This is a genomic window from Klebsiella sp. 1SOBk5mer, from assembly GCF_046603115.1.
In the GTDB taxonomy this organism is placed as follows: Bacteria; Pseudomonadota; Gammaproteobacteria; order Enterobacterales; family Enterobacteriaceae; genus Klebsiella; species Klebsiella quasipneumoniae.
The window spans coordinates 57672-112092 of the sequence record NZ_JBKIUU010000002.1; the positions used below are offsets into that span (position 1 = coordinate 57672).

Sequence of the window (54421 nt, forward strand, 5' to 3'; positions counted from 1 at the left end):
GCGGGCCCTGACGCTGGCGATGCATCAGGCCGGCAAGCCGCTGGGCTTTATGTGCATCGCTCCGGCGCTGCTGCCGAAGATCTTTGCGTTTCCGCTGCGGATGACTATCGGGACCGATCTCGACACCGCCGATGTGGTGGAGGAGATGGGGGCGGAGCATGTGCCTTGCCCGGTCGACGACATCGTGGTGGATGAAGAGAACAAAGTGGTTACCACTCCGGCGTATATGCTGGCGGAGAATATTGCGCAAGCCGCTACCGGGATCGAAAAACTGGTCGCCCGCGTGCTGGCGCTGAGCGCATGAAGCTCCGCATTGCGCCCTTCGCGCTGCTTAAACGACTGGCGCTGCGTCTGCTGCTGATCGCCGCCGTCTTCTGGGGCGGGGGGATCGCGCTGTTTAGCGTGCTGCCGGTGCCCTTTTCGGCGGTCATGCTTGAGCGGCAGGTTAGCGTCTGGCTGTCCGGAAATGTCCACTATCTGGCGCACTCCGACTGGGTCGCCATGGATAACATCTCCCCGTGGATGGGGCTGGCGGTGATTGCCGCCGAAGATCAGAAGTTCCCGGAACACTGGGGGTTTGACGTCCCGGCGATAGAAAAGGCGCTGGCGCACAATGAGCGTCACGATACCCGCATTCGCGGCGCATCAACGCTGTCGCAGCAGACGGCGAAAAACCTGTTTCTGTGGGATGGACGTAGCTGGCTGCGCAAGGGGCTGGAGGCCGGGTTGACCGTCGGCATGGAAACCGTGTGGAGTAAAAAGCGGATCCTGACCGTCTACCTGAATATTGCCGAGTTTGGCGATGGGATTTTTGGCGTGGAAGCGGCCGCCCAGCGCTATTTTCATAAGCCCGCCAGCCAGTTGACGCCGGGGGAAGCGGCTCTGCTGGCCGCGGTGCTGCCAAACCCGATCCGCTATCGCGCCGACGCGCCTTCGGGCTATGTGCGCAACCGCCAGGCCTGGATCTTACGTCAGATGCGACAGCTGGGTGGAGAAGGGTTCATGCGTGAGCATAAGCTCTATTAGCGGGTTAATCCGGCGCCGGGGCTGGTACAGTCGCCAGTCGTCCGTCGCCGGGAAGCATCACGTTTAATCTTCGTCAAACCCGGCATTAAACAGGGCAATCACCGCGGCGAGGGCTTCCACTTCCTGCGGACCGCTGGCCTCCACCTCTATCTGCCGTCCTTTCGCCGAGTCCAGCATCAGCAGGGCAATGACGCTGTTGGCTTCCGCCTCAGTGCCTTCATCATTGCGCAGCAACACTTCGGCATCGAAATTCTGCATTAGTTCGAACAGCTTCATCGCCGGGCGGGCGTGCATGCCCAGCTTATTGGTGATTTCAACGGTCTGCTTTACGGTCATGATTTACGTTTTTCCAGCGTCCGATGACGAGACTGTACGTTTTTGCCGCGCGAGCGGAAGTAGTCAGCCAGTTGTTCAGCAATATAAACCGAACGATGTTTACCGCCGGTACAGCCAATGGCCACCGTCAGATAGCTGCGATTGTTGGTCTCCAGCATCGGTAACCATAGCTCAAGATAGCTCCGGGTCTGGTAAATAAAGTTGTGCACTTCGGTGTGCCGATCGAGGAAGGCGGCCACCGGTTTATCCAGACCGGTCATAGGACGCAGCTTCGGATCCCAGTGCGGGTTTGGCAGAAAGCGCACGTCAAAGACGTAATCGGCATCGATCGGGATACCGTGCTTAAAGCCGAAGGATTCGAAGACCATGGTCAGTTCGCGTTCACGTTTACCCAGCAGCCGGGTGCGCAACATTTCCGCCAGCTCGTGAACCGACATCTCCGAGGTATCGACAATCAGGTCGGCCCGCGAGCGCAGGGGCTCCAGCAGATCGCTCTCTTCGTCGATGGCGCTTTCCAGCGACAAATTCTTGCTCGACAGCGGATGCAGGCGACGGGTGTCGCTGTATCGACGGATCAGCGTGTTGCGATCGGCATCGAGAAACAGCAGCTGCGGCGAAAAGCACTCCGGCAGGTTTTTCATGGCCTGCTCGAAGATCTCCGGTGATTCCGGCATGTTCCGCACGTCGATGCTGACGGCCGCCGAAATATTGCGGTCAGCCAGCGACCGTGCCAGATCGGGCAGCAGCACGACCGGCAGGTTATCCACGCAGTAAAAGCCCATATCTTCCAGCGCTCGCAGAGCGACGGATTTACCCGAGCCCGAGCGGCCGCTGACGATCATCAGTACCATGTACCGTTTCTCCTCAGTACGATAAAGGATAAGGTGCGACTGCCGTTATGCGTCATCGCTGCTTCCTGCTTCGGTGATGATCTCATACAACTCTTCATCGCTCTGCGCCGCGCGCAGGCGACGACAAATCGCTTTGTCGGCCAGTCGTTTGGCCACCAGGGAGAGCGTATGCAGGTGGGTTTTTGTCTGATCGGCCGGCACCAGCAGCGCGAACAGCAGGTCGACAGGCTGATTGTCGATCGCGTCGAAGGCGATGGGGGTTTCCAGCTGGACAAAAACGCCGACAGCACGCAGCGTATCCTCTTCCAGTTTTCCGTGGGGAATGGCGATACCATTGCCAATCCCGGTACTGCCCATTTTTTCGCGGGTGAGGATCGCTTCGAACACCACCTGCGGCGGCAAACTTAACTGTTTGGCGGCCAGTTCGCTAATGATTTCCAGAGCACGCTTCTTGCTCTGGCAGTGAACCTGGCTACGGGTACATTCCTGGTTCAGGACGTTGCTCAGTTGTAGAGCCGAATCGTTGTTCATCATAATTTCACCTGAGCGCCCCCGCGCCCGTCGCCGATGTTAACTGACGGCGGACGCAGGGGGGCCCGGACAATTAGTGTTGTTTTAGTTTATCTTTATGCTTCGTTAACTGCCTTGCCAGCTTGTCGATAAGACCATCGACAGCCGCATACATATCCTGCCCTTCCGCACTGGCATGGATTTCGCCACCGTTGACATGCAGATTCGCGTCCGCAATTTGCGTCACTTTCTCTACTTTTAACACAATATAGACCTGATTGATCCGGTCGAAAAATTGTTCCAGCTTGCTGAACTTCGCCGTGACGAAGTCGCGCATCGCGGGAGTGATCTCGACGTTGTGTCCTGTAATGTTGAGCTGCATAGTGTCTTCCTTATCGGTTGTGTCAGACCAGTTGTTTACGCTGGTTTGACGGCGGGATGGATAAAGACTCTCTGTACTTCGCGACAGTGCGGCGCGCGACCATGATACCCTGCTCGGACAACATGGAGGTGAGCTTACTGTCGCTCAACGGCTTCGCGGGGTTTTCCGCGGCGATGAGTTTCTTCACCAGCGCGCGAATCGCCGTCGACGAGGCTTCGCCGCCGCCTTCGGTATTAACATGGCTGGAGAAGAAATACTTCAGTTCAAAAATACCGCGCGGACTGTGCAGATATTTTTGCGTGGTGACACGGGAAATCGTCGATTCATGCATCTCGACGGCCTGGGCGATATCGGCCAGCACCATCGGCTTCATATACTCTTCACCCTGTTCGAAAAAAGCCTGCTGCTGTTCTACGATGCAGCGGCTGACGCGAAGCAGGGTATCGTTGCGGCTTTCAAGACTTTTGATCAGCCAGCGGGCTTCCTGAAGATTGCTGCGAATGAACTGGCCGTCGGCGTCATTGCGGGCGCTGTTGCCCATTGCCGCATACTGCTGATTAATTTTCAGCCGTGGAATGCTGTCGGCATTGAGCTCCACGGTCCAGCGGCCGCTGACCTTGCGCACCAGCACGTCGGGAATGACATATTCCGGTTCGCTGGTTTGAATGGACTGGCCAGGACGGGGATCCAGGGACTGGATCAGATTTACCGCCTCTTTCAGCACCTCTTCTTTCAGGCGGGTCACCCGCATCAGGGTGCGGAAATCATGGTTGGCCAGAAGATCGAGATGATCGCTGATAATCAGCCGGGCCTCTTCCAGCCATGGCGTCTCTTTGGCGAACTGCGAGAGCTGGATCAGCAGGCAGTCGCGCAGATCTTTCGCCGCGACGCCAACCGGATCGAAACGCTGGATGCGCTTCAGGACGGCTTCCACTTCTTCGAGGCCGATCTCCTCATCGCCGATGCTGTCGACGATATCTTCAATCTGAACGGTGAGGTAGCCCGTATCGTCGACGGCGTCGACAATGGAGGTGGCGATGGCGCGGTCGGTATCGGTGAAGGGCGTCAGCTCGACCTGCCACATCAGGTAATCCTGCAGCGTCTGGGTAGTCTCGCCTTGATAAACGGGGAGTTCGTCGTCCTGATAGTCCACGCCGTTGCCTGACGGCGTACCGGCGGTATAGATTTCATCCCAGCTGGCATCGAGAGGAAGCTCGTCGGGCATCTCTTTTTGCTCAAGCGCGTCGACGGTATCGAGAGACTCGCGGTCCTCCACCTCTTTCGCCTCTACCTCGTCGTGAAGATCGGTTTGCTCAAGCAACGGGTTACTTTCCAGCGCTTGCTGGAGCTCTTGCTGGAGTTCTAACGTGGACAACTGCAGCAAACGAATCGCCTGCTGCAGCTGCGGCGTCATGGCAAGCTGTTGGCTAAGCCTTAATTGCAAACCTTGCTTCATGTTCAGGGTAAATATCTCCGGCTAAAACGTCTGTAACCTCTACCCTATCAGAGTCTGAAGTCTTCCCCAAGATACACGCGCTTAACCTGCTCATCTTCGAGGATCTGCTGCGGTGTACCATGAGCGATAAGGTGTCCCTGACTGACAATATACGCGCGTTCGCAGACGGCGAGCGTCTCTCTGACGTTATGATCGGTAATCAGTACGCCGAGGCCGCTGTCGCGCAAATGCTCAATGATGCGTTTGATATCGATAACCGAGATCGGATCCACGCCGGCAAAGGGTTCATCCAGAAGAATAAATTTCGGGTTTGCCGCCAGCGCGCGAGCGATTTCGACGCGGCGGCGTTCGCCACCGGAGAGCGCCTGACCGAGGCTGTCACGCAGGTGCTCAATATGAAACTCTTCCATCAGCTCTTTGGCGCGATCTTCCCGCTGTTCGCTGCTCAAATCGTCACGGATCTGCAGGACCGCCATCAGGTTGTCATAGACGCTCAGGCGACGGAAAATCGAGGCTTCCTGCGGCAGATAGCCGATCCCCCGGCGCGCGCGCGCGTGCAGCGGCAGCAGGCTGATGTCTTCGTCATCAATGATGATATTGCCCGCGTCGCGCGGCACAATCCCGACCACCATGTAGAAGGTGGTGGTTTTACCGGCGCCGTTGGGGCCGAGCAAGCCGACAATCTCCCCCGAGTTAACGGTGAGACTGACATCTTCCACCACGCGGCGGCCTTTATACGCTTTAGCGAGATTCTTCGCAGTTAAGGTTGCCATAACGGATTAGTTACTCTTCTTTTGCTGGTTGCCGCTTTTGTCCTGCAGCTCGGACGGCACCAGAACGGTGGTGACGCGTCGACCTTTGTCGCTGAAGGCCTGCATTTTTTGCTCTTTCACCAGATAGGTGATCTTGTCGCCCTTGATGTTACTGTCGAGCTGTTCAAGGTACGCGTTGCCGGTCAGCACGACGTAATCGTTCTGCAGCTCATAGCGCATTTTCGACGCCCGGCCTTTTACCGGTTTGCCGTTATCCTGCATCTGGTAGAAGGTGGCCGGGTTACCGAAACCTTCGATCACCTCTTTGCCTTTTTCATTGCCCGGACGGGTGACTACCACTTTATCAGCGTTAATCTTGATCGTCCCCTGAGTCACGACCACGTTACCGGTGAAGGTGACGACGTTGCCCTGCATATCCAGCGACTGCTGATCGGATTCGATATGGATCGGCTGATCGGTATCGCCCGTCTTGGCGAGGGCCGGCAGGCTGGCGGCCAGTAACGCGCCGGCGAGCGCAATCTTAAGGCTGAGTTTGTTTGTTCTGAATTTCATAAGAGGTTCTCACCTTTTCAATCAGCTCGGCATTTTTGCTGCGAAGGTTTCCACGCATTTTCAGGCCGCTGGAATTAAATGTGGTGCCGTATAACGTCACCATGTCATCGGAGGTAACGTCCTGCGTTACCAGATTTATCTGGGCGTTATCCGTCGTAATTTTGCGCAGTTGAGAGTCTGGCGCGAGCGCATTCACCTCAACGTGCCCGTAAAGATAGAGCATCCGGTCATTTGTCAGCTTCGCTTTATCAGCCCTGACTGACCAGGTCGGCACCTTATTGGTATCAAAGGTGGTCATCACCGGTTTGGTAAACCAGGAGACCTCCTGATCGGAAAAATACTCCACGTGCTCGGCGATCAGCCGATAGCTCAGGGCGCCTTCCGGACTGTACACCACGGTGTCAGTGTGTTCGCTTTTATACGTCGGGTCGTTGGGATTGACCTCCGGCTGGGCCGTGTCGTCTGTATTCGCCAGATTCAGGCCGATGAGGATCAGCGCAAGCAGCGACAGTAAAATGATAACCCAACGTCTGGTTTTACTCATATTGATTGCCCTTTGGCCTCATCCAGCTTGCCCTGCGCCAATAGTAACAAATCGCAGACTTCGCGTACCGCGCCGCGTCCGCCATTAATCCGGGTGATGTAATCGGCGCGCGGCAGCAGCAGCGGATGCGCATCCGCGACGGCGACGCTGAGGCCCACTTCGGCCATCACCGGCCAGTCAATCAGATCGTCGCCGATGTAGGCGACTTCCTCTGGCCGCACGCCCAGTTTGTCAGTGAGATCGCGGAACGCCAGCAGCTTGTCCGACTGCCCCTGATACAAATGCGTAATGCCCAGCGTCTGACAGCGATCTTCTACCAGTTTAGCTTTTCGTCCGGTAATAATCGCCACTTCAATGCCAGAGGTCAGCGCGCAGCGGATACCATAGCCATCGCGGACGTTGAACGCTTTCAGCTCCTCGCCGTGATTACCCATATAGATAAGCCCGTCGGATAATACACCGTCGACATCGAGGATCAGTAGACGGATCTTAGCCGCGCGATCGAGAAACGTCTGGCTTACCGGCCCATAGCAGGTCGCTAACTGAGCATCAGCATTATTCATTATTTTTTCCTTACTTACACTACGCCCGCGCGCAGGAGATCGTGCATATGTACCACACCCAGCAGATGGTCGCCATCGGCAACCAGCACGCAGGTGATATGACGGGATTGCATCAGGTTTAGCGCATCCACCGCCAGGGTGCCGGGACGGATGCGGATCCCTCCCCGGGTCATGACGTCGGCAATGCTGGCATCGCGCATATCGACGCCGGTGTCGAAGACCCGGCGCAGGTCACCATCGGTAAAGATACCGATGATGTTCATGTCGTCATCGCAGATAGCGGTCATACCTAAATTTTTACGAGTGATTTCCAGCAGCGCATCGCGCAGGGTGGCCTGCAGGCCGACGTGCGGGATCTCATCACCGGTATGCATAATATCATTGACGCGCAGCAACAGCTTACGACCGAGTGCGCCGCCCGGATGCGAGAGAGCGAAATCCTCAGCGGTAAAGCCGCGAGCCTCCAGCAGGGCGACGGCGAGGGCATCGCCCATCACCAGCGCGGCGGTGGTGCTGGAGGTGGGGGCCAGCCCTAATGGACAAGCCTCTTTCGGCACTTTCACGCACAGATGGATATCCGCCGCGCGCGCCATGCTGCTTTCAGGCCGGCTGGTGATGCAGATAAGCTTCACCTGCTGGCGTTTCAGGACCGGGATCAGCGCGAGGATTTCGTTCGATTCGCCGGAGTTCGACAGCGCAATCACCACGTCCTGCGGCGTAACCATGCCCAAATCGCCGTGCGCGGCTTCGCCAGGGTGGACAAAAAATGCCGACGTGCCGGTACTGGCGAAGGTTGCCGCCATCTTGCGGCCAATATGGCCGGATTTGCCCATCCCCATCACCACGACTTTCCCGCCGCAGCGGAAAATCGTTTCGCAGGCGCGGGTGAAATCTTCATTTATATATTGATCGAGCTGGGCCAGACCTTCACGTTCAATTTCCAGCACCTGACGGCCGGCCTGTTGAAAGTCAAAATCCGTGGGCAAATCTATTTGCGACATGATGTTATCCCGAGTCATTCAACGAAGAGCGGCGCTGTCCAGAACAGCATCGCCAACCAAACCACAAAACCACCGACCAGCAGCGCGCCAACCAGTCGTCCCGGCTGCTGCCTACGGCGCCAGCACAGCACCGCGAAGATCAGGCTGACCAGCAACATCACGCCATAGTCGCGGGTAAAGGCTTCCGCCGCAAAGGCTCCCGGCGCGATCAGCGCCGGCAAACCCAGCACCAGCGCAATATTGAGGATATTCGCGCCGATGATATTGCCGATGGCAATGTCATCTTCCCCTTTGCGCGCCCCGGCGATGGCGGTGGCCAGCTCCGGCAGGCTGGTGCCTATCGCCACTACCGTCAGGCCGACGGTCAGTTCGCTGATGGCAAAATAGTTTGCCAGCACCGTGCTGTTATCCACCACCATGCGGGTGGCCATCGGCATGACGATCATCGCCACCCCTAACCACAGCAGAGCGACCGGCAGCGACCCTTCACGCGGCAGTTCCGCCAGCTGTTCGCGGGTCAGGCTATCGCTTCCCTGGCGTTCCGCCAGACGGGCAATCTTGATGGTGAACAGCAGCCATAGCAGCGCCAGCGCCAGTAAAAACAGGCCGTCGAGACGGGACAGTTGACCATCATAGAGCACCAGCCCCGCCAGCACGCTGACCAGCAACATTAGCGGTAATTCGCGGCGCAGAATATCAGAATGCACGGTAAATGGCCTGAGTAAGGCAGCCAGACCGAGGATCAGGAGAATATTGGTGATATTGGAGCCGAGCGCGGTGCCCACCGCCAGATCGGTCTGCCCATGCAGCGAGGCCGCGGTGGAAACCATGATCTCTGGCAGGCTGGTGCCAATACTCACCACCGTCATACCGATGATCAGCGGCGGGATCCCCAACATGCGACAAAGGATGGAGGCGGCATAGACCAGACGATCGGCGCTGTAGACAACCAGCAATAAACCAATAATTAACAGAGCCGTCGCTAAGAGCATCTAAAGTCCTTTCTTCAGGTATAATCGTCGCCTCGCTGGGTTATCCCTACGCAGCGTAACGAATTCTTAATTTTGACTTTATGCGTGCCAAAAGTAAAACAAATGCCAGCTTTCGCTAACCTGTGCAGGTAAGATTCTGTAAAAATGTTGTGATTGTGGCGTAAGAAAGGGCGATGCTTGCCCATCAGGTGCTTAGTAAGGATGATTTTATGAGCCAAACTCAGGCGAATTTAGTTGAAGTGCGCGGTATCCGCTTTTCTCGCGGCGATCGCGTGATCTTCGACGACATCTCGCTGTCGGTGCCGCGCGGTAAAATTACTGCGATTATGGGACCTTCGGGGATCGGCAAGACTACCCTGTTACGCCTGATCGGCGGACAGATCCCGCCGGACAGGGGAGAGATCCTGTTCGATGGCGAGAACGTGCCGCAGATGACCCGTTCACGTCTGTACACGGTGCGTAAGCGGATGAGCATGCTGTTCCAGTCTGGGGCGCTGTTTACCGACCTCAATGTTTTTGACAACGTCGCCTACCCGCTGCGCGAACATACGCATCTGCCGCCTGCGCTGCTGCATACGACGGTGATGATGAAGCTGGAGGCGGTGGGGCTGCGCGGTGCGGCGAAGTTAATGCCCTCCGAGCTTTCCGGCGGCATGGCGCGCCGCGCCGCCCTGGCGAGGGCCATCGCCCTGGAGCCGGATCTCATTATGTTCGACGAACCGTTCGTCGGGCAGGATCCCATCACCATGGGCGTGCTGGTGAAGCTGATTTCTGAACTCAACAGCACGCTGGGCGTCACCTGCATCGTGGTTTCGCACGATGTGCCTGAGGTGCTGAGCATCGCGGACTATGCGTATATCGTGGCGGATAAAAAGATTGTCGCCCACGGCAGCGCCCAGTCGCTACGGGAGAATGCCGACCCTCGGGTTCGTCAGTTCATTGATGGTATTGCCGACGGCCCGGTGCCGTTCCGTTATCCGGCTGGCGACTATCACCATGATTTATTAGGCATAGGGAGTTGAGCGACTGATGCTGTTTAATGCGCTGGCCGCGCTAGGCCATCGCGGTATTAAAACCACCGCGACCTTTGGACGCGCCGGATTAATGCTGTTTAACGCCGTTGTCGGCAAACCAGAGTTTCGCAAGCACGCGCCGCTGCTGGTTCGTCAACTCTACAACGTCGGCGTTCTGTCGATGCTGATTATCATTGTATCGGGCCTGTTTATCGGTATGGTGCTCGGGTTGCAGGGTTATCTGGTCTTAACCACCTACAGCGCTGAGACCAGTCTTGGCATGCTGGTGGCGCTGTCGCTGCTGCGCGAGCTGGGGCCGGTGGTCGCCGCGCTGCTGTTTGCCGGTCGCGCCGGGTCGGCGCTGACCGCCGAGATTGGCCTGATGCGGGCCACGGAACAGCTCTCCAGTATGGAGATGATGGCGGTGGATCCGCTGCGCCGCGTCATTTCTCCCCGTTTCTGGGCCGGCGTCATTTCGCTGCCGCTGCTGACGATTATCTTCGTCGCGGTGGGGATCTGGGGTGGCGCGCTGGTGGGCGTGAGCTGGAAGGGCATTGACGGTGGTTTTTTCTGGACCGCGATGCAAAATGCCGTCGACTGGCGAATGGATCTGGTGAACTGCCTGATTAAGAGCCTGGTATTCGCCATTACGGTAACCTGGATTGCGTTATTCAATGGTTATGATGCTATCCCCACTTCCGCCGGGATTAGCCGGGCGACTACGCGCACCGTGGTGCATGCGTCGCTGGCGGTTCTGGGGCTGGATTTTGTGCTGACTGCGCTGATGTTTGGGAATTGAGTTCATGCAAACGAAAAAAAATGAAATCTGGGTAGGGGTGTTCTTACTGGTGGCGCTGCTGGCGGCGCTGTTTGTCTGCCTGAAGGCGGCAAACGTCACCTCGTTACGTACCGAGCCGACTTACCGTCTTTACGCGACCTTCGATAATATCGGCGGCCTGAAAGCGCGCTCGCCGGTGCGCATCGGCGGTGTGGTTGTTGGCCGCGTGGCGGACATCACCCTCGACCCGAAAACCTATCTGCCGCGCGTGGAGCTCGATATTGATGAGCGCTACAACCATATCCCCGATACCAGTTCGCTGGCGATCCGCACCTCTGGCCTGCTGGGCGAGCAGTATCTGGCGCTGAACGTCGGTTTTGAAGACCCGGACCTCGGGACGACTATCCTTAAAGACGGCGGTACTATCCAGGACACCAAGTCCGCCATGGTGCTGGAAGATCTGATTGGTCAGTTCCTTTATAACAGCAAGGGCGGCGACAATCAGAATTCTGGCAATGATAAGGCCGAGGCAGAAGGTCATACTGACGCGACGCCGGCAGCCGGCACGACGCATTAATTTCAGGAGAAATACGATATGTTTAAACGCTTACTCATGGTCGCCATGCTGGTGATTGCCCCGCTGACCGCGGTCCAGGCGGCAGACCAGTCCAATCCGTATAAGCTGATGAATGAAGCGGCGCAGAAAACCTTCGATCGCCTGAAGAATGAACAGCCGAAGATCAAGGCCAACCCTAACTATCTGCGCGACATCGTCGACCAGGAGCTTCTGCCGTATGTGCAGGTGAAGTATGCCGGCGCGCTGGTGCTGGGCCGCTATTACAAAGAAGCCACCCCGGCGCAGCGTGAAGCCTATTTTGCCGCCTTCCGTGAATACCTGAAGCAGGCCTATGGCCAGGCGCTGGCCATGTACCATGGTCAGACCTACCAGATTGCCCCGGAACAGCCGCTGGGCAGCGCGACCATCATTCCGATCCGCGTCACCATCCTCGACCCGAATGGCCGTCCGCCGGTACGTCTCGACTTCCAGTGGCGTAAAAACACCCAGACCGGCAACTGGCAGGCCTACGATATGATCGCGGAAGGGGTCAGCATGATCACCACCAAACAAAACGAGTGGAGCGATCTGCTGCGTACCAAGGGCGTTGATGGCCTGACCGCGCAGCTGAAAGCGATCTCCGCTCAGCCGATCACCCTGGAACAGAAAAAATAATGAGCGGGCAGCTGAGCTGGACTCGTGATGGCGAGACGCTGGCGCTGCACGGAGAGCTGGATCAGGATCTGCTGGTCCCGCTCTGGGAGGCACGCGCCCAGGCGACGGCGGGGACAGCGATCATCGATCTCAGCCAGACCACGCGCGTGGACACGGCGGGCCTGGCGCTGTTAGTGCATTTTGTCGCGCTGATTCGCCGCCAGGGCCGGGAAGCGCAGCTGATCGGCAAGAGCGAAAATCTGCAAACGCTGGTCGGTCTTTACAACCTGCCTGCCGATATGATCCCATAATCTTTTCAGTGCCTTAGCGCTGAAGCTATTCCGAAAGCCCCGGCAATCTTTTCGCCGGGGCTTTTTGCTTGTTTAAGACCGCGCCACTTTCCTCTAAGATGTTGGGCTGTTTTCACTATCAGATAAATTTGAGCCCATGGAAAATCATGAAATTCAGACCGTGCTGATGAACGCACTCCCCCTCCAGGAAGTCCACGTCTCTGGCGATGGCAGCCACTTTCAGGTTATTGCTGTGGGTGAGATGTTCGATGGCATGAGTCGGGTTAAAAAGCAGCAGAGCGTCTACGCGCCGCTGATGGAATATATTGCTGACAACCGCATCCATGCGCTGTCGATCAAGGCCTTTACTCCGCAGGAGTGGGCGCGAGACCGCAAACTAAATGGCTTCTAAGCTGTGGGGGATCCCCTGCAGCGTATGTGAATTTTTAATAGAGAACAGAATCAATGGATAAATTCCGTGTTCAGGGGCCGACTCGCCTTCAGGGCGAAGTCACCATCTCCGGTGCAAAAAACGCCGCCCTGCCAATCCTCTTTTCCGCGCTGCTTGCCGAAGAGCCGGTAGAGATCCAGAACGTACCTAAGCTGAAAGACATCGATACCACCATGAAGCTGCTGAGTCAGCTGGGCGCGAAGGTAGAGCGCAATGGTTCGGTGTGGATTGACGCCGGCCCGGTCGATGTATTCTGTGCTCCGTACGATCTGGTGAAAACCATGCGCGCCTCCATCTGGGCGCTGGGCCCGCTGGTGGCGCGTTTCGGTCAGGGACAAGTTTCTCTGCCTGGCGGCTGCGCCATCGGCGCGCGTCCGGTCGATCTGCATATTAGCGGGCTGGAACAGCTGGGCGCCGAGATCAAACTGGAAGAAGGTTATGTTAAAGCCTCGGTCAATGGTCGTCTGAAAGGCGCGCATATCGTGATGGATAAAGTGAGCGTCGGCGCCACCGTCACTATCATGAGCGCAGCGACCCTCGCCGAGGGGACGACGATTATCGAAAACGCCGCTCGCGAGCCGGAGATCGTCGATACCGCGAACTTCCTTAACGCGCTGGGCGCAAAAATCAGCGGCCAGGGCACCGATCGCATCACCATCGAAGGCGTGCAGCGTCTGGGCGGCGGCGTTTACCGCGTGCTGCCGGACCGTATTGAAACCGGGACCTTCCTGGTTGCCGCAGCCATTTCCGGCGGCAAGATCCTCTGCCGTCACGCGCAACCAGATACCCTGGACGCCGTACTGGCGAAGCTGCGCGACGCCGGAGCGGACATCGAAACGGGCGAAGACTGGATCAGCCTTGATATGCACGGCAACCGTCCGAAAGCGGTTAACGTGCGTACCGCGCCGCATCCGGGCTTCCCGACCGATATGCAGGCCCAGTTCACGCTGCTCAACCTGGTCGCGGAAGGGACCGGCGTGATCACCGAAACGATCTTTGAAAACCGCTTTATGCACATTCCGGAACTGATCCGTATGGGCGCCCACGCGGAGATCGAGAGCAATACCGCGATCTGTCACGGCGTGGAGCAGCTTTCGGGCGCGCAGGTGATGGCGACCGATTTGCGTGCCTCGGCGAGCCTCGTACTGGCAGGTTGTATCGCTGAGGGAACCACCATCGTCGATCGCATCTATCATATCGATCGTGGCTATGAGCGTATCGAAGACAAACTGCAGGCGCTGGGTGCCAATATTCAGCGCGTGAAAGGCGAGTAACCGCATCCTGTCAGGGCCCGGGCGTCTATCCCGGGTCCTTGTCGAACTATCACATCACTTGTCCATCTTCTTTTGACGCATCATCTGCGTTCTGTCGATAAACTCATGCGTTACCGGATCATGGTAGCGTGACGGCCAGATGACCCACGGCTGTGTATCCAGCGCCGTGGCGATGATTAATTCGCCTTTCGGCCAGGGGCGGGTCAGGGCGTTCGCCAGCGTTGAAGAACTCAGACCGTGCCGTCGCGACTCTGCCGCCAGCGATGTTCCCCGTTTACGTAATCCCGCAACAATATCTGCGGGATGCCAGTCGATGAACTTATCCATAAATTCTCCTGGTGATAAAGATCCTGATCGGCCCATATGGGCGACGGGGACACTATACCCGTGCACCAGGTAAGGTTCTAACAAGTTCTGTTAAAGCGCCGGAATATTCAGAATGTATCAAGGTATCCGGAAATTTACGGTAGGGAATGGGTTTTTACTGGAACTTTCCCGCGCATTGCGCGGGAAGGGGGAGGGGATTAATGATCGCGCTGAACCGCGATATGCGCCAGCCCGATCAAGGCTTCACGCCAGGGGGTGTCAGGGAGAACCTGCAGCGCGGCAATCGCTTTGTCAGCTTCTTCTTCGGCACGTTTCTGCGTCCACTCCAGCGAACCGCAGGCAGCCATCGTTTCCAGGACGGCATCCAGCAGATGGCGGCCATTGCCCTGCTCGATTGCCCCGCGGATCATCGCCGATTGATCGGCGGTACCATGGTGCATGGCGTGCAGCAGCGGTAGCGTCGGTTTGCCTTCGTTGAGGTCATCACCGACGTTTTTACCAAGCCGCTCTCCGTCGGAGCTGTAATCGAGTAAATCGTCGATCAGCTGGAAAGCGGTGCCGAGATAGCGGCCATAATCCTGCAACGCGCGCTCTTCTTCCGCAGTGCAGTCGGCCAGTAATCCCGCACACTGCGAGGCAGCCTCAAACAGACGCGCCGTCTTGCTGTAGATGACGCGCATGTAGTTCTCTTCCGTGATATCCGGGTCATTGACGTTCATCAGCTGCAGCACTTCGCCTTCGGCAATGACGTTCACCGCTTCCGACATGACCTCGAGGATCTTCAGCGAGCCCAACTGGGTCATCATCTGAAAGGCGCGGGTATAGATAAAATCGCCGACCAGCACGCTGGCGGCATTGCCAAACGCCGCATTTGCCGTGGCTTTGCCGCGACGCATATCAGACTCATCGACGACGTCGTCATGCAGCAGGGTGGCGGTATGAATAAATTCAATCAGCGCAGCAATGGTGACATGCGCGCTCCCCTGATAGCCCACCGCGCGGGCGGCGAGCACAGCAATCATCGGGCGAATGCGTTTGCCGCCGCCGCTGACGATGTAATAGCCTAACTGATTGATAAGCTGAACATCGGAATTGAGTTGCTCAAGAATCGTCGCATTGACACCCGCCATATCTTGCGCGGTTAACTCATTGATTTTTTCTAAATTCATCGCAAAAGCCGGGCCAAATGTCCTGTTACCATGAATCCAGGTGGGATCACAGAAGGATTAAGACAGAATTAAAAGAAGTTATGATTGTACTGAAAAATTGCCGTAGATAAACGTTGTCGTGAAAGTTGTGTTTTTTTTCTGCATTGATCGCTAATCGCTCTTGTCAAAGGCTCGCGTTTTGCGTAATATTCGCGCCCTATTGTGAATATTTATAGCGCACTCTGAATCACACGAAGAGGTGCGCGGAAGCGGAGTTTTATATGTACGCGGTTTTCCAAAGTGGTGGTAAACAACACCGAGTAAGCGAAGGTCAGACCGTTCGCCTGGAAAAGCTGGACATCGCAACTGGCGAAGCTGTTGAGTTCGCTGAAGTGCTGATGATCGCAAACGGTGAAGAAATCAAGATCGGCGTTCCTTTCGTTGAGGGCGGCGTAATCAAAGCTGAAGTTGTTGCTCACGGTCGTGGCGAGAAAGTTAAAATCGTTAAGTTTCGTCGTCGTAAACACTATCGTAAGCAGCAGGGCCATCGTCAGTGGTTCACTGATGTGAAAATCACTGGCATCAGCGCCTAAGACCTGAGGAGTAGATTTAAATGGCACATAAAAAGGCTGGCGGCTCGACTCGTAACGGTCGCGATTCAGAAGCTAAACGTCTGGGCGTAAAACGTTTCGGCGGTGAAGCAGTTCTGGCAGGTAGCATCATCGTTCGTCAACGTGGTACCAAATTCCACGCTGGCACCAACGTTGGTTGCGGCCGTGACCACACTCTGTTCGCTTTGACTGACGGTAAAGTCAAGTTCGAAGTTAAAGGCCCGAAAAACCGTAAATTCATCAGCATCGTTGCTGAATAAGTTTTTCGCGTCCCGGTAACGGATGAAAGCCCCGCAACACGTTGCGGGGCTTTTTACATTCGTCTACCGGAAAATTTTTGCAGGGAAACAGGCATGAAGCAGCAGGCTGGGATTGGCATTATTCTGGCGCTTACCACCGCGATGTGTTGGGGAGCGTTGCCGATTGCAATGAAGCAGGTTCTTGAGGTGATGGCGCCGCCAACGGTGGTGTTTTATCGCTTCCTGATGGCCAGTATTGGTCTTGGCGCGATCCTCGCGATCAAAGGCAAACTGCCGCCGCTGCGAATTTTTCGCAAGCCGCGCTGGCTGGTCTTATTAGCGATTGCCACCGGCGGCCTGTTCGGTAACTTCATCCTGTTCAGTTCTTCCCTGCAGTATCTCAGCCCCACGGCTTCTCAGGTCATCGGCCAGCTATCGCCGGTAGGCATGATGGTGGCTAGCGTCGTGATTCTGAAAGAGCGCATGCGCGGCACCCAGGTGGTGGGCGCGTTGATGCTGCTCAGCGGGTTGGTGATGTTCTTCAACACCAGCCTGATTGAAATCTTTACCCGCCTGACGGACTACACGTGGGGGGTAATTTTCGGCGTTGCTGCCGCCACGGTGTGGGTAAGCTACGGCGTCGCGCAAAAGGTGTTATTGCGCCGTCTGGCATCACAGCAGATACTATTTTTGCTGTACACTTTATGTACGATTGCATTACTGCCGCTCGCTGAGCCTGGGGTGATATCCCGGTTAAGCAGCTGGCAACTGGCATGCCTGATTTTTTGCGGGCTGAATACCCTGGTCGGCTACGGGGCGCTGGCGGAAGCCATGGCGCGCTGGCAGGCGGCGCAGGTCAGCGCGTTAATCACCTTGACGCCACTGTTTACGCTACTGTTTTCTGATTTATTATCAATGGCCTGGCCCGATGTTTTCGCCAGACCGATGTTAAACCTGATTGGTTATCTCGGTGCGTTTGTCGTGGTTGCGGGCGCGATGTATTCCGCCATCGGTCATCGTCTTTGGGGACGTTGGCGTAAGCGAGAGGCGGTAGTACCGCTGCCCCGCTCAGGCGAATGATTTACGGAGAGTAAAATGAAGTTTGTAGATGAAGCAACGATCCTGGTCGTAGCAGGTGACGGCGGCAATGGTTGCGTAAGCTTCCGCCGCGAAAAATATATTCCGAAAGGCGGCCCGGACGGCGGCGATGGCGGTGATGGCGGCGATGTCTGGCTGGAAGCGGACGAAAACCTGAATACCCTGATCGACTACCGTTTTGAAAAATCTTTCCGCGCCGAACGCGGGCAGAATGGCCAGAGCCGCGACTGTACCGGTAAGCGTGGTAAAGACGTGACGGTAAAAGTGCCGGTCGGGACCCGGGTTATAGACCAGGGCACCGGCGAGACCATGGGCGATATGACCAAACACGGTCAGCGTCTGATGGTGGCGAAGGGCGGCTGGCACGGTCTGGGCAACACCCGTTTTAAATCATCCGTTAACCGTACGCCGCGTCAGAAGACCATGGGTACGCCGGGTGATAAGCGCGACCTGCAGCTGGAGCTGATGCTGCTGGCGGACGTCGGAATGCTCGGGATGCCGAACGCCGGTAAATCCACCTTCATCCGTGCGGTCTCCGCCGCCAAGCCGAAAGTGGCTGACTATCCGTTTACCACCCTGGTGCCAAGCCTGGGCGTGGTGCGTATGGACAATGAGAAGAGCTTTGTGGTCGCCGATATCCCGGGGCTGATTGAAGGCGCAGCGGAAGGCGCAGGCCTCGGCATCCGCTTCCTCAAGCACCTTGAGCGCTGCCGCGTATTGCTGCACCTGATCGACATCGAGCCTATCGACGGTTCCGATCCGGTTGAGAACGCGCGCATCATCATCGGCGAGCTGGAGAAATACAGCGAGAAGCTGGCCTCCAAACCGCGCTGGTTAGTCTTTAACAAGATTGACCTTATGGACAAAGCGGAAGCCGAAGCTAAAGCGAAGGCAATTGCTGAAGCGCTGGGTTGGGAAGAGAAATTCTACCTGATCTCCGCCGCCAGCCAGCAGGGCGTAAAAGATCTGTGCTGGGACGTGATGACCTTCATCATCGAAAACCCCATCGTGCAGGCGGAAGAAGAGCAGAAGCCGGAGAAAGTCGAGTTTATGTGGGACGACTATCACCGTCAGCAGCTTGAAGAGGCCGAAGCCGAAGTGGAAGATGACGAAGACTGGGATGACGACTGGGACGAAGACGACGAAGAAGGCGTTGAATTCATCTACAAACGTTAATCCTGACTTCTCTGGATCAAAAAGGGCCGCATCTGATGCGGCCCTTTTGTTTTTAGTTGTTCTGGTACAAATCTTTATAAAGCCGGCTTTCAAAGCGTACCAAGGGTATGCGGCGGTTACGCTGATCGGCTGGCTCCACGGCGTAGCCGGAGAGGTATTGCACGAAGGCCACCTTTTGCCCGCTGGCGGTAGTGATGAAGCCCGCAAGGTTATAAACCCCCTGCAGCGACCCGGTTTTCGCCGAGACTTTGCCATCGACGCCCGCCTGATGGAGGCCGGCGCGATACTGCAGCGAGCCGTCATGGCCCGCCAGCGGCAGCATAGAGATGAAGTTGAGCTCGGTGTCGTGCTGGGCGATATACTGCAACACCTGCATCATGGTCGCCGGGGCGATCAGGTTGTGGCGCGACAGGCCAGAGCCGTCGGCGATGATGGTGTTGCCGAGATCAACCCCAGCCTGTTGACGCAGGATCTGACGTACGGCATCGGATCCTGCCCGCCAGGTCCCTGGTACGCCGAACCGGGCATGACCGATGGTACGAAAAACGGTATCCGCAATCATGTTGTCGGATTTCTTCAGCATGATCCGTAGCAGATCGTGCAGCGGCGCTGACTGGGTGGTGGCTAATACCGTGCCGGGCTCATTGGCCAGCGTCTGACGCAGCAGCGTGCCGCTATAGGCGATCCCCGCCTGCTTCAGCTCCGCTTTAAGGATCGCCCCGGCGTAGCTGGCGCCATCCTGTATCGCGAAGGCCAGCGGCAGCGGTTCGCTACGCTGCGGCAGGCAGCCGGTGAGGGTATAGCGATTGAGGTCGCCCGGCACCACGTCCAGTTCGCAATACTGGGCTTCCGATGAGCCACGCGCCAGGGTGCGAACCTGACTGAACATGGTGACCGGATAATAGGAGGCGACGCGAATGAAGGCGAGATCGCCCGGCTTCTGCGCGCTATACAGCGAGACCGAGAAGCAGTTGCGGTCGACAATCGCCGCCGCAGGCGGAGCGCTGAAGCATTGCGTCAGGTCGTTCCACGGCCACCCCGGCGCTTTATCATGGCTGGCGAAGACCGAGGTATCGATAAGCACATTGCCGTCGATACGCTGCACGCCAGCTTTTTTCAGCGTCGCCACCATATTGCGAATATCCTGCCGCTTCAGCGTCGGGTCGCCGCCGAAGCGGGCGATCAGATCGCCTTTCAGCACGCCGCCGTCCAGTGAGCCTTTGGTTTCCAGCGTGGTGGTGAAGCGAAAATCGGGACCCAGCTGCAGCAGGGCCGCCAGCGCGGTGATGACCTTTTGCGTACTGGCCGGAAGCGCCATTTGCTGGCTGTGATAGTCGATTTCCGGCGTCGATGCGCCGACCTTTTGCGCCATAAAGGCAAGGTTCGCACCGGCGGGAAGCTGGGTGATGTACTCGTCAATATTCGCCGCCTGAGCGCTAAGCGCTATACCGGCAGTCAATCCGATGATAAATCTGGGAAATCGCATAATCTCGCGCTAACAACCTGAAGCCAGGCCGTCATACTACGGTGCAACGCCCAGTAAAGTAAACGATGACCCATAATGAACTTCGGGGTAAAATACCTATCAAATGAAAAATTGCTGCTGACCTGGGGAGTGTTTCCCGGGTCGGTTTCTTTTTGCTCGTGTCCTGCCCGTGGACAGGACAGGTGGCGGAGCGGAGCTATCCGTTTCCTGAAGGAATGATAAAGAGGTATAACTAATGCAAGCGATTCCGATGACCTTACGTGGCGCTGAAAAACTGCGCGAAGAACTGGATTATCTGAAGTCTGTGCGTCGTCCTGAAATCATTGCCGCTATTGCTGAGGCCCGTGAACACGGCGATCTGAAAGAGAATGCCGAGTATCACGCCGCGCGTGAACAGCAGGGCTTCTGCGAAGGGCGTATCAAGGATATCGAAGCGAAGCTGTCCAATGCGCAGGTTATCGATATCACCAAAATGCCGAACAATGGCCGGGTGATTTTTGGCTCTACTGTCAGCGTGCTGAACCTCGATACTGACGAGGAACAGACCTACCGTATCGTGGGCGATGACGAAGCTGATTTTAAGCAGAATCTGATCTCCGTGAACTCGCCGATTGCCCGTGGTCTGATCGGTAAAGAGCAGGATGACGTCGTGACTATCCGTACACCGGGTGGGGAAGTGGAATACGAAATTACCAAGGTTGAATACCTGTAAGGCGTATTTCCCGCTACGATGTTTATAGATTGTAAAGAAAGGAAAAAGGCCGCATAGCGGCCTTTTATCAACGTCACGAGCATGGCATTTTGCTCGCCTGGCCACAGAAATCCCTCGTTTTACACAAAGTTGTGTCGGGATTGAGGATATTCTTAGCGTGGCAGCGAGATTTTACGCTCTGGCGTTGGGCGGTACAGAACCAGCGTTTTACCGATGACCTGTACGTTACAGGCGCCGGTTTCGCGCACGATGGCTTCCACGATCAAGGCTTTAGTTTCGCGATCTTCTGAGGCGATCTTCACCTTGATGAGTTCATGGTGCCCTAACGCTTGTTCGATCTCGGCCAGTACCCCTTCGGTCAAACCATTGTTGCCAAGCATAACTACCGGCTTGAGCGGATGTGCCAGACCTTTCAGGTGCTGTTTTTGTTTAGTACTCAGATTCATCGTATTTTTTTGCTTACGTTGGGATTGAAAACGGGTCATTCTACCGCCATCTCCCATATATCGCCAAACTACCGCGTCGATTTTTACGCAGTAAAGTACGATGAACCCGAACGGGAATGTTAAATGACAGGTAAAAAGCGTTCTGCCAGCTCAAGCCGCTGGCTTCAGGAACACTTTAGCGATAAATATGTTCAACAGGCACAGAAAAAGGGGTTACGTTCCCGTGCCTGGTTTAAACTTGATGAAATACAGCAAAGTGACAAAATTTTTAAGCCGGGGATGACGATAGTTGACCTCGGCGCTGCTCCCGGAGGCTGGTCGCAGTATGCGGTCACGCAGATCGGCAACAGCGGCCGCATCATCGCTTGCGATCTTTTACCAATGGATCCAATCGTTGGTGTGGACTTCCTTCAGGGCGACTTTCGTGATGAATTAGTCCTGAAAGCGTTACTTGAGCGAGTAGGCGACAGTAAAGTACAAGTGGTCATGTCCGATATGGCGCCGAATATGTGCGGAACACCGGCGGTGGATATTCCCCGGGCGATGTATCTGGTAGAACTGGCGCTTGAAATGTCTCGTGATGTATTAGCGCCAGGTGGTAGTTTTGTAGTGAAGGTGTTCCAGGGCGAAGGCTTCGATGAGTATCTTCGAGAAATTCGCTCCCTGTTTACGAAGGTCAAAGTTCGTAAGCCGGACTCTTCCCGCGCTCGTTCGCGTGAAGTGTATATTGTAGCGACCGGGCGTAAACCATAACCGGCAGATTTCAAATGAAAGTTTGAAAGAAACTGGATATAGCGTATCCTGACGCTGTTTTTAACACAGTTGTAATAAGAGGTTAATCCCTTGAGTGACATGGCGAAAAACCTAATACTCTGGCTAGTCATTGCCGTTGTGCTGATGTCAGTATTCCAGAGCTTTGGGCCCAGCGAGTCGAATGGCCGCAAGGTGGATTATTCTACCTTCCTGCAAGAGGTCAATCAGGACCAGGTTCGCGAAGCGCGTATCAACGGACGTGAGATCAACGTTACCAAGAAAGATAGTAACCGTTACACGACTTACATTCCGGTTAACGATCCGAAGCTGCTCGATAACCTGTTGACTAAAAACGTCAAAGTTGTTGGTGAACCACCAGAAGAGCCAAGCCTGCTGGCTTCCATCTTCATCTCCTGGTTCCCAATGCTGCTGTTGATTGGCGTCTGGATCTTTTTTATGCGGCAAATGCAGGGCGGCGGCGGAAAGGGCGCGATGTCCTTCGGCAAAAGCAAAGCCCGTATGCTGACGGAAGATCAGATCAAAACCACTTTTGCTGACGTTGCCGGGTGTGACGAAGCGAAAGAGGAAGTCGGCGAACTGGTGGAATACCTGCGTGAGCCGAGCCGCTTCCAGAAACTGGGCGGTAAGATCCCGAAAGGCGTCCTGATGGTCGGTCCTCCGGGTACCGGTAAAACGCTGCTGGCGAAAGCGATCGCTGGCGAAGCAAAAGTGCCGTTCTTTACTATTTCCGGTTCTGACTTCGTAGAAATGTTCGTCGGTGTTGGTGCATCCCGTGTGCGTGACATGTTCGAACAGGCTAAGAAAGCAGCGCCTTGCATCATCTTCATCGATGAAATCGACGCCGTCGGCCGCCAGCGTGGCGCCGGTCTTGGCGGTGGTCACGATGAACGTGAGCAGACCCTGAACCAGATGCTGGTTGAGATGGACGGCTTCGAAGGTAACGAAGGCATTATCGTTATCGCGGCGACTAACCGTCCGGACGTTCTTGACCCCGCGCTGCTGCGTCCGGGCCGTTTTGACCGCCAGGTGGTGGTTGGCCTGCCGGATGTTCGCGGTCGTGAGCAGATCCTGAAAGTGCATATGCGTCGCGTTCCGCTGGCGCCGGATATCGATGCGGCAATCATTGCTCGCGGTACCCCTGGCTTCTCCGGTGCGGACCTGGCCAACCTGGTCAACGAAGCGGCCCTGTTTGCTGCCCGCGGCAACAAACGCGTCGTATCGATGGTTGAGTTCGAAAAAGCGAAAGACAAAATCATGATGGGTGCGGAACGCCGCTCCATGGTGATGACGGAAGCGCAGAAAGAGTCCACCGCTTACCACGAAGCGGGCCACGCGATTATCGGTCGTCTGGTGCCGGAGCACGATCCGGTGCACAAAGTGACGATTATCCCGCGCGGTCGTGCGCTGGGTGTGACCTTCTTCCTGCCGGAAGGCGATGCGATCAGCGCCAGCCGTCAGAAACTGGAAAGCCAGATCTCCACCCTGTACGGCGGTCGTCTGGCGGAAGAGATTATCTACGGTCCGGAACATGTTTCTACCGGCGCGTCTAACGACATTAAAGTGGCGACGAACCTGGCGCGTAACATGGTGACCCAGTGGGGCTTCTCCGACAAACTTGGTCCGCTGCTGTACGCGGAAGAAGAGGGTGAAGTGTTCCTCGGCCGCAGCGTCGCGAAAGCGAAGCATATGTCCGATGAAACTGCACGTATCATCGACCAGGAAGTGAAATCGCTGATTGAGCGTAACTACGGTCGTGCTCGCCAGCTGCTGAACGACAACATGGACATTCTGCACGCGATGAAAGATGCGCTCATGAAGTATGAGACCATCGATGCGCCGCAGATTGACGACCTGATGGCTCGTCGCGATGTTCGTCCGCCAGCGGGTTGGGAAGAACCCGGTTCTTCTAACAACTCTGACAACAATGGCACGCCTCGTGCGCCGCGTCCGGTCGATGAACCGCGTACGCCGAACCCGGGCAACACCATGTCAGAGCAGCTGGGCGACAAATAAGCTGCCGCTGTTGATGTCTTGTTTTAACCTTAAAACCCCGGGGCGCCCGCTCCGGGGTTTTTCTTTTTTAACCTCTTCAGTCTCAGGGATTTTGTGATGAAACTTGTAGCCCAGGGCTCAACCCTCGATCTCTCTCACCCCCACGTGATGGGTATTCTTAATGTGACGCCTGACTCCTTCTCCGATGGCGGCGCCCATAATTCGCTGATTGAGGCGGTGAAGCATGCCAATCTGATGATCAACGCCGGGGCGACCATCATTGATATCGGCGGTGAATCGACGCGGCCAGGGGCGGCTGAGGTTAGCGTGGAAGAGGAGCTTGCGCGGGTGATCCCGGTGGTGGAGGCTATCGCCCAGCGCTTTGAGGTGTGGATCTCCGTGGATACCTCCAAAGCGGAGGTTATCCGCGAATCCGCCCGGGCAGGGGCGCATATCATTAACGATATTCGTTCGCTGACCGAACCCGGCGCGCTGCAGGCTGCGGCGGAAACCGGGCTGCCGGTGTGTCTGATGCATATGCAGGGACAGCCGAAAACCATGCAGGAGGCGCCGAAGTATGAGGATGTCTTCGCCGATGTGGAGCGCTTTTTTAATGAACACATCGTGCGCTGCGAACAGGCAGGGATCGCAAAAGAAAAATTGCTGCTCGACCCGGGATTCGGTTTCGGTAAAAATCTCACCCACAATTATCAACTGCTGGCCAGGCTGGGAGAGTTTCATCACTTTGGTCTGCCGCTGCTGGTCGGTATGTCGCGTAAGTCGATGGTAGGTCAGTTGCTGAACGTCGGGCCGTCGGAACGGCTGAACGGCAGCCTGGCGTGTGCCGTCATTGCAGCAATGCAGGGCGCGCAGATTATCCGCGTCCATGATGTCAAAGAAACGGTAGAAGCGTTGCGCGTGGTGGAAGCCACTCTCGCCGCTAAGGGAAAAAAACGTTATGAGTAACCGCAAGTATTTTGGCACCGATGGTATTCGTGGCCGCGTCGGCGATGCGCCGATCACTCCGGAATTTGTGCTTAAGCTCGGCTGGGCGGCGGGCAAAGTGTTAGCGCGTCACGGCTCGCGTAAAATTATCATCGGCAAGGATACCCGTATTTCGGGCTATATGCTGGAATCGGCGCTGGAAGCCGGGCTGGCGGCAGCGGGGCTCTCTGCGTCGTTCACCGGGCCAATGCCAACGCCGGCGATCGCCTACCTGACGCGCGCCTTTCGCGCCGAGGCGGGGATCGTCATTTCCGCTTCACATAACCCTTTCTACGACAACGGCATCAAGTTCTTCTCCATTGAGGGCACCAAGCTGCCGGATGATGTGGAAGAGGCGATTGAAGCCGAAATGGAGAAAGAACTCACCTGTGTGGACTCGGCTGAGCTGGGTAAAGCCAGCCGCATCGTCGATGCCGCGGGCCGCTACATTGAGTTTTGTAAAGGCACCTTTCCTAACGAGCTGAGCCTCTCCACGCTGAAAGTGGTGGTGGACTGTGCGCACGGCGCAACCTACCACATCGCGCCCAATGTTTTCCGCGAACTGGGCGCCCAGGTTATCGCGATGGGCTGCGAGCCTGACGGCCTCAACATCAACGAAGAGGTCGGGGCCACCGACGTGCGGGCGCTGCAGGCGCGCGTGCTGGCGGAAAAAGCCGATCTGGGCATTGCCTACGATGGCGATGGCGATCGGGTGATCATGGTTGACCACGAAGGCAATAAAGTCGATGGTGACCAGATCCTCTACATCATCGCCCGGGAAGGGCTGCGTCAGGGACAGCTGCGCGGCGGCGCCGTCGGTACGCTGATGAGCAATATGGGCCTGGAGCTGGCGCTCAAGCAGCTGGGCATCCCGTTTGCCCGCGCTAAGGTGGGTGACCGCTATGTGCTGGAGATGCTCCAGGAAAAAGGCTGGCGCATCGGTGCGGAAAACTCCGGCCATGTGATCCTGCTGGATAAAACCACCACCGGCGATGGCATCGTCGCCAGTTTGCAGGTGGTCGCGGCGATGGTACGCAACCACATGAGCCTGCATGACCTGTGCAGCGGCATGAAGATGTTCCCTCAGCTGCTGGTGAATGTGCGCTTTACCGAGGGCAGCGGTAACCCTCTGGAGAATGAGCATGTCAAAGCGGTGACCGCAGAAGTGGAAGCGGCGTTAGGTAAGCGTGGCCGCGTCCTGCTGCGTAAATCGGGTACGGAACCGCTGATCCGCGTCATGGTGGAAGGCGAGCATGAAGATCAGGTGCACGAGTTTGCGCATCGCATCGCCGAAGCGGTAAAAAGCGTCTAAGCTTGTCGGCTAAGTGGTTAAAAAGGCGGCGCTTGCCGCCTTTTTTATGACCGAATACCGGCTTTTTGCTGTTTTTTTCTGCAGTTGATACAATGTGTCGAAATTGCCCTTGCGAAGGTCATTCGCTTTGGTTAGTATTCACACCCGCTTCAGTGGGAAACGTTAAAACGTCCCGCTTTATTGGTCGAAGCACTTGGTATGCGGCGAATCCGCAAGGAACAGGTTGATTATGTACGAAGCTCTTTTGGTTGTTTTCCTTATTGTAGCGATTGGCCTCGTAGGTCTGGTTATGCTGCAGCAAGGTAAAGGCGCTGATATGGGAGCCTCCTTCGGTGCAGGCGCTTCCGGCACACTGTTTGGGTCCAGCGGTTCTGGTAACTTCATGACCCGTATGACCGGCATCCTGGCTGCGCTGTTCTTCATCATCAGTCTGGCGCTGGGTAACATCAACAGCAACAAGACCAGTAAAGGAAGTGAGTGGGATAACCTGAGCGCGCCGAAAGCAGAGCAAACTCAGCCAACTGCGCCGGCTCAGCCGACCAGCGATATCCCGCACTAAGTATTCTGTACCGAGGTGGTGGAATTGGTAGACACGCTACCTTGAGGTGGTAGTGCCCTAACGGGCTTGTGGGTTCGAGTCCCATCCTCGGTACCAATATTCCAGAAAAAAGACGCTGAAAAGCGTCTTTTTTTGTTTTTATCCCCACCGGTCATTTATTAATAAACATCTCTTCACTGGCTCCCGCCTTTTACTGTCGTTAAAGTCGCCACGTCTAATCAACAGAGGTGAAGTGACACAATGAACAAGATCGGGTTGCTTATCGTCGCCGGCGCGCTCGGTTTAGCGGGATGCAGTTCAACATCGCCATCCAAAACGGTGGAGACGATTAATGCGCTAACCGTACCGGTATCATACAGTGAGCCTGGCGTTGCAGCGAACAATGCCCAGGCGGTGACGCGCTATTTCCAGGACAATACGGCACTGATTGGCCGCCTTAACCATTCGTTGAAAAGTCATTATCTGCAGGATGTTGAGCGCCGCGATGTGTTCGACAGACACAGCGAGGCATATCAGGTGTATGGCGCTCTGACCCGCCTGGAGCAGATGGCGTCTATGAATGAGGTTTACCGCAAAGAGAATAATGTTGCTGGCCTGCAGGAGATTAACCGCGTACTGAAAAGCGTGCCGCAGGCCAGTTAAGAATGAAGCAGGGACTGCCGGATGGCAATCCCTGTGCATGGATTAAAAGCGGAAGTTAACCCCGGCATAGGCCCCGTCGGCGAGGGTGTTGTCGCGATGGCCGTCTTTCCCCGCCATATCGATATATCGATAGCCTGCTTCGATATTCAGCGACGGCAGCACGTTGAGGCGTACCCCGGCATTGGCCTCCACATAATCATCGACGCCGCTGGACATCGAGTCCGGCGAGTAATAGCCCTCACCGAAGAGCGTGAAGTACTGGCCGAGAGGAAGCTCTGCTCCGCCACCCGCGGCGATGGCGTAGCCTTCATCCCCATCTTTAGGGTTCAGATAGATGCCTTTACCGCCCAGCGTCATCAGGAAAGGCCCGAGGTTGAAGTTATAACCCATACCCAGTCCAATGGTGTCGCCGTCATTGTCACTATGCGCCCACTGGGTATTGAACGTCATTCCAGGTTCCCCGGCGCCAAAGCTGGCAGACAGATTGGTAAACTCGCTACCGGCTTCACCATGCAGATTAACGGATGCGCAGGCGGCGCCGCTGGCCCCCACAGCGATCATCAGGGCTACCATTTTTGGAGCAATAGACTTCATTGTTGAATTCCTTCAGATAAAAAAAAGCCCGATACGGGTGTTCGGGCAAAATTAACGGGTTTTTGGATCTCATCGTTATGGTCGAGCAGGCGGTAGGAGAGGGGATCAACTCCCGCTACCGCTGCTCACGCCTGGCCGATTGCCGGCGGCATATCCTGCACCTGCGCAGGCCCGGCGATGCACGCCTTGTATGGCTGTCTGCTGGTCGTGCCCGGCACAGGATGTCCTCCGGTAACTCAGGTAGTTAGCTTAAAATTATTTTTTTGTTACCGTTAGCGTTTATTGGTTTAAATTTAAACAACTTCAGCTGTGAGATGAATAGCCACAAATGACAGAGGTTGGTGCGACTCAGAATTTTTCAGGAAGTGAGGCAATGCTTTGTAAATAACCCCCCCGGGCAAAGGCAATATAACCGCCTTTCTTTAAGGCTGACAAGACATTAAGAATACTGCTGCGTGAGAGATGAGTCCGGTCCTGAATATATTCAAGAATAGATACGCGCTGTCGTGTCTCTTCGGTTAAGAGCATCATTTCCAGCAGATGGTTACGGATCACCGAATAGGTTCGCTGTTGCAAGACCAGATCGTCACGATACACCATATACGAGGTATGATAGGCCAGCAGGATTGTCACTTCTTCCCACAGATTATGCTGACGAAATAGCGCCGACGCCAGATCGTAGTCGATACGCAGCAGCTCGGATGAGACCTCTGCACGCAGGCTATGACTGCGGCTGGGCTGCAGCATTTCCGCCACGCCGAAAAGGTGGGGTTCATAGACGGTCACCATCAAGAGCCTGTCGGAATTACGAATAATCGACAACTCGCCTTTTTTAAAAATAAAGAGCTGGGTTTTGCCTTTATATTCCCACGTGAGTCTTTTTCTGGCGATCGCGTTAACGGGCGTCGCGTGTGGCTCAAGCACATCGATCAATCGGTCAATGGCCTTCTGCGGCCTGATAGGCGGTTTAATATTCATGATGTTTATCACCAGATACGAATTAATCAATTGAGGATATTATAGTCAACAATTTTGCTGACCAGGCGATAAGGAAATAATGCCTCTTTTCGAATTTTCTGGTGCAGACTGGTAACAAAAAATAAAAAAGCCGGCGGAGAGCCGCCGGCAGAGAGCAAACATCGTCAGGCGATTATTTGCCTTTGTTTTCCAGATTTTCAACCTGCGGTAAACCCGTCGCTGAGGAGGCGCTCAGCAGGCCAGACTGCGCGTAGCCGAACAGCTTCTCGCGGGTATCAGTGATATCCAGATTACGCATGGTCAGCTGGCCGATACGGTCTTCAGCGCTAAACATGGAATCACCTTTTTCCATGGTCAGACGCTCTGCTTTATAGGTCAGGTTGTCTGATACCGTATTGAGGATCGAGTAGTCGTTGCCGCGACGCAGCTCAAGGGTGACTTCGCCGGTGATCTGGCTGGCGACCCAGCGCTGCAGCGAATCACGCAGCATCAGCGCCTGGGAATCGAACCAGCGGCCCTGATACAGCAGACGGCCCAGCTGGCGACCGTGAGCGTGATATTGCTCAATAGTATCTTCGTTATGAATACCGGTCAGCAGACGCTCATAAGCGATATGCAGCAGCGCCATCCCCGGGGCTTCATAAATGCCGCGGCTTTTCGCTTCGATAATACGGTTTTCGATCTGGTCGCTCATGCCCAGGCCGTGACGACCGCCGATGCGGTTGGCTTCCAGCATCATCTCGACGTCATCGGCGAAGGTTTTGCCATTAAGCGCTACCGGGTGACCCTGCTCAAAACGTACGGTGACCTCTTCCGCAGGGATCTTCACGTTTTCGTCCCAGAACTTCACGCCCATAATCGGGTTGACGATCTTGACGCTGGAATTCAGAAACTCCAGATCTTTCGCTTCGTGGGTAGCGCCGAGCATGTTGGAGTCGGTGGAATAGGCTTTCTCGACCGACATCTTGTAGTCAAAGCCGCAGGCGATCATAAATTCGGACATTTCGTGACGGCCGCCGAGTTCATTGATGAAATCGCTGTCCAGCCACGGTTTGTAGATCTGCAGTTCAGCGTTGGTCAGCAGGCCGTAGCGATAGAAACGTTCGATATCGTTGCCTTTATAGGTGCTGCCATCGCCCCAGATGTTGACGCCGTCTTCTTTCATTGCCGCTACCAGCATGGTGCCGGTGACCGCGCGGCCCAGCGGCGTGGTGTTGAAGTAGGTCAACCCGCCGGTGGTGTTATGGAAAGCGCCACACTGAATCGCGGCGATCCCTTCTGCGACCAGCTGTTTGCGGCAGTCGATCAGACGGGCGCCTTCGGCGCCGTACTCTTTCGCGCGGCGCGGAATAGCATCGTAATCGTCTTCGTCCGGTTGACCCAGGTTAGCGGTATATGCATAAGGCACGGCGCCTTTTTTGCGCATCCATAACAGCGCGGCGCTGGTATCCAGTCCACCAGAGAAAGCGATACCAATACGTTGACCAACCGGGAGATGCTTGAGAATCGTCGTCATAAAATAAAACCCTGCTCGATAGACTGTGGTGAGTTCGACTCAACAACCTTAACTGCATTTTTATGCATTAATTGTGAGTATTCATTTAACCATCTTTTACTGGTGACAGGAAGGGCTTCATCATCTTTTTGCTAAAAAAGCCTGAAATACCAGCACAAACGGCAATCGGGGGCGATAAAATGCATGTTGACAAAATATACTAATTGTCGTTACAATTCATCCCGATTTTATGTCCCGTCTTCGGTACCAAATCCCAGCAGTATTTGCGTCTTTTGCTCAAAAAGAGTAAAATATGCCACGTTTCAGGCGCGGGGTGGAGCAGCCTGGTAGCTCGTCGGGCTCATAACCCGAAGGTCGTCGGTTCAAATCCGGCCCCCGCAACCACTTTCCCATTAAGTACTTTTTCAAATATACTGTGAGGACTAGGTGTCCTTCGTAGCCGAATTTGAAAGAATTCTTGCGGAAGGTGTTCCAGATCGCCATGGCGATCTCAGGGTTCAGTTATCTAAAGCCCCGATTTATCGGGGTTTTTTGTTATCTGACTTCAGAATAACTGGGCTATACGCCCTTTTTTTATGTCTTGGGGGTGGGTTTGTCCACATTAGAGCAAAAATTGACAGAGATGCTCACTGCGCCGGTTGAAGCGCTTGGCTTTGAGCTGGTCGGCATCGAATTTATTCGCGGTCGCACATCCACACTGCGCATCTATATTGATAGTGAAGATGGCATCAACGTTGATGATTGTGCTGATGTGAGCCACCAGGTAAGCGCCGTCATGGATGTCGAAGACCCGATCACTGTCGCTTACAACCTGGAAGTCTCTTCGCCTGGTCTCGACCGTCCGATGTTCACCGCCGAACACTATCAACGTTTCACTGGCGAAGAAGTTGCGCTGGTGCTGCGCATGGCGGTTCAGAACCGTCGCAAATGGCAGGGCATTATCAAAGCGGTAGACGGTGAAATGATCACGGTAACCGTCGAAGGCAAAGATGAAGTGTTCGCGCTGAGTAACATCCAGAAGGCGAACCTGGTTCCCCACTTTTAACAGTCTGGATTGAGGTGAAAGGCCCCGATGAACAAAGAAATTTTGGCTGTTGTTGAAGCCGTTTCCAACGAAAAAGCGCTGCCGCGTGAGAAAATTTTCGAAGCGCTGGAAAGCGCGCTGGCAACGGCCACCAAGAAAAAATACGAACAAGAGATCGACGTTCGCGTTGAAATCGACCGCAAGAGCGGCGATTTCGACACTTTCCGTCGCTGGCTGGTTGTAGAAGAAGTCACCCAGCCGACGCGCGAGATCACGCTGGAAGCCGCGCGTTTCGAAGATGAAAGCATGAACGTCGGCGACTACGTAGAAGATCAGATTGAATCTGTCACCTTCGACCGCATCACCACCCAGACCGCTAAACAGGTTATCGTGCAGAAAGTTCGCGAAGCCGAGCGCGCGATGGTGGTCGATCAGTTCCGCGAGCACGAAGGTGAGATCATCACCGGCGTGGTGAAAAAAGTGAACCGCGACAACATCACTCTGGATCTGGGCAACAACGCTGAAGCCGTGATCCTGCGTGAAGATATGCTGCCGCGTGAAAACTTCCGTCCGGGCGACCGCATTCGCGGCGTACTGTACGCCGTCCGTCCGGAAGCGCGTGGCGCCCAGCTGTTCGTGACCCGTTCCAAACCTGAGATGCTGATCGAACTGTTCCGCATCGAAGTGCCGGAAATCGGTGAAGAAGTGCTGGAGATCAAAGCGGCAGCTCGCGATCCGGGCTCTCGTGCCAAAATCGCGGTGAAAACCAACGACAAGCGTATCGACCCGGTTGGCGCTTGCGTCGGTATGCGCGGCGCGCGCGTGCAGGCGGTATCCACCGAGCTGGGCGGCGAGCGTATCGATATCGTCCTCTGGGATGATAACCCGGCGCAGTTCGTGATTAACGCTATGGCGCCGGCAGACGTCGCGTCCATCGTGGTGGATGAAGATAAACACACCATGGATATCGCGGTAGAAGCGGGCAACCTGGCGCAGGCGATTGGCCGTAACGGTCAGAACGTCCGCCTGGCCTCGCAGCTTAGCGGCTGGGAACTCAACGTGATGACCGTTGACGATCTGCAGGCTAAGCACCAGGCGGAAGCGCATGCCGCTATCGATACCTTCACCAAATATCTCGATATTGATGAAGATTTCGCGACAGTGCTGGTTGAAGAAGGCTTCTCCTCACTGGAAGAGCTGGCCTATGTGCCGATGAAAGAACTGCTGGAAATCGACGGTCTGGATGAAGCCACCGTTGAAGCACTTCGTGAGCGTGCGAAAAACGCACTGACTACGCTGGCGCTGGCTCAGGAAGAAAGCCTGGGAGATAACAAACCTGCCGATGATCTGTTGAATCTCGAAGGTCTGGATCGTGCCCTGGCATTCAAACTGGCTGCCCGTGGTGTTTGTACGCTGGAAGATCTCGCCGAGCAGGGCGTTGATGACCTGGCTGATATCGAAGGGATGACCGACGAGAAAGCTGGCGAGCTCATCATGGCCGCTCGCAACATTTGTTGGTTCGGCGACGAAGCGTAATAAACTGTAGCAGGAAGGAACAGCATGACAGATGTGACTATTAAAGCGCTGGCCTCAGAGATTCAGACCTCTGTGGATCGCCTGATACAGCAATTTGCTGACGCAGGCATCCGCAAAACGGCTGATGATTCTGTGACCTCGCAAGAGAAACAAACTTTGTTGACGCACCTGAACCGTGAGCACGGTTCGGCGCCAGACAAGCTGACGTTACAGCGTAAGACGCGCAGTACGTTGAATATTCCAGGTACCGGTGGAAAGAGTAAATCGGTACAAATCGAAGTCCGCAAGAAACGCACCTTTGTGAAACGCGATCCGCAAGAGGCTGAACGCCTGGCCGCGGAAGAGCAGGCGCAGCGTGAAGCGGAAGAGCAGGCCCGTCGTGAAGCTGAAGAAGCAGCGAAACGCGAGGCGCAATTAAAAGCTGAACGTGAGGCCGCAGAACAAGCTAAACGTGAAGTCGCTGATAAAGCGAAACGTGAAGCTGCGGAAAAAGACAAAGTGAGCAATCAACATACCGACGAAATGACCAAAACCGCCCAGGCTGAAAAGATCCGTCGCGAGAACGAAGCCGCGGAACTGAAGCGCAAATCGGAAGAAGAAGCACGCCGCAAACTTGAAGAAGAAGCGCGCCGTGTAGCGGAAGAAGCACGCCGTATGGCAGAAGAAAACGAAAAAAATTGGTCTGAAACTTCAGACAGCCCGGAAGACACCAGCGACTATCACGTCACCACGTCACAGCATGCTCGTCAGGCTGAAGATGATAACGATCGTGAAGTCGAAGGCGGCCGCAGCCGCAGCCGTAGCAGCAAAGCGGCGCGTCCGGCGAAGAAAGGCAACAAACACGCTGAATCTAAAGCCGATCGTGAAGAAGCCCGTGCGGCCGTTCGCGGCGGCAAAGGCGGTAAGCACCGTAAAGGTTCCGCTCTGCAGCAGGGCTTCCAGAAGCCGGCGCAGGCCGTTAACCGTGACGTCGTGATCGGCGAAACCATCACCGTTGGCGAACTGGCTAACAAGATGGCGGTGAAAGGTTCGCAGGTCATCAAAGCGATGATGAAGCTGGGCGCCATGGCGACCATCAACCAGGTCATCGACCAGGAAACCGCACAGCTGGTTGCCGAAGAGATGGGCCACAAAGTTATCCTGCGTCGTGAAAACGAGCTGGAAGAAGCGGTAATGAGCGACCGTGACACCGGCGCGGCGGCTGAACCGCGCGCACCGGTTGTGACCATCATGGGTCACGTTGACCACGGTAAAACCTCGCTGCTGGACTACATTCGTTCCACTAAGGTTGCTTCCGGCGAAGCGGGTGGCATTACCCAGCACATCGGTGCTTACCACGTAGAAACCGACAACGGCATGATCACCTTCCTGGATACCCCGGGCCACGCCGCGTTTACCTCCATGCGTGCTCGTGGTGCGCAGGCGACGGATATCGTGGTTCTGGTGGTGGCGGCAGACGACGGCGTGATGCCGCAGACTATCGAAGCTATCCAGCACGCCAAAGCGGCGCAGGTGCCGGTGGTGGTTGCGGTGAACAAGATCGATAAGCCTGAAGCCGATCCGGACCGTGTGAAGAACGAACTGTCCCAGTACGGCATCCTGCCGGAAGAGTGGGGCGGCGAGAGCCAGTTCGTCCACGTCTCCGCGAAAGCCGGTACCGGTATCGACGACCTGCTGGACGCGATCCTGCTGCAGGCTGAAGTACTCGAGCTGAAAGCGGTCCGTAACGGGATGGCGAGCGGCGCGGTGATCGAATCCTTCCTTGATAAAGGTCGTGGTCCGGTCGCTACCGTTCTGGTTCGCGAAGGTACGCTGCACAAGGGCGATATCGTTCTGTGCGGCTTCGAATACGGTCGTGTGCGTGCGATGCGTGACGAACTGGGTCGCGAAGTGCTGGAAGCGGGTCCGTCCATTCCGGTGGAAATCCTCGGCCTGTCCGGTGTGCCGGCTGCCGGTGATGAAGTGACCGTGGTTCGTGACGAGAAAAAAGCGCGTGAAGTGGCGCTGTATCGTCAGGGCAAATTCCGTGAAGTTAAGCTGGCGCGTCAGCAGAAATCTAAACTGGAAAACATGTTCGCTAACATGACCGAAGGCGAAGTTCACGAAGTGAACATCGTGCTGAAAGCGGACGTACAGGGTTCTGTCGAAGCGATTTCCGATTCCTTACTGAAACTGTCTACCGACGAAGTGAAAGTGAAGATCATCGGTTCCGGCGTAGGTGGTATCACCGAAACCGACGCCACCCTGGCTGCAGCATCCAACGCGATTCTGGTTGGCTTCAACGTTCGTGCCGATGCCTCTGCGCGTAAAGTTATCGAAGCGGAAAGCCTGGATCTGCGTTACTACTCCGTCATCTATAACCTGATCGACGAAGTGAAAGCGGCGATGAGCGGCATGCTGTCTCCGGAACTGAAACAGCAGATCATCGGTCTGGCTGAAGTGCGTGATGTCTTTAAATCGCCGAAATTCGGCGCCATCGCGGGCTGTATGGTTACCGAAGGGACGATCAAACGTCACAACCCAATCCGCGTGCTGCGTGACAACGTGGTTATCTATGAAGGCGAGCTGGAATCCCTGCGCCGCTTCAAAGATGACGTTAACGAAGTCCGTAACGGCATGGAATGTGGTATCGGTGTGAAGAACTACAACGACGTTCGCGTTGGCGATATGATCGAAGTGTTCGAAATCATCGAAATCCAGCGTAGCATCGATTAATCATCGGATGGCTAAGCCGCCGGGGAAGCGAAGCGCCACCCGGCAATCATTTTAAAAAGGGGCTTTAGGCCCCTTTTTTGTCTTTATTCTGGAGAATTTATTATGGCGAAAGAATTTGGTCGCCCGCAGCGCGTGGCCCAGGAGATGCAAAAAGAGATTGCTATCATCCTGCAGCGTGAAATCAAAGACCCGCGTCTGGGCATGATGACCACCGTTTCCGGTGTGGAAATGTCCCGTGACCTGGCCTATGCCAAGGTGTATGTCACCTTCCTCAACGACAAAGATGAAGCCGCGGTGAAAGCGGGCATCAAAGCGCTGCAGGAAGCCTCTGGCTTTATCCGCTCTCTGCTGGGGAAAGCGATGCGCCTGCGCATCGTGCCGGAGCTGACCTTCTTCTACGACAACTCACTGGTGGAAGGGATGCGTATGTCCAACCTGGTCACCAGCGTGGTGAAACACGACGATGAGCGTCGTGTGAACCCGGACGACAGCAAGGAGGACTGATGAGTCGTCCTCGTCGTCGCGGCCGCGACGTGCACGGCGTATTGCTGCTGGATAAGCCTCAGGGCGCCTCCAGCAACGATGTGCTGCAGAAAGTAAAGCGTATATATAACGCCAACCGCGCCGGACACACCGGCGCGCTGGATCCGCTGGCGACCGGTATGCTGCCGATCTGCCTTGGCGAAGCGACCAAGTTTTCCCAATACCTGCTGGACTCCGATAAGCGCTACCGCGTGATAGCTAAACTTGGCCAGCGCACCGATACCTCCGATGCCGATGGCCAGGTGGTGGAAGAGCGCCCGCTGACCTTTAGCGACGAACAGCTGGCGGCGGCGCTGGACAGCTTCCGCGGCGAGACGCAGCAGGTGCCGTCGATGTATTCGGCGCTGAAATATCAGGGCAAGAAGCTGTACGAATATGCCCGTCAGGGGATTGAGGTCCCGCGTGAAGCTCGGCCGATTACCGTTTATGAGCTGCTGTTTATTCGCCATGAAGGCGATGAACTGGAGCTGGAGATCCACTGCTCGAAAGGCACCTACATCCGGACGATTATCGATGATTTAGGTGAGAAGCTCGGCTGCGGCGCGCACGTGATTTTCCTGCGTCGCCTGGCGGTGAGCAAATACCCGGTTGAGCGGATGGTGACCCTCGAGCAGCTGCAGGCGCTGGTCGATCAGGCGGCGGCGCAGGATATTCCTGCCGCGCAGCTGCTCGATCCGCTGCTGATGCCGATGGACAGCCCGGCGTCGGACTATCCGCTGGTGACGATCCCGGAGACCTCCGCGGTCTACTTTAAAAACGGCAACCCGGTACGTCAGTCAGGCGCGCCGCTTAACGGGCTGGTGCGGGTGATGGAAAGCGAATCCGGCAAGTTTCTCGGCATGGGCGAAATTGACGATGAAGGCCGCGTGGCGCCGCGTCGTCTGGTGGTGGAATACCCGGCGTAAGCGCTTTTCTTGCGATAAAAGCCTGCTACGAGTAGAATATCGCCGCTTAACGTCCGCTAAAGTGTTTTAACATTTTCGGGCGTTGCATCAGGGGTCGCTGAATTAGAGATCGGCACCCTTTCTTTCTTTTAATTTTGGAGTTCTAAAATGTCTCTAAGCGTTGAAGCTAAAGCAAAAATCGTTTCTGAGTTTGGTCGTGGCGAAAACGACAGCGGTTCTACCGAAGTTCAGGTTGCACTGCTGACTGCACAGATCAACCACCTGCAGGGCCACTTTGCAGAGCACAAAAAAGATCACCACAGCCGTCGTGGTCTGCTGCGCATGGTTTCTCAGCGTCGTAAACTGCTCGACTACCTGAAACGTAAAGATGTTGCACGTTACTCTGCGCTGATCGAGCGTCTGGGTCTGCGTCGCTAATTCTGCGAGTTTCAGAAAAAGGGGCCTGACGGCCCCTTTTTTCGACCGGGCGGCAGCAATTCATTCAAAACTCATGTATTGTTGCTAGTAATGATCTTCATGCAGAGGTTCGCGCGGCTAATGAGAGGCTTCATCCGCAGGGGCGGGTAAAGGTTGTCATTAGTCGCGAGGATGCAGAGGATCGGGTCAATAGACGCTATGTCGTAGATATGGCGTGATTTATAGATAAAAAGGATAGAATTTTGCTTAATCCGATCGTTCGTAAATTCCAGTACGGCCAGCATACCGTGACCCTGGAAACCGGCATGATGGCGCGCCAGGCAACGGCCGCTGTGATGGTTAGCATGGATGACACTGCGGTATTCGTGACCGTTGTGGGCCAGAAAAAAGCGAAGCCAGGCCAGGACTTTTTCCCGCTGACGGTTAACTACCAGGAGCGTACCTACGCTGCCGGTAAAATCCCGGGTGGTTTCTTCCGTCGTGAAGGCCGCCCAAGCGAAGGCGAAACCTTGATCGCGCGTCTGATTGACCGCCCGGTTCGCCCGCTGTTCCCGGAAGGCTTCGTTAACGAAGTTCAGGTTATCGCCACCGTGGTTTCCGTTAACCCGCAGGTTAACCCGGATATCGTCGCGATGATCGGCGCTTCCGCAGCGCTGTCCCTGTCTGGTATTCCGTTCAATGGCCCAATCGGCGCCGCGCGCGTGGGTTACATCAACGACCAGTACGTACTGAACCCAACCCAGGAAGAGCTGAAGTCCAGCAAACTGGATCTGGTGGTTGCCGGTACCGAAGCGGCCGTGCTGATGGTGGAATCCGAAGCGGAACTGCTGAGCGAAGACCAGATGCTGGGCGCGGTGGTCTTTGGCCACGAGCAGCAGCAGATTGTTATTCAGAACATCAACGACCTGGTGAAAGAAGCCGGTAAACCGCGTTGGGACTGGCAGCCGGAAGCCGTCAACGAAGCGCTGAACGCGCGCGTGGCTGCGCTGGCTGAATCCCGCCTGAGCGATGCTTACCGTATCACCGACAAACAAGAGCGTTACGCTCAGGTTGATGTGATCAAATCTGAAACCATCGCTACGCTGGTTGCAGAAGATGAAACCCTGGACGCTAACGAACTGGGTGAAATCCTGCACGCTATCGAGAAAAACGTGGTTCGTAGCCGCGTGCTGGCCGGTGAGCCGCGTATCGATGGCCGCGAAAAAGATATGATCCGTGGTCTGGACGTTCGTACCGGCGTTCTGCCGCGTACTCACGGTTCCGCACTGTTCACCCGTGGCGAAACGCAGGCGCTGGTTACCGCGACTCTGGGTACCGCACGCGATGCGCAGAACATCGACGAACTGATGGGCGAGCGTACCGACTCCTTCCTGTTCCACTACAACTTCCCTCCGTACTCCGTAGGCGAAACTGGCATGGTGGGATCTCCGAAGCGTCGTGAAATCGGTCACGGTCGTCTGGCTAAGCGCGGCGTTCTGGCCGTGATGCCGACTATCGACGAATTCCCGTACACCGTTCGCGTGGTGTCTGAAATCACCGAATCCAACGGCTCTTCTTCCATGGCTTCCGTCTGTGGTGCCTCTCTGGCGCTGATGGACGCTGGTGTGCCGGTGAAAGCCGCCGTGGCGGGTATCGCCATGGGCCTGGTGAAAGAAGGCGACAACTTCGTCGTGCTGTCTGACATCCTCGGTGACGAAGACCACCTTGGCGATATGGACTTCAAAGTAGCGGGTTCCCGCGACGGTATCTCTGCGCTGCAGATGGATATCAAAATTGAAGGTATCACCAAAGAAATCATGCAGGTTGCATTGAACCAGGCTAAAGGTGCGCGTCTGCACATCCTGGGCGTGATGGAGCAGGCGATTAACGCGCCGCGCGGCGACATCTCTGAATTCGCACCGCGTATCCACACCATCAAGATCAACCCGGACAAGATCAAAGACGTTATCGGTAAAGGCGGTTCTGTTATCCGTGCCCTGACCGAAGAGACCGGCACCACCATCGAAATCGAAGATGACGGTACCGTGAAGATCGCAGCGACCGACGGCGACAAAGCACAACATGCTATCCGTCGTATCGAAGAGATCACCGCTGAGATCGAAGTTGGCCGTATCTACAATGGTAAAGTGACCCGTATCGTTGACTTTGGCGCGTTCGTTGCCATCGGCGGCGGTAAAGAAGGTCTGGTTCACATCTCGCAGATCGCCGACAAGCGCGTTGAGAAAGTGACTGACTACCTGCAGATGGGTCAGGAAGTACCGGTTAAGGTTCTGGAAGTTGACCGCCAGGGCCGTGTCCGTCTGAGCATCAAAGAAGCAACTGAACAGACTCCGTCTGCCGCAGCGCCGGAAGTTCCGGCTGCCGAGCAGGGCGAGTAAGGTTGCCGTTAGCCCTCCGCTTTTGCGGAGGGCGTTTTACGGGCAGGACGCCTCGTTTGCAGCCGGGGAACAGGACGTTCATCCAATCGTTGTCTTCGGGAGTGGGAAATGAAGCCTTTTTTGCGCTGGTGTTTCGTGGCGACAGCTCTCACGCTGGCAGGATGCAGTAGCACCGCCTGGCGTAAGGACGCCGTCCTCGCAGTACCATTGCAACCGACTTTACAGCAAGAAGTGATTCTGGCACGTATGGAACAAATTCTTGCCAGTCGGGCTTTATCCGATGACGAACGCGCACAGCTTTTATATGAGCGCGGAGTGTTGTATGATAGTCTCGGTCTGAGGGCATTAGCGCGAAATGATTTTTCACAAGCGCTGGCAATCCGACCCGATATGCCTGAAGTATTCAATTACTTAGGCATTTACTTAACGCAGGCAGGCAATTTTGATGCTGCCTATGAAGCGTTTGATTCTGTACTTGAGCTTGATCCAACTTACAACTACGCGCACTTGAACCGCGGTATCGCCCTGTATTACGGCGGCCGGGCTAAGTTAGCGCAAGATGATCTGCTGGCGTTTTATCAAGACGATCCCAATGATCCTTTCCGTAGCCTGTGGCTTTATATCGCCGAGCGTAAACTCGACGAGAAGCGGGCGCTTGAAGCACTCAGAGAGCGCTTAGACAAGTCGGACAAAGAGCAATGGGGATGGAACATTGTCGAGTTCTACCTTGGCGACATTAGCGAAAAAGAGCTGATGACTCGTCTGAAGGCAGACGCAACGGATAACACCTCGCTCGCTGAGCATCTCAGTGAAACCAACTTCTATTTAGGTAAGTACTACCTAAGTCTGGGGGACAAGGACAGCGCTACGGCACTGTTCAAACTGGCGGTCGCCAACAACGTACATAACTACGTTGAGCACCGATACGCATTGTTGGAATTATCGCTCTTGGGCCAGGAGCAAGATGACCTGGCAGAATCGGACCAGCAATAGCTGACGAACACATCAGCCCATAGTTTTTTGCTTGCCATCACCTTCGCGGGTGAGGGCGTTGTTGTTCGTTAATACACCTACTTTGAGCCGGTTCACACTTTTCAATGAAAATTACCGTAAATTTTCACGATGAGTTATGTAGACTGGCCGCCATTAATTTTGAGGCACACGTACTACATGGCTGAATTCGAAACCACTTTTGCAGATCTGGGCCTGAAGGCTCCTATCCTTGAAGCGCTTACCGATCTGGGTTACGAAAAACCATCTCCGATCCAGGCTGAGTGCATTCCGCATCTGCTGGACGGCCGCGACGTTCTGGGTATGGCCCAGACCGGTAGCGGTAAAACCGCAGCGTTCTCTTTACCGCTGCTGAACAACATCGATCCTGAGCTGAGAGCACCACAGATCCTGGTGCTGGCGCCGACCCGCGAGCTGGCGGTACAGGTTGCTGAAGCAATGACGGAATTCTCTAAACATATGCGCGGCGTAAACGTGGTTGCCCTGTATGGCGGCCAGCGTTATGACGTGCAGTTGCGCGCCCTGCGTCAGGGTCCGCAGATCGTAGTCGGTACCCCGGGTCGTCTGCTGGACCACCTGAAGCGCGGCACCCTTGACCTCTCTAAACTGAGCGGCCTGGTTCTGGATGAAGCAGATGAAATGCTGCGCATGGGCTTTATCGAAGACGTAGAAACCATTATGGCGCAGATCCCGGAAGGGCATCAGACCGCGCTGTTCTCCGCCACCATGCCGGAAGCGATCCGTCGCATTACCCGCCGCTTTATGAAAGAGCCGCAGGAAGTGCGTATTCAGTCCAGCGTGACGACTCGTCCGGACATCAGCCAGAGCTACTGGACTGCCTACGGCATGCGTAAAAACGAAGCGCTGGTGCGTTTCCTGGAAGCGGAAGATTTTGATGCGGCGATTATCTTCGTCCGTACCAAAAACGCGACCCTGGAAGTGGCTGAAGCGCTGGAGCGTAACGGCTACAACAGCGCGGCGCTGAACGGCGACATGAACCAGGCGCTGCGTGAGCAGACCCTGGAGCGTCTGAAAGACGGCCGTCTGGATATCCTGATTGCGACTGACGTTGCAGCCCGTGGTCTGGACGTTGAGCGTATCAGCCTGGTGGTGAACTACGACATCCCGATGGATTCCGAGTCTTACGTTCACCGTATCGGCCGTACCGGCCGTGCGGGCCGCGCGGGCCGCGCGCTGCTGTTCGTTGAGAACCGCGAGCGTCGTCTGCTGCGCAACATCGAACGTACGATGAAGCTGACCATTCCGGAAGTTGAACTGCCGAACGCAGAGCTGCTGAGCAAACGTCGTCTGGAAAAATTCGCCGCGAAAGTCCAGCAACAGCTGGAAAGCAGCGATCTGGACCAGTACCGTGCGCTGCTGGCGAAAATCCAGCCGACGGCGGAAGGCGAAGAGCTGGACGTGGAAACGCTGGCTGCTGCGCTGCTGAAAATGGCCCAGGGCGAACGCTCGCTGATCGTGCCGCCGGATGCGCCGATGCGTCCGCGTCGTGAGTTCCGTGACCGTGACGATCGCTTCGAGCGTCGTGGCGACCGCAACGACCGCGCTCCGCGTGGCGATCGCGAAGATCGTCCGAAGCGTGAGCGTCGTGACGTAGGCGATATGGAACTGTATCGCATTGAAGTGGGTCGCGATGACGGTGTTGAAGTACGTCATATCGTTGGCGCGATCGCTAACGAAGGCGATATCAGCAGCCGTTACATCGGTAACATCAAGCTGTTCGCTTCTCACTCCACCATCGAACTGCCGAAAGGGATGCCGGGCGAAGTGCTGCAGCACTTTACTCGTACCCGCATCCTGAACAAGCCGATGAACATGCAGCTGCTGGGCGATGCGCAGCCGCGCACCGAACGTCGTGGCGGCGGTGAACGTCGTGAAGGCGGTCGTAGCTTCGGCGGTGAGCGTCGTGAAGGCGGTCGTGGCTTCGGTGGCGAGCGTCGTGAAGGTGGTCGTGGTGATGGTCGTCGTTTCAGCGGCGAACGTCGTGAAGGCCGTGCGCCGCGTCGTGACGATGCATCCGCGCCGCGCCGCGATGACTCTGCCGGTCGCCGTCGCTTCGGTGGCGATGCGTAATTAACGCAGCCCGCTAGCGTAAACTAAATAATACAGCCCCGATCGTTATGATTGGGGCTTTTTTTATTTCTTTTGTACTCGTGTACTGGTACAGTGCGTCGCACCCATCGTGGGAAAGTATTTTTGACTGGAGATTTCGGTAAATGGCGACACTAACCACTACGGCAACCCGTCCGTCCCTGTTTGGCGGCGTGGTGATCATCGGCGGCACGATTATCGGCGCGGGCATGTTCTCGCTGCCGGTGGTGATGTCCGGCGCGTGGTTTTTCTGGTCGCTGGCGGCGCTGGTCTTCACCTGGTTCTGCATGTTGCACTCCGGTCTGATGATCCTCGAGGCCAACCTTAACTACCGGATCGGCTCCAGCTTCGACACCATTACCAAAGATCTGCTCGGCAAGGGCTGGAACCTGGTCAACGGCGTGTCGATCGCCTTTGTGCTGTATATTCTGACCTACGCCTATATTTCAGCCAGCGGCTCGATACTGCATCATACGTTTAGCGAGATGTCGCTGAACGTACCGGCGCGGGCGGCGGGTTTTGGCTTTGCGCTGCTGGTGGCATTTATCGTCTGGATGAGCACCAAAGCGGTGAGCCGCATGACGGCTATCGTGCTTGGCGCCAAGGTGATCACTTTCTTCCTGACCTTCGGCAGTCTGCTGGGGCACGTCGAGCCGACGACGCTGTTTAACGTCGCGGAAAAGAACGCCTCCTATGCGCCATACTTGCTGATGACGCTGCCGTTCTGCCTGGCCTCGTTTGGCTACCACGGCAACGTGCCGAGCCTGATGAAATACTACGGAAAAGATCCACGTACCATCATCCGCTGCTTAACCTACGGTACGTTGCTGGCGCTGGGTCTGTACGTGGTCTGGTTGCTGGTGACGATGGGCAATATCCCGCGCCCGCAGTTTATCGACATCGCGCAGAAGGGCGGCAACATTGATGTGCTGGTGCAGGCCCTGAGCGGGGTGCTGAACAGCCGGAGCCTGGATCTGCTGCTGGTGGTGTTCTCTAACTTTGCCGTCGCCAGCTCGTTCCTTGGCGTCACGCTGGGGCTGTTCGACTACCTGGCGGATCTGTTTGGCTTTGACGACAGCGCGCTGGGGCGCTTTAAAACTGCGCTGCTGACCTTTATTCCGCCGATGATTGGCGGGCTGGTGAAACCCGATGGCTTCCTCTACGCCATCGGCTATGCCGGTCTGGCGGCGACGATCTGGGCGGCGATTGTACCGGCGCTGCTGGCTCGCGCTTCGCGTAAACGCTTCGGCAGCCCACAGTTCCGCGTATGGGGCGGAACACCGATGATTGTGCTGATCCTGCTGTTTGGCCTGGGCAATGCGGTCGTGCACATTCTGTCGAGCGTTAATCTGCTGCCGGTTTACCAGTAAGAGGCTTACCCGGTGGCGCGACGTCCACCGGGCCTGGATTTTGATTAACCCAACAATTCCTCTTTCACCTGCATCGCTAAATCGAAAGAATGCAGGCGCGCCTGGTGGTCGAAGATCTGGCCATTGACCATGATTTCGTCCGCCTCGGTTTCCCGCAAAATCGACTCTAAGCCGTGGCGGACTTTGGTTTTATCACCCACCAGCGACATGCGCAGCGCCTGCTGCACGCCATACTGCTCGGACGCTGACCACAGCTGATGCATATTTTCCACCGGCGGCGGTAGCTGTCCTGTTTCGCCGCGACGTAGCTTCACAAACGCCTGCTGCATGGAAGTGAAGAGAAACTCCGCATCGCGGTTGCTGTCGGCGGCGATGATATTAATGCACACCATGGCATACGGTTTTTCCAGCCGCGCTGAGGGCGTAAAGTTGCTGCGATACAGGTGCAGGGCCTGGAACAGCATATCCGGCGCGAAGTGCGAAGCGAATGCGAACGGCAGGCCGAGCTGCGCCGCCAGCTGGGCGCTGTAGAGGCTTGAGCCCAGCAGCCACACCGGAATTCGTTCGCCATAGCCAGGAACCGGGCGCACGTGCGGGTTCGGATCGCGGGCGTCAAACCAGTCCACCAGTTCCGCCACATCGCGCGGGAAGTTATCGACATCGCCGCTCATATGGCGACGCAGGGCGCGCATGGTGGGCTGATCGCTGCCCGGCGCGCGGCCAAGGCCGAGATCGATACGCCCGGGATAGAGGGTATTCAGGGTGCCGAACTGCTCAGCAATCACCAGCGGAGAGTGGTTGGGCAGCATCACGCCACCGGACCCCAGATGCAGGGTGGTGGTATTGGCCGCGAGATAGCCAATGAGCACCGAGGTCGCTGCGCTGGCAATGCCGACCATATTGTGGTGCTCCGCCAGCCAGTAGCGGTGATAGCCGCGCGATTCGGCCAGCCGGGCGAGATCCAGAGAGTGGGTAAAGGCTTCTTTAGCAGAAGATCCTTGCGGGATCGGCGCCAGATCGAGCACCGAGAACGGAACAGATTTGTCAGTCATAAAGGCTCACTTTGCTACAGCATCGTCATCAGATTGAAGGTCTTCTTCCAGCCTGGCGCATCCAGGACGCGCCAGCCAGAAAAGCTGCATCTTTAATAATGCATTAAAATCTGAGCACTGCTGTTAACAAAGTGAGCGGTTTATCAGGCCTGCAGCGCCAGCCCAGGCAGCCGTTTCCAGTAGCCGTTGCAATCGCTGTTGCCGGTGAGCGCCAGCGGCGCAGCGCCGTTTTCATTGGCGCGGAAGGCGTCGAGCATGGCGAAGGTCTCGTTGCCCATCGGCGACAGGCGCACCATATCCACCAGGCCGTGCATGGACGTCAGCTCATTGCCCAGGTTGTAGACATAGCCGCTCATGGTCTGGATACCGTTGAGCACGAACACCTGCTGGTTCTCCTGGGACAGCATGCTGCGCCCGGTTGGGTACTTGATGCAGCAGGTCTCGCATTCATCCTTTGGCCGATCTTCCGAGCGGGCGGTAAAGCAGCGGGCGGAATAAGCCAGCGGCAGATGGCCGTAGCTCAGCACTTCGACTTCAAACTGATTGCGAATACCCAGCTCTTCGCACTGGGTCAGTAAATTAGCCAGCCAGTCGCGGGAAAGCTCCACCGGCATGCACCAGCGCACCATACCTTGCTTAAGCAGCAGGCGCAGAGTGACGGCGTTGTAGCAGTTCAGCGCATGCCCGGCGACGAACGGCAGCTTGCGTTCGGCGCAGAGGTTCACCACGCCCAAATCGCTGGCCTCAATCAGGAACTCACCGTTATCGACATAGCGCTTCAGCTCGCCCAGTTCAGAGGAGGCCTGCACCAGCGCGAGGGTAGATAGCACCACCTGCTTGCCGCTGCCGGCCAGCGCTTTCGCCATCTCGATCCAGTCGCTGACTTTGGTGGCGCGGCGTTTGCTGCACACCGCTTCGCCGAGATAAATGGTGTCGGCGCTGCAGTTTGCCGCCTGCTGGTAAAAATCTTCCAGCGTCTCTTTTGGCCAGTAGTAAAGCACCGGCCCTAATGAATATTTCATGTTTCTCACTGCCATTTACGGTGATAGGCGCCAAGGGTGGTTTGTGTCCCTTCGGACATGGAGCCAAGAGTTTCCATCCATGCGGATTGCGGCACGAAATTCTGCGGATCGGCTTTGCAGCGATCGATCGCCTGGCGCCAGACTTTCGCCACCTGGGTGACGTAGGCTGGGCTGCGCTGACGGCCTTCGATTTTCACTGAGGCGATATTGGCGGCCATCAGCTCCGGCAACAGTTCCAGAGTGTTGAGGCTGGTGGGCTCCTCCAGCGCGTGATAGCGCTCGCCATCGACCAGGTAGCGGCCTTTACACAACGTTGGGTAGCCAGCGTTTTCCCCATCCTGATAGCGGTCAATCAGCACCTCATTGAGACGCGATTCCAGCCCCTGCGGGGTTTGCTGCCAGCGAACGAAGCGCGCAGGCGAACAGGCGCCGACGGTGTTGGGCGATTCGCCGGTCAGGTAGGAAGAGAGATAACAGCGGCCTTCCGCCATGATGCACAGGCTGCCGAAGGCAAAGACTTCCAGCGGCACCGGCGTGGCGCGGGCCAGCTGTTTCACCTGGTGAATAGATAACACCCGCGGCAGTACGACGCGCGCCACGTCGAAGTTGCGATGATAGAAGCGAATGGCCTCTTCATTGGTGGCGGAAGCCTGTACCGACACATGGCGTTCTATATGCGGATAGCGCTCCGCGGCGTACTCCAGCATGGCGATATCGGCCAGAATGAGCGCATCGGCGCCCAGCTGAGCCGCCATATCCACCGCGCGCTGCCAGCGGGCGTAGCCGTCGGGGTGGGCGAAGGTGTTGATGGCGATATGCAGCTTACGACGGTGCTGATGCACAAAGCTGACGGCTTCCTGCAGTTTCTTTTCGGTGAAATTAAGGCCGGCAAAGTGGCGGGCGTTGGTGTCATCTTTCAGCCCGATATAGACGGCATCGGCGCCGTTTTCGATGGCCGCCTTAAGCGCCGGAAGGTTACCGGCTGGGCAGAGCAGCTCCATAATTTTTCCTGAAAAATGCGGCCCGTCAGGGACGCTGAATGGTTAACGAGCAGGGATTTTAGTTAACCTTCTGGTGACAATTTTTGATTTGAGGCAGTTAAAAGTGTATTGGCGGCGCCAATAACTGGCTGCCGTCATCGCGTTTTTGTTGATTTACGCCGCTATGTTGTTTATGTGATATGGCACAATAGCGGCACAATTGCATTCATGGAGTAAAGCTTGTGTTGGATAAACTGCGTTCCCGGCTGGTCCACTTTGGCCCGTCTTTAATGAGCGTGCCGGTTAAGCTGGCGCCTTTTGCCCTCAAGCGCCAGGTGCTGGAGCAGGTGCTTAGCTGGCAGTTTCGCCAGGCGCTGGCGGAGGGTGAGCTGGAGTTTCTCGAGGGGCGCTGGTTAAGTATTCATGTGCGTGACATCGGTCTGCTGTGGTATACCTCGGTAGTCGATGGTCGCCTGGTGGTCAGCCAGCAGGCCGACGCCGACGTCAGCTTCAGCGCCGACGCCAGCGATCTGTTAATGATCGCCGCGCGCAAGCAGGATCCGGATACGCTATTCTTCCAGCGTCGTCTGGTTATTGAAGGCGATACGGAGCTGGGGCTGTATGTAAAAAATTTGATGGACGCCATTGAGCTCGAGCAGATGCCCAAAGCGCTGCGCGTGATGTTGCTGCAACTGGCGGATTTTGTCGAAGCTGGACTGAAGAGCCCGCAGAAACCTGAACAGACATCGGTAGGTGAGGCATGCTGATTCGAGTGGAAATTGGGATTGATGCACCGGGAATCGACGCGCTGCTGCGTCGTACCTTCGGCCGCGATGCCGAAGCGCAGCTGGTGCACGATCTGCGTGAAGATGGACTGATCACGCTGGGGGTAGTGGCGACGGATGATGAAGGCCAGGTGATCGGCTACGTTGCCTTCAGCCCGGTTGCGGTGGAAGGTGAAGAGCTGCAGTGGGTCGGCCTGGCGCCGCTGGCGGTGGATGAACGCTATCGCGGACAGGGCATTGGCCGGCAGCTGGTCTATGAAGGGCTGGATTCGCTGAATGAGTTTGGCTATGCCGCGGTGGTGACGCTGGGCGACCCGGCGTTATACCGTCGCTTTGGTTTTGAACCGGCCGCGCGCTTCGATCTCCGCTGCCGCTGGCCGGACAGCGCGGAGGCGTTCCAGGTGCATCGCCTGGCGGATGACGCCCTCGAAGGCGTCCACGGCCAGGTCGAATACAGCGACCACTTTAATCGTTTTTAAGCCTTGCCAGCAGGGTTTCAACGGTATCCTCTCCGGCAACGAGGCGCTCTTTTTCGCGCTTCGTTAGCTGCTTAATGCGGTATTCCAGCCGCAAAGCAAGTGAGTGTTCACCAACTTCATGACTAAAGGCCAGTCGCAGGTCGCCTTTGCCGCGCAACGCCTTCGCGCCTTTCCCTGCCTGATGCTGGCGAAAGCGGCGCGGCACATCGGTGGTGATGCCGGTATAGAGGCGATTATCCGCGGTTCGAATGAGATACAGAAACCAGCACACGGTCACAAAGTCACTATGGTAAGGTGTATGCACCATAGCATAACGGAGAAGAAAGATGGATACGCTTGCCGCCATTGGCCGCTGGCTGAGTAAACAGCACGTCGTTACCTGGTGCGTCTCCCGTGACGACGAGCTGTGGTGTGCGAATGCCTTTTACGTCTATGACCCGGATACCGTGGCCTTTTATCTGCTCAGCGAGGAGCACACCCGCCACGGCCAGATGACCGGCGAGCGGGCGAAGGTGGCCGGGACGGTCAACGGTCAGCCCAAGACCGTGGCCCTGATCCGCGGCGTGCAGTTCCAGGGCGAGATCCGTCGTCTGCGCGGCGACGAAGAGGCGCTAATGCGCCAGCGCTACGTCAAGCGCTTCCCGGTGGCCCGCATGCTGTCGGCGCCGGTCTGGGAGATTCGTCCGGACGAAATCAAGTTTACCGACAACACGCTGGGGTTCGGGAAAAAGCTACACTGGCGGCGCGATGCCGGCGCCGAGCAGGCGTAGCGCTTCGCGATTGAAGGCCGGCAGATCGTCCGGCGTTCTGCTGGTGACCAGCTGTTCGTTATCGACCACCACCTCCTGGTCGTAAAACTCGCCCCCGGCGTTTTTCACATCCACCACGATCGGTTTTACCGCCGTGAGCTTACGCCCGCGGATCACATCGGCGCTGATCAGCAGCTGCGGGCCGTGGCAGATGGCGAAGACCGGCTTCCCGCCGTTGACAAAATCGCGCGTAAAGATGACAAAGCGTTCATCCCCGCGCAGCTGGTCCGGGGAATAGCCCCCTGGCAGCAACAAGGCATCAAATTCACCCGGTGTGACGTCATCAATGGCCCGATCGATGGCGACCTCTGCTTCTCCCTGTTTACCCTTCACCGTCTTGCCAGCCTGCTTTTCGATCGTCACGACCTGATGCCCGGCGAGCTTAAACGCCTCGGCGGGAGAGGTAAATTCAGAATCTTCAAAGTCGTCGGTAATGAGCACGGCTATCTTTTTACTCATGCTTCCTCCGCTGTCTGGATGGTCAATGAGGTAATTCCATGATGATGGTGGATACTTACCTTGTAAGGTATTAAGCCTGGAACATGAGCGCGAAAGTGCAAGGCAGAGAATTCCGTAAAGGAGAATCAATGAGTCAGGTATTATTGACCGGCGCGACCGGGTTAGTTGGCGGTCACTTACTCCGGCTGCTGCAGAATGAACCCCGCATCAGCACCATCGCCGCCCCGACGCGTCGCCCACTGGCGCCGGCGGAAGGCGTGTTTAATCCGTACGATCCGCAGCTGACCGACGCCTTGGCGCAGGTGGTCGACCCGGTCGACATTGTCTTCTGCTGTCTGGGAACGACGCGCCGGGAAGCGGGAAGTAAAGAGGCCTTTGTCCATGCCGACTTTACGCTGGTTGTTGATACGGCGCTGACCGGCAAACGGCTAGGCGCTCAGCATATGCTGGTGGTCAGCGCGATGGGCGCTAACGCCCACTCGCCATTTTTCTACAATCGGGTGAAGGGGGAAATGGAGGCGGCGCTGATCGAGCAAGGATGGCCGCGGCTGACCATTGCCCGGCCGTCGATGCTGTCAGGCGAGCGGGAAAAAAAACGGGCCAATGAGACCTTCCTCGAACCGCTGTTCCGACTCTTACCGGGGAACTGGAAATCCATTGCGGCCCGCGACGTGGCGATTGCCCTGCTGGAGGAGGCGCTGTCGCCCACTCACGAAGGGGTACAAATTCTGTCATCGTCCGAGCTGCGGGAGCGCGCCGCGCGGCAGGCGGAATAGCGGTTTGCAAACGCAGGCTTCCGGCGTAGTATTCACGGCTTCAATTCATATCCACATTTCTTGCTGGGGAATGCTATGGCTGGTCAGTCTTCATCTCAGGCGGCGTCACCATTTCAATGGTGGAAACCCGCGCTTTTCTTTCTCGTCGTGATTGTCGGCCTGTGGTTCGTCAAATGGCAGCCGTACTACGGGAAAGCCTTCACCGCTGCGGAAACCCACAGTATCGGTAAATCCATTCTCGCCCAGGCCGACGCTAATCCGTTAAAGGCGGCGTGGGACTACGCGATGGTTTACTTCCTTGCCGTCTGGAAAGCGGCGGTGCTCGGCGTGCTGCTCGGGTCGCTGATTCAGGTGCTGATCCCGCGCGACTGGCTGCTGCGCACCCTGGGGCAATCGCGTTTTCAGGGGACGCTGCTGGGGGCGATTTTCTCGCTGCCAGGCATGATGTGCACCTGCTGCGCCGCGCCGGTCGCGGCCGGGATGCGCAAACAGCAGGTGTCGATGGGCGGGGCGCTGGCGTTCTGGATGGGCAATCCGCTGCTCAACCCGGCGACATTGGTGTTTATGGGCTTTGTTCTGGGCTGGCAGTTTGCGCTGGTTCGCCTGGTGGCGGGCCTGGCGACGGTGCTGATTGTCGCAACGCTGGTGCAAAAATGGGTAAAAGAGGCGGCGACGCAGCCTGCCGTGGTGCCTGAAGCGCAACCGGAAGCGGCCCAGGGCGGTTTCTTTAGCCGCTGGCTGCGGGCGCTGTGGACGTTGTTCTGGAACACCATCCCGGTTTATATCCTTGCGGTACTGGTGCTGGGGGCGGCGCGCGTCTGGCTGTTCCCGCACGCTGATGGCGTGGTGGATAATACCTTGTTCTGGGTCATCGCGATGGCGATCGCCGGCTGCCTGTTTGTGATCCCTACCGCGGCGGAAATTCCGATTGTCCAGACGATGATGCTGGCAGGGATGGGCGTCGCGCCGGCGCTGGCGCTGCTGATTACGTTGCCGGCGGTGAGCGTGCCGTCGCTGATTATGCTGCGCAAAGCCTTCCCGGCCAAAGCACTGTGGCTGACCGGCGGGCTGGTGGCGCTGTGCGGCGCGATTGTCGGTGCGCTGGCGCTGGTGTAGTGTGCTGTAAACGTACGGATAGCCGGATGGTGTGCCGGGCGGCGCTACGCCTAACCCGGCACATAACGAACAGGGGACTGCAGCCCGGCTAAGCGTAGCGCCAGCCGGGAAACTGCAGCTTTATTTGATGTAGGTAAAGGCGGTAGTCACCCGGGACACGCCGCTCACCCGGCTGGCGATATCCGCCGCCGCGCGGCCTTCACGGTCGGTCACCAGCCCCATCAGGAAGACTTCGCTGTTTTCCGTGGTCACCTTCACGTTCGAGGATTTGACCTGATCGGTGCCCAGCAGCTGTGAACGCACCTTGGTGGTAATCCAGGTATCAGAAGAGGCGGTGCCTAAACCAATCGGCTGGCCCTGGCGCACTTCGTTAAATACTTCCGTGGTTCCTTCCACGCCCATGGCGATTTGCTTGGCGCGGGCTGAGAGGTCCGGCGTCGGCGACTGACCGGTCAGCAGGACTTTGCCCTGATAAGCGGTAACGTTGATGCGGGCCTGTTTCTTAATCTGTTCATCTTTCGACAAGGCGCTATTGACGCGCAGTTCCAGGGTGCTGTCATCGACCTGGGTTCCCACCGTACGCGGGTCCGTAGCGGCTTTAGTGCCGACTGCTGCCGTTCCGACTACCGCGGCGGCAACGCAGCCCTGCAGCAGTAGTGCAGAAAGCAGGATGGCGAGGGGCGAGAGAGCCTTCATGTGTTCTCCTTAATCGTCCTGGTGTGGAAAAAGAGTGTTATCTATCAAATCGCACAGACAGTTGACGGTCAGCATATGCATCTCCTGGATACGCGCGCTGCGGTGCGAGGGGATGCGAATTTCGACATCCTGCTGACCTAACAGGCCCGCCAGCTCACCGCCGTCATAGCCGGTCAACGCGACGATGGTCATGTCGCGGGTCACGGCGGCTTCCACTGCCTTGACGATGTCCCGGCTGTTACCGCGCGTGGAGATTGCCAGCAGCACATCGCCGGCGTGTCCCAGGGCGCGCACCTGCTTGGCGTAAATCTCGTCATGCAGGCGATCGTTAGCGATGGCAGTTAAGACCACATTATCGGTGTTTAGTGCAATGGCGGGTAAACCAGGGCGTTCCGTTTCAAAACGATTAATCATGCTGGCAGCAAAATGCTGTGCGTTGGCGGCGGAAGTGCCATTACCACAACAGAGGATTTTGTTGCCGTTGAGCAGGGAATGCACGAGCGTCATCGCCGCCCGGGAGATGGCGTCCGGGAGTGCTTCTGCTGCGGCAATTTGGGTTTGAATGCTTTCGGTAAAGCAGGCTTTGATTCTGTCGAGCACGGGATCCCTTACTTCTGGTATTACGCTATTCGCCAAAGGCGTTTTTTAGCCATTGGATGTCGTTTCCGGTGAAGGCTACCACATCGAAACGGCAATCCACAGTCTCAAAGCTCCCATTCTGTCGGCAGAGCCACAAACGGGCGGCTTTAAGGAGGCGTTGCTGTTTTTGCGGGGTGACGCTGGCCGCCGCGTCACCGTACAGGGCGCTGCGGCGGTAGCGCACCTCGACAAAGACGGTGACGGCGCCGTCGCGCATGATGAGGTCAATTTCGCCGCCACGCTCGCGGGCGTTGGCGGCGATAAAACGCAGGCCCTGGCCTTCCAGCCAGCGGCGAGCACGGTGTTCCCATGCATCGCCGGTCTGTTTGCTTAGCTGGCCGGGACGATTTGTCCCTGCTGGTACTTGAGCCATGACAGTTTCCTGTTAATCACGCAGTCCTGAGTCGCCGTCAGATCGCCGGTATTCCCGTTCAGCTCGAAGCCCGGCGTCTGGCGCATTTGCGTGAAGTGGTTTGCCAGCGACCAGGCGTCAGCGCCCATCGCATACAGACGCGCCAGCGAGTAGTCATTGCGCACCGCAGACAGCGCCTGCTGCATCAGCGCCGGGTTGCTGCCAGCCAGCATCGGGATTTCGCTATACTGCAGGCCTTCCATCTCCAGACGGAAATCCGGACCGGCGGTGCCCTGCGCGCTGCGCGAGCTGGCGTACAGGGTGACATTGCTCTGGCTGCCGTTGCGCATCGCGATCATGGGTTTGATATAGCCAATCTGTTCCGGGGTGGCGAGGATGTAGGCCGCGTCGACGCTGCCGCCGCTGCTAACCGGCATCTCATCCGCACTGCCGAGGACGCTGTTCTGCGCTGATGGCAGGGTGGAGACCGGGGTGCCGCTCAGCGCAATGCCCCCTCCGCCGTTAACGCCGGCGCGCAGCTCCGCCGTGGAGCCAAAACGCTGCTGCAGGACGCTGGCGCCGCCCAGCTTCAGCCACTCGTCGGCAAACGCGCTGACCACACGATCGCCCAGGGCGCCGCGCGGAACCAGCA

Annotated in this window: 63 protein-coding genes and 2 tRNA genes (2 of these 65 only partly in view); 38 read left to right on the forward strand and 27 right to left on the reverse strand. The window is 56.6% G+C overall.

The window, feature by feature from the left end:
* A protein-coding gene (gene elbB / locus ACLH1U_RS05865) for an isoprenoid biosynthesis glyoxalase ElbB (protein ID WP_023291132.1) crosses the window boundary here: on the forward strand, positions 1-304 show its end. The gene continues 350 nt to the left of window position 1, outside the view; the window shows 304 of its 654 coding nt (coding positions 351-654); its start codon lies off the left edge, out of view; its stop codon occupies positions 302-304.
* Positions 301-1026 carry a monofunctional biosynthetic peptidoglycan transglycosylase gene (mtgA, locus tag ACLH1U_RS05870; protein WP_411299135.1) on the forward strand — a complete coding sequence of 242 codons (726 nt, stop codon included), beginning with the start codon at positions 301-303 and terminating at the stop codon, positions 1024-1026. The genes elbB and mtgA overlap by 4 nt, the downstream gene beginning before the upstream one ends.
* Before the next feature lie 63 nt (positions 1027-1089).
* Here the strand turns inward: mtgA and npr are convergent, their stop codons facing one another.
* From npr to ACLH1U_RS05925, 11 genes are all read right to left on the reverse strand, one after another.
* Positions 1090-1362, reverse strand: a complete 273-nt coding sequence (npr, locus tag ACLH1U_RS05875) for a PTS phosphocarrier protein NPr (RefSeq protein ID WP_002918431.1) — start codon at positions 1360-1362, stop codon at positions 1090-1092.
* Positions 1359-2213: an RNase adapter RapZ gene (gene rapZ, locus ACLH1U_RS05880; protein WP_004206208.1), complete on the reverse strand. Its 855-nt coding sequence runs from the start codon at positions 2211-2213 to the stop codon at positions 1359-1361. Before rapZ ends, npr begins: the two co-directional genes overlap by 4 nt.
* A gap of 45 nt (positions 2214-2258) precedes the next feature.
* Positions 2259-2747 carry a PTS IIA-like nitrogen regulatory protein PtsN gene (gene ptsN / locus ACLH1U_RS05885; protein WP_004144926.1) on the reverse strand — a complete coding sequence of 163 codons (489 nt, stop codon included), beginning with the start codon at positions 2745-2747 and terminating at the stop codon, positions 2259-2261.
* A 70-nt stretch (positions 2748-2817) separates the two neighbouring features.
* Positions 2818-3105: a ribosome hibernation promoting factor gene (gene hpf / locus ACLH1U_RS05890; RefSeq protein WP_004206206.1), complete on the reverse strand. Its 288-nt coding sequence runs from the start codon at positions 3103-3105 to the stop codon at positions 2818-2820.
* 22 nt (positions 3106-3127) lie between these two features.
* Positions 3128-4561, reverse strand: a complete 1434-nt coding sequence (gene rpoN / locus ACLH1U_RS05895) for an RNA polymerase factor sigma-54 (protein WP_004206204.1) — start codon at positions 4559-4561, stop codon at positions 3128-3130.
* Positions 4562-4608: 47 nt separating this feature from the next.
* Positions 4609-5334 (reverse strand): LPS export ABC transporter ATP-binding protein, encoded by a 726-nt coding sequence (gene lptB / locus ACLH1U_RS05900; RefSeq protein ID WP_004206203.1) that lies wholly within the window; start codon positions 5332-5334, stop codon positions 4609-4611.
* A 6-nt stretch (positions 5335-5340) separates the two neighbouring features.
* Entirely contained in the window at positions 5341-5886 is a 546-nt protein-coding gene (gene lptA, locus ACLH1U_RS05905) for a lipopolysaccharide ABC transporter substrate-binding protein LptA (RefSeq protein ID WP_002918415.1), read from the reverse strand.
* Positions 5855-6430 carry an LPS export ABC transporter periplasmic protein LptC gene (gene lptC / locus ACLH1U_RS05910; RefSeq protein ID WP_002918413.1) on the reverse strand — a complete coding sequence of 192 codons (576 nt, stop codon included), beginning with the start codon at positions 6428-6430 and terminating at the stop codon, positions 5855-5857. Before lptC ends, lptA begins: the two co-directional genes overlap by 32 nt.
* Complete coding sequence (kdsC, locus tag ACLH1U_RS05915) at positions 6427-6993, reverse strand: 3-deoxy-manno-octulosonate-8-phosphatase KdsC (protein ID WP_023319211.1); 567 nt, start codon at positions 6991-6993, stop codon at positions 6427-6429. Before kdsC ends, lptC begins: the two co-directional genes overlap by 4 nt.
* Positions 6994-7007: 14 nt before the next feature.
* Positions 7008-8012 (reverse strand): arabinose-5-phosphate isomerase KdsD, encoded by a 1005-nt coding sequence (kdsD, locus tag ACLH1U_RS05920; RefSeq protein WP_369707981.1) that lies wholly within the window; start codon positions 8010-8012, stop codon positions 7008-7010.
* A complete protein-coding gene (locus ACLH1U_RS05925) occupies positions 8009-8986 on the reverse strand; it encodes a calcium/sodium antiporter (protein WP_023291127.1) in 978 nt (325 codons plus the stop codon). Before ACLH1U_RS05925 ends, kdsD begins: the two co-directional genes overlap by 4 nt.
* A gap of 209 nt (positions 8987-9195) precedes the next feature.
* Between ACLH1U_RS05925 and mlaF the strand changes: the two genes are divergently transcribed.
* From mlaF to murA, 7 genes are all read left to right on the forward strand, one after another.
* A complete protein-coding gene (gene mlaF, locus ACLH1U_RS05930; protein ID WP_004206196.1) occupies positions 9196-10008 on the forward strand; it encodes a phospholipid ABC transporter ATP-binding protein MlaF in 813 nt (270 codons plus the stop codon).
* Positions 10009-10015: 7 nt separating this feature from the next.
* Positions 10016-10798, forward strand: coding sequence for a lipid asymmetry maintenance ABC transporter permease subunit MlaE (gene mlaE / locus ACLH1U_RS05935; RefSeq protein ID WP_004150949.1), 783 nt, complete (start codon positions 10016-10018; stop codon positions 10796-10798).
* A 4-nt stretch (positions 10799-10802) separates the two neighbouring features.
* Positions 10803-11354, forward strand: a complete 552-nt coding sequence (mlaD, locus tag ACLH1U_RS05940) for an outer membrane lipid asymmetry maintenance protein MlaD (protein ID WP_004206195.1) — start codon at positions 10803-10805, stop codon at positions 11352-11354.
* 18 nt (positions 11355-11372) lie between these two features.
* A complete protein-coding gene (gene mlaC, locus ACLH1U_RS05945; protein ID WP_023291126.1) occupies positions 11373-12008 on the forward strand; it encodes a phospholipid-binding protein MlaC in 636 nt (211 codons plus the stop codon).
* Positions 12008-12298, forward strand: coding sequence for a lipid asymmetry maintenance protein MlaB (gene mlaB / locus ACLH1U_RS05950; protein WP_023291125.1), 291 nt, complete (start codon positions 12008-12010; stop codon positions 12296-12298). The genes mlaC and mlaB overlap by 1 nt, the downstream gene beginning before the upstream one ends.
* 136 nt (positions 12299-12434) lie before the next feature.
* Positions 12435-12689, forward strand: coding sequence for a BolA family iron metabolism protein IbaG (gene ibaG / locus ACLH1U_RS05955; protein ID WP_004144910.1), 255 nt, complete (start codon positions 12435-12437; stop codon positions 12687-12689).
* A 53-nt stretch (positions 12690-12742) separates the two neighbouring features.
* Positions 12743-14002, forward strand: coding sequence for a UDP-N-acetylglucosamine 1-carboxyvinyltransferase (gene murA, locus ACLH1U_RS05960; RefSeq protein ID WP_023291124.1), 1260 nt, complete (start codon positions 12743-12745; stop codon positions 14000-14002).
* A gap of 54 nt (positions 14003-14056) precedes the next feature.
* Here murA and sfsB read toward each other — a convergent pair whose 3' ends face one another.
* Entirely contained in the window at positions 14057-14329 is a 273-nt protein-coding gene (gene sfsB, locus ACLH1U_RS05965) for a DNA-binding transcriptional regulator SfsB (protein ID WP_004206189.1), read from the reverse strand.
* Between the two features lie 197 nt (positions 14330-14526).
* Entirely contained in the window at positions 14527-15498 is a 972-nt protein-coding gene (gene ispB / locus ACLH1U_RS05970; protein ID WP_023291123.1) for an octaprenyl diphosphate synthase, read from the reverse strand.
* Positions 15499-15758: 260 nt separating this feature from the next.
* Between ispB and rplU the strand changes: the two genes are divergently transcribed.
* The 4 genes from rplU to cgtA all read left to right on the forward strand — a co-directional run bounded on the left by rplU (position 15759) and on the right by cgtA (position 18601).
* Positions 15759-16070, forward strand: coding sequence for a 50S ribosomal protein L21 (gene rplU / locus ACLH1U_RS05975; RefSeq protein ID WP_002918379.1), 312 nt, complete (start codon positions 15759-15761; stop codon positions 16068-16070).
* Between the two features lie 20 nt (positions 16071-16090).
* Positions 16091-16348, forward strand: a complete 258-nt coding sequence (rpmA, locus tag ACLH1U_RS05980; protein WP_002434222.1) for a 50S ribosomal protein L27 — start codon at positions 16091-16093, stop codon at positions 16346-16348.
* Positions 16349-16441: 93 nt separating this feature from the next.
* Positions 16442-17407: a DMT family transporter gene (locus ACLH1U_RS05985; RefSeq protein WP_004206187.1), complete on the forward strand. Its 966-nt coding sequence runs from the start codon at positions 16442-16444 to the stop codon at positions 17405-17407.
* A 15-nt stretch (positions 17408-17422) separates the two neighbouring features.
* The gene (gene cgtA / locus ACLH1U_RS05990; RefSeq protein WP_004206186.1) at positions 17423-18601 is read left to right on the forward strand and encodes an Obg family GTPase CgtA; all 1179 of its coding nucleotides are present in this window, start codon (positions 17423-17425) and stop codon (positions 18599-18601) included.
* A gap of 52 nt (positions 18602-18653) precedes the next feature.
* Here cgtA and dacB read toward each other — a convergent pair whose 3' ends face one another.
* Positions 18654-20087 carry a serine-type D-Ala-D-Ala carboxypeptidase gene (gene dacB, locus ACLH1U_RS05995; protein WP_023291122.1) on the reverse strand — a complete coding sequence of 478 codons (1434 nt, stop codon included), beginning with the start codon at positions 20085-20087 and terminating at the stop codon, positions 18654-18656.
* A 235-nt stretch (positions 20088-20322) separates the two neighbouring features.
* On the opposite strand from dacB, the gene greA reads away from it, so the two are divergent.
* Positions 20323-20799, forward strand: coding sequence for a transcription elongation factor GreA (gene greA, locus ACLH1U_RS06000; RefSeq protein ID WP_002918375.1), 477 nt, complete (start codon positions 20323-20325; stop codon positions 20797-20799).
* Positions 20800-20951: 152 nt separating this feature from the next.
* Here greA and yhbY read toward each other — a convergent pair whose 3' ends face one another.
* On the reverse strand, positions 20952-21245 hold the full coding sequence (gene yhbY / locus ACLH1U_RS06005; protein WP_002918374.1) for a ribosome assembly RNA-binding protein YhbY: 294 nt from the start codon (positions 21243-21245) through the stop codon (positions 20952-20954).
* A 123-nt stretch (positions 21246-21368) separates the two neighbouring features.
* On the opposite strand from yhbY, the gene rlmE reads away from it, so the two are divergent.
* The 7 genes from rlmE to ACLH1U_RS06040 all read left to right on the forward strand — a co-directional run bounded on the left by rlmE (position 21369) and on the right by ACLH1U_RS06040 (position 27508).
* The gene (gene rlmE / locus ACLH1U_RS06010; RefSeq protein WP_008806638.1) at positions 21369-21998 is read left to right on the forward strand and encodes a 23S rRNA (uridine(2552)-2'-O)-methyltransferase RlmE; all 630 of its coding nucleotides are present in this window, start codon (positions 21369-21371) and stop codon (positions 21996-21998) included.
* Between the two features lie 99 nt (positions 21999-22097).
* Positions 22098-24032 carry an ATP-dependent zinc metalloprotease FtsH gene (gene ftsH / locus ACLH1U_RS06015; protein WP_004206183.1) on the forward strand — a complete coding sequence of 645 codons (1935 nt, stop codon included), beginning with the start codon at positions 22098-22100 and terminating at the stop codon, positions 24030-24032.
* A 96-nt stretch (positions 24033-24128) separates the two neighbouring features.
* Positions 24129-24977, forward strand: a complete 849-nt coding sequence (folP, locus tag ACLH1U_RS06020) for a dihydropteroate synthase (protein ID WP_004206182.1) — start codon at positions 24129-24131, stop codon at positions 24975-24977.
* Positions 24970-26307, forward strand: coding sequence for a phosphoglucosamine mutase (gene glmM, locus ACLH1U_RS06025; RefSeq protein ID WP_004206179.1), 1338 nt, complete (start codon positions 24970-24972; stop codon positions 26305-26307). Before folP ends, glmM begins: the two co-directional genes overlap by 8 nt.
* A gap of 229 nt (positions 26308-26536) precedes the next feature.
* Entirely contained in the window at positions 26537-26866 is a 330-nt protein-coding gene (secG, locus tag ACLH1U_RS06030) for a preprotein translocase subunit SecG (protein ID WP_064155357.1), read from the forward strand.
* 9 nt (positions 26867-26875) lie between these two features.
* A tRNA-Leu gene (locus tag ACLH1U_RS06035) sits at positions 26876-26962 on the forward strand.
* Between the two features lie 297 nt (positions 26963-27259).
* Positions 27260-27508: a hypothetical protein gene (locus tag ACLH1U_RS06040; protein WP_072420646.1), complete on the forward strand. Its 249-nt coding sequence runs from the start codon at positions 27260-27262 to the stop codon at positions 27506-27508.
* 42 nt (positions 27509-27550) lie between these two features.
* On the opposite strand, the gene ACLH1U_RS06045 is transcribed toward ACLH1U_RS06040, so the two are convergent.
* From ACLH1U_RS06045 to argG, 3 genes are all read right to left on the reverse strand, one after another.
* Positions 27551-28102, reverse strand: a complete 552-nt coding sequence (locus tag ACLH1U_RS06045; protein ID WP_032454172.1) for a YfaZ family outer membrane protein — start codon at positions 28100-28102, stop codon at positions 27551-27553.
* Between the two features lie 348 nt (positions 28103-28450).
* Positions 28451-29080, reverse strand: a complete 630-nt coding sequence (locus ACLH1U_RS06050) for a winged helix-turn-helix transcriptional regulator (RefSeq protein WP_023291118.1) — start codon at positions 29078-29080, stop codon at positions 28451-28453.
* Between the two features lie 172 nt (positions 29081-29252).
* Positions 29253-30596: an argininosuccinate synthase gene (argG, locus tag ACLH1U_RS06055; RefSeq protein ID WP_032454171.1), complete on the reverse strand. Its 1344-nt coding sequence runs from the start codon at positions 30594-30596 to the stop codon at positions 29253-29255.
* A 307-nt stretch (positions 30597-30903) separates the two neighbouring features.
* On the opposite strand from argG, the gene ACLH1U_RS06060 reads away from it, so the two are divergent.
* From ACLH1U_RS06060 to mtr, 12 genes are all read left to right on the forward strand, one after another.
* Positions 30904-30980 (forward strand) — tRNA-Met (locus ACLH1U_RS06060).
* Between the two features lie 208 nt (positions 30981-31188).
* On the forward strand, positions 31189-31641 hold the full coding sequence (gene rimP / locus ACLH1U_RS06065) for a ribosome maturation factor RimP (RefSeq protein ID WP_002918364.1): 453 nt from the start codon (positions 31189-31191) through the stop codon (positions 31639-31641).
* A gap of 27 nt (positions 31642-31668) precedes the next feature.
* Positions 31669-33156: a transcription termination factor NusA gene (gene nusA / locus ACLH1U_RS06070; RefSeq protein ID WP_002918252.1), complete on the forward strand. Its 1488-nt coding sequence runs from the start codon at positions 31669-31671 to the stop codon at positions 33154-33156.
* A gap of 24 nt (positions 33157-33180) precedes the next feature.
* Positions 33181-35871 (forward strand): translation initiation factor IF-2, encoded by a 2691-nt coding sequence (gene infB, locus ACLH1U_RS06075; RefSeq protein WP_023291117.1) that lies wholly within the window; start codon positions 33181-33183, stop codon positions 35869-35871.
* A 102-nt stretch (positions 35872-35973) separates the two neighbouring features.
* Positions 35974-36375, forward strand: coding sequence for a 30S ribosome-binding factor RbfA (rbfA, locus tag ACLH1U_RS06080; RefSeq protein ID WP_002918248.1), 402 nt, complete (start codon positions 35974-35976; stop codon positions 36373-36375).
* Complete coding sequence (gene truB, locus ACLH1U_RS06085) at positions 36375-37319, forward strand: tRNA pseudouridine(55) synthase TruB (protein ID WP_023291116.1); 945 nt, start codon at positions 36375-36377, stop codon at positions 37317-37319. Before rbfA ends, truB begins: the two co-directional genes overlap by 1 nt.
* 147 nt (positions 37320-37466) lie before the next feature.
* Positions 37467-37736 (forward strand): 30S ribosomal protein S15, encoded by a 270-nt coding sequence (gene rpsO / locus ACLH1U_RS06090; RefSeq protein WP_002918244.1) that lies wholly within the window; start codon positions 37467-37469, stop codon positions 37734-37736.
* 242 nt (positions 37737-37978) lie between these two features.
* A complete protein-coding gene (pnp, locus tag ACLH1U_RS06095) occupies positions 37979-40114 on the forward strand; it encodes a polyribonucleotide nucleotidyltransferase (RefSeq protein ID WP_023291115.1) in 2136 nt (711 codons plus the stop codon).
* Positions 40115-40222: 108 nt separating this feature from the next.
* Entirely contained in the window at positions 40223-41107 is an 885-nt protein-coding gene (gene nlpI, locus ACLH1U_RS06100; protein WP_004206169.1) for a lipoprotein NlpI, read from the forward strand.
* Between the two features lie 104 nt (positions 41108-41211).
* Positions 41212-41292 (forward strand): protein YrbN, encoded by an 81-nt coding sequence (yrbN, locus tag ACLH1U_RS06105; RefSeq protein ID WP_085903200.1) that lies wholly within the window; start codon positions 41212-41214, stop codon positions 41290-41292.
* Positions 41285-43216 (forward strand): ATP-dependent RNA helicase DeaD, encoded by a 1932-nt coding sequence (gene deaD, locus ACLH1U_RS06110; protein WP_023291114.1) that lies wholly within the window; start codon positions 41285-41287, stop codon positions 43214-43216. The genes yrbN and deaD overlap by 8 nt, the downstream gene beginning before the upstream one ends.
* 143 nt (positions 43217-43359) lie before the next feature.
* Positions 43360-44604 (forward strand): tryptophan permease, encoded by a 1245-nt coding sequence (mtr, locus tag ACLH1U_RS06115; RefSeq protein ID WP_032454170.1) that lies wholly within the window; start codon positions 43360-43362, stop codon positions 44602-44604.
* A gap of 44 nt (positions 44605-44648) precedes the next feature.
* Here mtr and ACLH1U_RS06120 read toward each other — a convergent pair whose 3' ends face one another.
* From ACLH1U_RS06120 to ACLH1U_RS06130, 3 genes are all read right to left on the reverse strand, one after another.
* Positions 44649-45656, reverse strand: a complete 1008-nt coding sequence (locus ACLH1U_RS06120) for a luciferase-like monooxygenase (protein ID WP_017899898.1) — start codon at positions 45654-45656, stop codon at positions 44649-44651.
* 143 nt (positions 45657-45799) lie between these two features.
* On the reverse strand, positions 45800-46678 hold the full coding sequence (locus ACLH1U_RS06125) for a U32 family peptidase (RefSeq protein WP_064157961.1): 879 nt from the start codon (positions 46676-46678) through the stop codon (positions 45800-45802).
* 5 nt (positions 46679-46683) lie between these two features.
* Positions 46684-47679 carry a peptidase U32 family protein gene (locus ACLH1U_RS06130; RefSeq protein ID WP_004206164.1) on the reverse strand — a complete coding sequence of 332 codons (996 nt, stop codon included), beginning with the start codon at positions 47677-47679 and terminating at the stop codon, positions 46684-46686.
* 221 nt (positions 47680-47900) lie between these two features.
* On the opposite strand from ACLH1U_RS06130, the gene ACLH1U_RS06135 reads away from it, so the two are divergent.
* Together ACLH1U_RS06135 and ACLH1U_RS06140 are read left to right on the forward strand one after the other, a co-directional pair.
* Positions 47901-48425, forward strand: coding sequence for an SCP2 domain-containing protein (locus ACLH1U_RS06135; RefSeq protein ID WP_002918231.1), 525 nt, complete (start codon positions 47901-47903; stop codon positions 48423-48425).
* Entirely contained in the window at positions 48419-48922 is a 504-nt protein-coding gene (locus tag ACLH1U_RS06140; RefSeq protein ID WP_023291110.1) for a GNAT family N-acetyltransferase, read from the forward strand. The genes ACLH1U_RS06135 and ACLH1U_RS06140 overlap by 7 nt, the downstream gene beginning before the upstream one ends.
* Here ACLH1U_RS06140 and ACLH1U_RS06145 read toward each other — a convergent pair.
* The gene (locus tag ACLH1U_RS06145; RefSeq protein ID WP_032429219.1) at positions 48909-49199 is read right to left on the reverse strand and encodes a GIY-YIG nuclease family protein; all 291 of its coding nucleotides are present in this window, start codon (positions 49197-49199) and stop codon (positions 48909-48911) included. The genes ACLH1U_RS06140 and ACLH1U_RS06145 overlap by 14 nt on opposite strands.
* A 49-nt stretch (positions 49200-49248) precedes the next feature.
* Between ACLH1U_RS06145 and ACLH1U_RS06150 the strand changes: the two genes are divergently transcribed.
* Positions 49249-49692, forward strand: a complete 444-nt coding sequence (locus ACLH1U_RS06150; RefSeq protein ID WP_102003070.1) for a YhbP family protein — start codon at positions 49249-49251, stop codon at positions 49690-49692.
* Here the strand turns inward: ACLH1U_RS06150 and ACLH1U_RS06155 are convergent.
* Complete coding sequence (locus ACLH1U_RS06155) at positions 49654-50190, reverse strand: type 1 glutamine amidotransferase domain-containing protein (RefSeq protein ID WP_263077968.1); 537 nt, start codon at positions 50188-50190, stop codon at positions 49654-49656. The genes ACLH1U_RS06150 and ACLH1U_RS06155 overlap by 39 nt on opposite strands.
* A gap of 128 nt (positions 50191-50318) precedes the next feature.
* Between ACLH1U_RS06155 and ACLH1U_RS06160 the strand changes: the two genes are divergently transcribed.
* Positions 50319-50966, forward strand: coding sequence for an NAD(P)H-binding protein (locus tag ACLH1U_RS06160; RefSeq protein WP_023291107.1), 648 nt, complete (start codon positions 50319-50321; stop codon positions 50964-50966).
* A 75-nt stretch (positions 50967-51041) separates the two neighbouring features.
* A complete protein-coding gene (locus ACLH1U_RS06165; RefSeq protein WP_023291106.1) occupies positions 51042-52082 on the forward strand; it encodes a permease in 1041 nt (346 codons plus the stop codon).
* 120 nt (positions 52083-52202) lie between these two features.
* Here the strand turns inward: ACLH1U_RS06165 and dolP are convergent, their stop codons facing one another.
* The 4 genes in view from dolP to ACLH1U_RS06185 are tightly spaced (at most 25 nt apart) and all read right to left on the reverse strand, a layout consistent with a single transcriptional unit that may run on beyond the window.
* Entirely contained in the window at positions 52203-52778 is a 576-nt protein-coding gene (dolP, locus tag ACLH1U_RS06170) for a division/outer membrane stress-associated lipid-binding lipoprotein (protein ID WP_023291105.1), read from the reverse strand.
* A gap of 9 nt (positions 52779-52787) precedes the next feature.
* Complete coding sequence (gene diaA, locus ACLH1U_RS06175) at positions 52788-53378, reverse strand: DnaA initiator-associating protein DiaA (RefSeq protein ID WP_072046048.1); 591 nt, start codon at positions 53376-53378, stop codon at positions 52788-52790.
* Between the two features lie 25 nt (positions 53379-53403).
* Positions 53404-53790 (reverse strand): YraN family protein, encoded by a 387-nt coding sequence (locus ACLH1U_RS06180; protein ID WP_023291104.1) that lies wholly within the window; start codon positions 53788-53790, stop codon positions 53404-53406.
* Positions 53748-54421, reverse strand: partial view of a penicillin-binding protein activator gene (locus ACLH1U_RS06185; protein ID WP_048298403.1) — the end only. 1435 nt of this gene lie beyond the right edge of the window; only the last 674 of its 2109 coding nucleotides appear in the window; its start codon lies off the right edge, out of view; it ends in the stop codon at positions 53748-53750. Before ACLH1U_RS06185 ends, ACLH1U_RS06180 begins: the two co-directional genes overlap by 43 nt.

Excerpts from the sequence above, each read along its gene's own strand:
- mtgA (WP_411299135.1), top strand. The coding sequence starts at position 301 with ATGAAGCTCCGCATTGCGCCCTTCGCGCTGCTTAAACGACTGGCGCTG.
- npr (WP_002918431.1), bottom strand. The coding sequence starts at position 1,362 with ATGACCGTAAAGCAGACCGTTGAAATCACCAATAAGCTGGGCATGCAC.
- rapZ (WP_004206208.1), bottom strand. The coding sequence starts at position 2,213 with ATGGTACTGATGATCGTCAGCGGCCGCTCGGGCTCGGGTAAATCCGTC.
- ptsN (WP_004144926.1), bottom strand. The coding sequence starts at position 2,747 with ATGATGAACAACGATTCGGCTCTACAACTGAGCAACGTCCTGAACCAG.
- hpf (WP_004206206.1), bottom strand. The coding sequence starts at position 3,105 with ATGCAGCTCAACATTACAGGACACAACGTCGAGATCACTCCCGCGATG.
- rpoN (WP_004206204.1), bottom strand. The coding sequence starts at position 4,561 with ATGAAGCAAGGTTTGCAATTAAGGCTTAGCCAACAGCTTGCCATGACG.
- lptB (WP_004206203.1), bottom strand. The coding sequence starts at position 5,334 with ATGGCAACCTTAACTGCGAAGAATCTCGCTAAAGCGTATAAAGGCCGC.
- lptA (WP_002918415.1), bottom strand. The coding sequence starts at position 5,886 with ATGAAATTCAGAACAAACAAACTCAGCCTTAAGATTGCGCTCGCCGGC.
- lptC (WP_002918413.1), bottom strand. The coding sequence starts at position 6,430 with ATGAGTAAAACCAGACGTTGGGTTATCATTTTACTGTCGCTGCTTGCG.
- kdsC (WP_023319211.1), bottom strand. The coding sequence starts at position 6,993 with ATGAATAATGCTGATGCTCAGTTAGCGACCTGCTATGGGCCGGTAAGC.
- kdsD (WP_369707981.1), bottom strand. The coding sequence starts at position 8,012 with ATGACTCGGGATAACATCATGTCGCAAATAGATTTGCCCACGGATTTT.
- ACLH1U_RS05925 (WP_023291127.1), bottom strand. The coding sequence starts at position 8,986 with ATGCTCTTAGCGACGGCTCTGTTAATTATTGGTTTATTGCTGGTTGTC.
- mlaF (WP_004206196.1), top strand. The coding sequence starts at position 9,196 with ATGAGCCAAACTCAGGCGAATTTAGTTGAAGTGCGCGGTATCCGCTTT.
- mlaE (WP_004150949.1), top strand. The coding sequence starts at position 10,016 with ATGCTGTTTAATGCGCTGGCCGCGCTAGGCCATCGCGGTATTAAAACC.
- mlaD (WP_004206195.1), top strand. The coding sequence starts at position 10,803 with ATGCAAACGAAAAAAAATGAAATCTGGGTAGGGGTGTTCTTACTGGTG.
- mlaC (WP_023291126.1), top strand. The coding sequence starts at position 11,373 with ATGTTTAAACGCTTACTCATGGTCGCCATGCTGGTGATTGCCCCGCTG.
- mlaB (WP_023291125.1), top strand. The coding sequence starts at position 12,008 with ATGAGCGGGCAGCTGAGCTGGACTCGTGATGGCGAGACGCTGGCGCTG.
- ibaG (WP_004144910.1), top strand. The coding sequence starts at position 12,435 with ATGGAAAATCATGAAATTCAGACCGTGCTGATGAACGCACTCCCCCTC.
- murA (WP_023291124.1), top strand. The coding sequence starts at position 12,743 with ATGGATAAATTCCGTGTTCAGGGGCCGACTCGCCTTCAGGGCGAAGTC.
- sfsB (WP_004206189.1), bottom strand. The coding sequence starts at position 14,329 with ATGGATAAGTTCATCGACTGGCATCCCGCAGATATTGTTGCGGGATTA.
- ispB (WP_023291123.1), bottom strand. The coding sequence starts at position 15,498 with ATGAATTTAGAAAAAATCAATGAGTTAACCGCGCAAGATATGGCGGGT.
- rplU (WP_002918379.1), top strand. The coding sequence starts at position 15,759 with ATGTACGCGGTTTTCCAAAGTGGTGGTAAACAACACCGAGTAAGCGAA.
- rpmA (WP_002434222.1), top strand. The coding sequence starts at position 16,091 with ATGGCACATAAAAAGGCTGGCGGCTCGACTCGTAACGGTCGCGATTCA.
- ACLH1U_RS05985 (WP_004206187.1), top strand. The coding sequence starts at position 16,442 with ATGAAGCAGCAGGCTGGGATTGGCATTATTCTGGCGCTTACCACCGCG.
- cgtA (WP_004206186.1), top strand. The coding sequence starts at position 17,423 with ATGAAGTTTGTAGATGAAGCAACGATCCTGGTCGTAGCAGGTGACGGC.
- dacB (WP_023291122.1), bottom strand. The coding sequence starts at position 20,087 with ATGCGATTTCCCAGATTTATCATCGGATTGACTGCCGGTATAGCGCTT.
- greA (WP_002918375.1), top strand. The coding sequence starts at position 20,323 with ATGCAAGCGATTCCGATGACCTTACGTGGCGCTGAAAAACTGCGCGAA.
- yhbY (WP_002918374.1), bottom strand. The coding sequence starts at position 21,245 with ATGAATCTGAGTACTAAACAAAAACAGCACCTGAAAGGTCTGGCACAT.
- rlmE (WP_008806638.1), top strand. The coding sequence starts at position 21,369 with ATGACAGGTAAAAAGCGTTCTGCCAGCTCAAGCCGCTGGCTTCAGGAA.
- ftsH (WP_004206183.1), top strand. The coding sequence starts at position 22,098 with ATGGCGAAAAACCTAATACTCTGGCTAGTCATTGCCGTTGTGCTGATG.
- folP (WP_004206182.1), top strand. The coding sequence starts at position 24,129 with ATGAAACTTGTAGCCCAGGGCTCAACCCTCGATCTCTCTCACCCCCAC.
- glmM (WP_004206179.1), top strand. The coding sequence starts at position 24,970 with ATGAGTAACCGCAAGTATTTTGGCACCGATGGTATTCGTGGCCGCGTC.
- secG (WP_064155357.1), top strand. The coding sequence starts at position 26,537 with ATGTACGAAGCTCTTTTGGTTGTTTTCCTTATTGTAGCGATTGGCCTC.
- ACLH1U_RS06045 (WP_032454172.1), bottom strand. The coding sequence starts at position 28,102 with ATGAAGTCTATTGCTCCAAAAATGGTAGCCCTGATGATCGCTGTGGGG.
- ACLH1U_RS06050 (WP_023291118.1), bottom strand. The coding sequence starts at position 29,080 with ATGAATATTAAACCGCCTATCAGGCCGCAGAAGGCCATTGACCGATTG.
- argG (WP_032454171.1), bottom strand. The coding sequence starts at position 30,596 with ATGACGACGATTCTCAAGCATCTCCCGGTTGGTCAACGTATTGGTATC.
- nusA (WP_002918252.1), top strand. The coding sequence starts at position 31,669 with ATGAACAAAGAAATTTTGGCTGTTGTTGAAGCCGTTTCCAACGAAAAA.
- infB (WP_023291117.1), top strand. The coding sequence starts at position 33,181 with ATGACAGATGTGACTATTAAAGCGCTGGCCTCAGAGATTCAGACCTCT.
- rbfA (WP_002918248.1), top strand. The coding sequence starts at position 35,974 with ATGGCGAAAGAATTTGGTCGCCCGCAGCGCGTGGCCCAGGAGATGCAA.
- truB (WP_023291116.1), top strand. The coding sequence starts at position 36,375 with ATGAGTCGTCCTCGTCGTCGCGGCCGCGACGTGCACGGCGTATTGCTG.
- rpsO (WP_002918244.1), top strand. The coding sequence starts at position 37,467 with ATGTCTCTAAGCGTTGAAGCTAAAGCAAAAATCGTTTCTGAGTTTGGT.
- nlpI (WP_004206169.1), top strand. The coding sequence starts at position 40,223 with ATGAAGCCTTTTTTGCGCTGGTGTTTCGTGGCGACAGCTCTCACGCTG.
- yrbN (WP_085903200.1), top strand. The coding sequence starts at position 41,212 with ATGAAAATTACCGTAAATTTTCACGATGAGTTATGTAGACTGGCCGCC.
- deaD (WP_023291114.1), top strand. The coding sequence starts at position 41,285 with ATGGCTGAATTCGAAACCACTTTTGCAGATCTGGGCCTGAAGGCTCCT.
- mtr (WP_032454170.1), top strand. The coding sequence starts at position 43,360 with ATGGCGACACTAACCACTACGGCAACCCGTCCGTCCCTGTTTGGCGGC.
- ACLH1U_RS06120 (WP_017899898.1), bottom strand. The coding sequence starts at position 45,656 with ATGACTGACAAATCTGTTCCGTTCTCGGTGCTCGATCTGGCGCCGATC.
- ACLH1U_RS06125 (WP_064157961.1), bottom strand. The coding sequence starts at position 46,678 with ATGAAATATTCATTAGGGCCGGTGCTTTACTACTGGCCAAAAGAGACG.
- ACLH1U_RS06130 (WP_004206164.1), bottom strand. The coding sequence starts at position 47,679 with ATGGAGCTGCTCTGCCCAGCCGGTAACCTTCCGGCGCTTAAGGCGGCC.
- ACLH1U_RS06140 (WP_023291110.1), top strand. The coding sequence starts at position 48,419 with ATGCTGATTCGAGTGGAAATTGGGATTGATGCACCGGGAATCGACGCG.
- ACLH1U_RS06150 (WP_102003070.1), top strand. The coding sequence starts at position 49,249 with ATGGATACGCTTGCCGCCATTGGCCGCTGGCTGAGTAAACAGCACGTC.
- ACLH1U_RS06155 (WP_263077968.1), bottom strand. The coding sequence starts at position 50,190 with ATGAGTAAAAAGATAGCCGTGCTCATTACCGACGACTTTGAAGATTCT.
- ACLH1U_RS06160 (WP_023291107.1), top strand. The coding sequence starts at position 50,319 with ATGAGTCAGGTATTATTGACCGGCGCGACCGGGTTAGTTGGCGGTCAC.
- ACLH1U_RS06165 (WP_023291106.1), top strand. The coding sequence starts at position 51,042 with ATGGCTGGTCAGTCTTCATCTCAGGCGGCGTCACCATTTCAATGGTGG.
- dolP (WP_023291105.1), bottom strand. The coding sequence starts at position 52,778 with ATGAAGGCTCTCTCGCCCCTCGCCATCCTGCTTTCTGCACTACTGCTG.
- ACLH1U_RS06180 (WP_023291104.1), bottom strand. The coding sequence starts at position 53,790 with ATGGCTCAAGTACCAGCAGGGACAAATCGTCCCGGCCAGCTAAGCAAA.